Annotated in this window: 58 protein-coding genes, 1 pseudogene and 1 riboswitch (2 of these 60 cut by a window edge); of the genes and pseudogenes, 28 read left to right on the top strand and 31 right to left on the bottom strand. The window is 40.6% G+C overall.

The window, feature by feature from the left end:
- The 3 genes in view from AACM45_RS01315 to AACM45_RS01305 are tightly spaced (at most 19 nt apart) and all read left to right on the top strand, a layout consistent with a single transcriptional unit that may run on beyond the window.
- Positions 1-2243 carry the 3' portion of a TonB-dependent receptor gene (locus tag AACM45_RS01315; RefSeq protein ID WP_339140258.1) on the top strand. The gene continues 157 nt to the left of window position 1, outside the view, so 2243 of the gene's 2400 nt are visible here — the last part of the coding sequence; its start codon lies beyond the left edge, outside the window; its stop codon occupies positions 2241-2243.
- 4 nt (positions 2244-2247) lie between these two features.
- Positions 2248-3159, top strand: coding sequence for a DUF4249 family protein (locus AACM45_RS01310; protein WP_339140257.1), 912 nt, complete (start codon positions 2248-2250; stop codon positions 3157-3159).
- 19 nt (positions 3160-3178) lie between these two features.
- Positions 3179-4072, top strand: coding sequence for a DUF4249 family protein (locus AACM45_RS01305; protein ID WP_339140256.1), 894 nt, complete (start codon positions 3179-3181; stop codon positions 4070-4072).
- Positions 4073-4080: 8 nt separating this feature from the next.
- On the opposite strand, the gene AACM45_RS01300 is transcribed toward AACM45_RS01305, so the two are convergent.
- The 3 genes from AACM45_RS01300 to AACM45_RS01290 form a co-directional block, all read right to left on the bottom strand.
- A complete protein-coding gene (locus AACM45_RS01300; RefSeq protein ID WP_339140255.1) occupies positions 4081-5409 on the bottom strand; it encodes a GntP family permease in 1329 nt (442 codons plus the stop codon).
- A 62-nt stretch (positions 5410-5471) separates the two neighbouring features.
- The gene (locus tag AACM45_RS01295) at positions 5472-7118 is read right to left on the bottom strand and encodes a sodium:solute symporter family transporter (protein ID WP_339140254.1); all 1647 of its coding nucleotides are present in this window, start codon (positions 7116-7118) and stop codon (positions 5472-5474) included.
- Between the two features lies 1 nt (position 7119).
- Positions 7120-8433, bottom strand: coding sequence for an amylo-alpha-1,6-glucosidase (locus AACM45_RS01290; protein WP_339140253.1), 1314 nt, complete (start codon positions 8431-8433; stop codon positions 7120-7122).
- Positions 8434-8489: 56 nt separating this feature from the next.
- Here AACM45_RS01290 and AACM45_RS01285 point away from each other — a divergent pair, with 56 nt between their 5' ends.
- The gene (locus AACM45_RS01285) at positions 8490-8720 is read left to right on the top strand and encodes a DUF6095 family protein (protein ID WP_339140252.1); all 231 of its coding nucleotides are present in this window, start codon (positions 8490-8492) and stop codon (positions 8718-8720) included.
- On the opposite strand, the gene AACM45_RS01280 is transcribed toward AACM45_RS01285, so the two are convergent.
- Positions 8721-9404 carry a DUF4294 domain-containing protein gene (locus AACM45_RS01280; protein WP_339140251.1) on the bottom strand — a complete coding sequence of 228 codons (684 nt, stop codon included), beginning with the start codon at positions 9402-9404 and terminating at the stop codon, positions 8721-8723.
- A 102-nt stretch (positions 9405-9506) separates the two neighbouring features.
- Between AACM45_RS01280 and AACM45_RS01275 the strand changes: the two genes are divergently transcribed.
- The gene (locus AACM45_RS01275; protein ID WP_339140250.1) at positions 9507-10595 is read left to right on the top strand and encodes a M42 family metallopeptidase; all 1089 of its coding nucleotides are present in this window, start codon (positions 9507-9509) and stop codon (positions 10593-10595) included.
- Positions 10596-10635: 40 nt separating this feature from the next.
- Positions 10636-11187, top strand: coding sequence for an NUDIX hydrolase (locus AACM45_RS01270; protein WP_339140249.1), 552 nt, complete (start codon positions 10636-10638; stop codon positions 11185-11187).
- Here the strand turns inward: AACM45_RS01270 and hisS are convergent.
- The 5 genes from hisS to rpsF form a co-directional block, all read right to left on the bottom strand.
- Positions 11180-12553 (bottom strand): histidine--tRNA ligase, encoded by a 1374-nt coding sequence (gene hisS / locus AACM45_RS01265; protein ID WP_339140248.1) that lies wholly within the window; start codon positions 12551-12553, stop codon positions 11180-11182. The two genes, AACM45_RS01270 and hisS, sit on opposite strands and share 8 nt — an antisense overlap.
- 29 nt (positions 12554-12582) lie before the next feature.
- Positions 12583-13053, bottom strand: a complete 471-nt coding sequence (locus tag AACM45_RS01260; protein ID WP_339140247.1) for a DUF6495 family protein — start codon at positions 13051-13053, stop codon at positions 12583-12585.
- Between the two features lie 145 nt (positions 13054-13198).
- Positions 13199-13651 carry a 50S ribosomal protein L9 gene (gene rplI, locus AACM45_RS01255; RefSeq protein WP_339140246.1) on the bottom strand — a complete coding sequence of 151 codons (453 nt, stop codon included), beginning with the start codon at positions 13649-13651 and terminating at the stop codon, positions 13199-13201.
- A gap of 14 nt (positions 13652-13665) precedes the next feature.
- A complete protein-coding gene (gene rpsR, locus AACM45_RS01250; protein WP_054557866.1) occupies positions 13666-13962 on the bottom strand; it encodes a 30S ribosomal protein S18 in 297 nt (98 codons plus the stop codon).
- Between the two features lie 3 nt (positions 13963-13965).
- A complete protein-coding gene (rpsF, locus tag AACM45_RS01245) occupies positions 13966-14304 on the bottom strand; it encodes a 30S ribosomal protein S6 (RefSeq protein WP_339140245.1) in 339 nt (112 codons plus the stop codon).
- A gap of 239 nt (positions 14305-14543) precedes the next feature.
- Between rpsF and AACM45_RS01240 the strand changes: the two genes are divergently transcribed.
- On the top strand, positions 14544-15236 hold the full coding sequence (locus tag AACM45_RS01240; RefSeq protein WP_339140244.1) for a LytR/AlgR family response regulator transcription factor: 693 nt from the start codon (positions 14544-14546) through the stop codon (positions 15234-15236).
- On the opposite strand, the gene priA is transcribed toward AACM45_RS01240, so the two are convergent.
- The 4 genes from priA to nadC are packed head-to-tail and all read right to left on the bottom strand — an operon-like array spanning position 15237 to position 19971.
- Positions 15237-17693 (bottom strand): replication restart helicase PriA, encoded by a 2457-nt coding sequence (gene priA, locus AACM45_RS01235; protein ID WP_339140243.1) that lies wholly within the window; start codon positions 17691-17693, stop codon positions 15237-15239.
- 9 nt (positions 17694-17702) lie between these two features.
- Positions 17703-18140: a DUF2147 domain-containing protein gene (locus tag AACM45_RS01230; RefSeq protein WP_339140242.1), complete on the bottom strand. Its 438-nt coding sequence runs from the start codon at positions 18138-18140 to the stop codon at positions 17703-17705.
- Positions 18133-19113 (bottom strand): YihY/virulence factor BrkB family protein, encoded by a 981-nt coding sequence (locus AACM45_RS01225; protein WP_339140241.1) that lies wholly within the window; start codon positions 19111-19113, stop codon positions 18133-18135. The genes AACM45_RS01230 and AACM45_RS01225 overlap by 8 nt, the downstream gene beginning before the upstream one ends.
- On the bottom strand, positions 19114-19971 hold the full coding sequence (gene nadC, locus AACM45_RS01220; RefSeq protein ID WP_339140240.1) for a carboxylating nicotinate-nucleotide diphosphorylase: 858 nt from the start codon (positions 19969-19971) through the stop codon (positions 19114-19116).
- A gap of 94 nt (positions 19972-20065) precedes the next feature.
- Here nadC and rlmH point away from each other — a divergent pair, with 94 nt between their 5' ends.
- Entirely contained in the window at positions 20066-20539 is a 474-nt protein-coding gene (gene rlmH, locus AACM45_RS01215; protein WP_339140239.1) for a 23S rRNA (pseudouridine(1915)-N(3))-methyltransferase RlmH, read from the top strand.
- On the opposite strand, the gene AACM45_RS01210 is transcribed toward rlmH, so the two are convergent.
- The 5 genes and pseudogenes from AACM45_RS01210 to AACM45_RS01190 form a co-directional block, all read right to left on the bottom strand.
- On the bottom strand, positions 20502-21437 hold the full coding sequence (locus tag AACM45_RS01210; protein WP_339140238.1) for a type IV pili methyl-accepting chemotaxis transducer N-terminal domain-containing protein: 936 nt from the start codon (positions 21435-21437) through the stop codon (positions 20502-20504). The two genes, rlmH and AACM45_RS01210, sit on opposite strands and share 38 nt — an antisense overlap.
- Positions 21438-21559: 122 nt before the next feature.
- Entirely contained in the window at positions 21560-23452 is a 1893-nt protein-coding gene (gene serA / locus AACM45_RS01205) for a phosphoglycerate dehydrogenase (RefSeq protein WP_339140237.1), read from the bottom strand.
- 159 nt (positions 23453-23611) lie between these two features.
- Positions 23612-24406: an alpha/beta fold hydrolase gene (locus tag AACM45_RS01200; RefSeq protein ID WP_339140236.1), complete on the bottom strand. Its 795-nt coding sequence runs from the start codon at positions 24404-24406 to the stop codon at positions 23612-23614.
- 2 nt (positions 24407-24408) lie between these two features.
- Positions 24409-24873 (bottom strand): annotated as a pseudogene (locus tag AACM45_RS01195) (methyltransferase family protein); the annotation flags it as partial.
- Between the two features lie 57 nt (positions 24874-24930).
- Positions 24931-25617: an SGNH/GDSL hydrolase family protein gene (locus AACM45_RS01190; protein ID WP_339140235.1), complete on the bottom strand. Its 687-nt coding sequence runs from the start codon at positions 25615-25617 to the stop codon at positions 24931-24933.
- Between the two features lie 26 nt (positions 25618-25643).
- On the opposite strand from AACM45_RS01190, the gene AACM45_RS01185 reads away from it, so the two are divergent.
- From AACM45_RS01185 to AACM45_RS01165, 5 genes are all read left to right on the top strand, one after another.
- A complete protein-coding gene (locus tag AACM45_RS01185; protein WP_339140234.1) occupies positions 25644-26219 on the top strand; it encodes a non-canonical purine NTP diphosphatase in 576 nt (191 codons plus the stop codon).
- A 166-nt stretch (positions 26220-26385) separates the two neighbouring features.
- Positions 26386-28149, top strand: a complete 1764-nt coding sequence (locus tag AACM45_RS01180; RefSeq protein WP_339140233.1) for a DEAD/DEAH box helicase — start codon at positions 26386-26388, stop codon at positions 28147-28149.
- 76 nt (positions 28150-28225) lie between these two features.
- Positions 28226-29002: a carboxypeptidase-like regulatory domain-containing protein gene (locus AACM45_RS01175; protein WP_339140232.1), complete on the top strand. Its 777-nt coding sequence runs from the start codon at positions 28226-28228 to the stop codon at positions 29000-29002.
- Positions 29003-29116: 114 nt separating this feature from the next.
- The gene (locus tag AACM45_RS01170; RefSeq protein WP_339140231.1) at positions 29117-30805 is read left to right on the top strand and encodes an alpha-amylase family glycosyl hydrolase; all 1689 of its coding nucleotides are present in this window, start codon (positions 29117-29119) and stop codon (positions 30803-30805) included.
- Between the two features lie 29 nt (positions 30806-30834).
- A complete protein-coding gene (locus AACM45_RS01165) occupies positions 30835-31152 on the top strand; it encodes a heavy metal-binding domain-containing protein (RefSeq protein WP_339140230.1) in 318 nt (105 codons plus the stop codon).
- Positions 31153-31193: 41 nt separating this feature from the next.
- Here AACM45_RS01165 and AACM45_RS01160 read toward each other — a convergent pair whose 3' ends face one another.
- Genes AACM45_RS01160 through AACM45_RS01150 form a run of 3 tightly spaced genes read right to left on the bottom strand, consistent with a single transcriptional unit; the run spans position 31194 to position 32798 of the window.
- Positions 31194-31574: a VOC family protein gene (locus AACM45_RS01160; RefSeq protein ID WP_339140229.1), complete on the bottom strand. Its 381-nt coding sequence runs from the start codon at positions 31572-31574 to the stop codon at positions 31194-31196.
- Positions 31574-32104 (bottom strand): SRPBCC family protein, encoded by a 531-nt coding sequence (locus AACM45_RS01155; RefSeq protein WP_339140228.1) that lies wholly within the window; start codon positions 32102-32104, stop codon positions 31574-31576. Before AACM45_RS01155 ends, AACM45_RS01160 begins: the two co-directional genes overlap by 1 nt.
- 40 nt (positions 32105-32144) lie before the next feature.
- Positions 32145-32798 carry a TrmH family RNA methyltransferase gene (locus AACM45_RS01150; protein ID WP_339141172.1) on the bottom strand — a complete coding sequence of 218 codons (654 nt, stop codon included), beginning with the start codon at positions 32796-32798 and terminating at the stop codon, positions 32145-32147.
- 61 nt (positions 32799-32859) lie between these two features.
- Here AACM45_RS01150 and AACM45_RS01145 point away from each other — a divergent pair, with 61 nt between their 5' ends.
- Genes AACM45_RS01145 through purB form a run of 3 tightly spaced genes read left to right on the top strand, consistent with a single transcriptional unit; the run spans position 32860 to position 35516 of the window.
- Entirely contained in the window at positions 32860-33552 is a 693-nt protein-coding gene (locus AACM45_RS01145; protein ID WP_339140227.1) for an SIR2 family NAD-dependent protein deacylase, read from the top strand.
- Position 33553: 1 nt separating this feature from the next.
- On the top strand, positions 33554-34126 hold the full coding sequence (locus AACM45_RS01140; RefSeq protein WP_339140226.1) for a hypothetical protein: 573 nt from the start codon (positions 33554-33556) through the stop codon (positions 34124-34126).
- 46 nt (positions 34127-34172) lie between these two features.
- A complete protein-coding gene (purB, locus tag AACM45_RS01135; RefSeq protein WP_339140225.1) occupies positions 34173-35516 on the top strand; it encodes an adenylosuccinate lyase in 1344 nt (447 codons plus the stop codon).
- A gap of 69 nt (positions 35517-35585) precedes the next feature.
- Here the strand turns inward: purB and AACM45_RS01130 are convergent, their stop codons facing one another.
- The 6 genes from AACM45_RS01130 to AACM45_RS01105 form a co-directional block, all read right to left on the bottom strand.
- On the bottom strand, positions 35586-36395 hold the full coding sequence (locus tag AACM45_RS01130) for a mechanosensitive ion channel family protein (protein WP_339140224.1): 810 nt from the start codon (positions 36393-36395) through the stop codon (positions 35586-35588).
- 154 nt (positions 36396-36549) lie between these two features.
- Positions 36550-37089, bottom strand: coding sequence for a DUF4252 domain-containing protein (locus tag AACM45_RS01125; protein WP_339140223.1), 540 nt, complete (start codon positions 37087-37089; stop codon positions 36550-36552).
- A gap of 71 nt (positions 37090-37160) precedes the next feature.
- Positions 37161-37706 carry a DUF4252 domain-containing protein gene (locus AACM45_RS01120; RefSeq protein WP_339140222.1) on the bottom strand — a complete coding sequence of 182 codons (546 nt, stop codon included), beginning with the start codon at positions 37704-37706 and terminating at the stop codon, positions 37161-37163.
- 116 nt (positions 37707-37822) lie between these two features.
- On the bottom strand, positions 37823-38362 hold the full coding sequence (locus tag AACM45_RS01115) for a DUF4252 domain-containing protein (protein ID WP_339140221.1): 540 nt from the start codon (positions 38360-38362) through the stop codon (positions 37823-37825).
- A gap of 105 nt (positions 38363-38467) precedes the next feature.
- Positions 38468-38917, bottom strand: coding sequence for a hypothetical protein (locus AACM45_RS01110; RefSeq protein WP_339140220.1), 450 nt, complete (start codon positions 38915-38917; stop codon positions 38468-38470).
- Positions 38904-39413, bottom strand: coding sequence for an RNA polymerase sigma factor (locus AACM45_RS01105; RefSeq protein ID WP_339140219.1), 510 nt, complete (start codon positions 39411-39413; stop codon positions 38904-38906). Before AACM45_RS01105 ends, AACM45_RS01110 begins: the two co-directional genes overlap by 14 nt.
- Positions 39414-39607: 194 nt before the next feature.
- Here AACM45_RS01105 and AACM45_RS01100 point away from each other — a divergent pair, with 194 nt between their 5' ends.
- Entirely contained in the window at positions 39608-41065 is a 1458-nt protein-coding gene (locus tag AACM45_RS01100) for a S41 family peptidase (protein ID WP_339140218.1), read from the top strand.
- Positions 41066-41101: 36 nt separating this feature from the next.
- Here AACM45_RS01100 and AACM45_RS01095 read toward each other — a convergent pair whose 3' ends face one another.
- Positions 41102-42976, bottom strand: coding sequence for a TonB-dependent receptor plug domain-containing protein (locus AACM45_RS01095; RefSeq protein WP_339140217.1), 1875 nt, complete (start codon positions 42974-42976; stop codon positions 41102-41104).
- 66 nt (positions 42977-43042) lie between these two features.
- Positions 43043-43257: riboswitch (cobalamin riboswitch) on the bottom strand.
- A 90-nt stretch (positions 43258-43347) separates the two neighbouring features.
- Here AACM45_RS01095 and AACM45_RS01090 point away from each other — a divergent pair.
- Genes AACM45_RS01090 through AACM45_RS01065 form a run of 6 tightly spaced genes read left to right on the top strand, consistent with a single transcriptional unit; the run spans position 43348 to position 48628 of the window.
- Positions 43348-44490 carry an ABC transporter substrate-binding protein gene (locus tag AACM45_RS01090; RefSeq protein ID WP_339140216.1) on the top strand — a complete coding sequence of 381 codons (1143 nt, stop codon included), beginning with the start codon at positions 43348-43350 and terminating at the stop codon, positions 44488-44490.
- Positions 44487-45521, top strand: coding sequence for a FecCD family ABC transporter permease (locus AACM45_RS01085; protein WP_339140215.1), 1035 nt, complete (start codon positions 44487-44489; stop codon positions 45519-45521). Before AACM45_RS01090 ends, AACM45_RS01085 begins: the two co-directional genes overlap by 4 nt.
- Position 45522: 1 nt before the next feature.
- A complete protein-coding gene (locus AACM45_RS01080; protein ID WP_339140214.1) occupies positions 45523-46299 on the top strand; it encodes an ABC transporter ATP-binding protein in 777 nt (258 codons plus the stop codon).
- Positions 46300-46359: 60 nt separating this feature from the next.
- Positions 46360-47715 (top strand): DNA recombination protein RmuC, encoded by a 1356-nt coding sequence (rmuC, locus tag AACM45_RS01075; protein ID WP_339140213.1) that lies wholly within the window; start codon positions 46360-46362, stop codon positions 47713-47715.
- On the top strand, positions 47716-48081 hold the full coding sequence (locus AACM45_RS01070; protein ID WP_339140212.1) for a 6-phosphogluconate dehydrogenase: 366 nt from the start codon (positions 47716-47718) through the stop codon (positions 48079-48081). It begins immediately after the preceding gene.
- Position 48082: 1 nt separating this feature from the next.
- Positions 48083-48628 (top strand): acyl-CoA thioesterase, encoded by a 546-nt coding sequence (locus AACM45_RS01065; RefSeq protein ID WP_339140211.1) that lies wholly within the window; start codon positions 48083-48085, stop codon positions 48626-48628.
- Here AACM45_RS01065 and pgl read toward each other — a convergent pair.
- On the bottom strand, positions 48620-49330 hold the full coding sequence (gene pgl, locus AACM45_RS01060; RefSeq protein ID WP_339140210.1) for a 6-phosphogluconolactonase: 711 nt from the start codon (positions 49328-49330) through the stop codon (positions 48620-48622). The genes AACM45_RS01065 and pgl overlap by 9 nt on opposite strands.
- Before the next feature lie 144 nt (positions 49331-49474).
- Positions 49475-51007 carry a glucose-6-phosphate dehydrogenase gene (gene zwf / locus AACM45_RS01055; protein ID WP_339140209.1) on the bottom strand — a complete coding sequence of 511 codons (1533 nt, stop codon included), beginning with the start codon at positions 51005-51007 and terminating at the stop codon, positions 49475-49477.
- 233 nt (positions 51008-51240) lie between these two features.
- Here zwf and gndA point away from each other — a divergent pair, with 233 nt between their 5' ends.
- Both gndA and AACM45_RS01045 read left to right on the top strand, forming a co-directional pair.
- Positions 51241-52659 (top strand): NADP-dependent phosphogluconate dehydrogenase, encoded by a 1419-nt coding sequence (gene gndA, locus AACM45_RS01050; RefSeq protein WP_339140208.1) that lies wholly within the window; start codon positions 51241-51243, stop codon positions 52657-52659.
- 562 nt (positions 52660-53221) lie between these two features.
- On the top strand, positions 53222-53605 hold the full coding sequence (locus AACM45_RS01045) for a DUF2200 domain-containing protein (RefSeq protein ID WP_339140207.1): 384 nt from the start codon (positions 53222-53224) through the stop codon (positions 53603-53605).
- A gap of 51 nt (positions 53606-53656) precedes the next feature.
- Here AACM45_RS01045 and AACM45_RS01040 read toward each other — a convergent pair whose 3' ends face one another.
- On the bottom strand, positions 53657-53995 hold the full coding sequence (locus tag AACM45_RS01040) for a winged helix-turn-helix transcriptional regulator (protein WP_339140206.1): 339 nt from the start codon (positions 53993-53995) through the stop codon (positions 53657-53659).
- Positions 53996-54211: 216 nt separating this feature from the next.
- On the opposite strand from AACM45_RS01040, the gene AACM45_RS01035 reads away from it, so the two are divergent.
- The 3 genes from AACM45_RS01035 to AACM45_RS01025 form a co-directional block, all read left to right on the top strand.
- The gene (locus tag AACM45_RS01035) at positions 54212-54793 is read left to right on the top strand and encodes a hypothetical protein (protein ID WP_339140205.1); all 582 of its coding nucleotides are present in this window, start codon (positions 54212-54214) and stop codon (positions 54791-54793) included.
- A 366-nt stretch (positions 54794-55159) separates the two neighbouring features.
- On the top strand, positions 55160-56419 hold the full coding sequence (locus tag AACM45_RS01030) for a putative Ig domain-containing protein (protein WP_339140204.1): 1260 nt from the start codon (positions 55160-55162) through the stop codon (positions 56417-56419).
- Between the two features lie 59 nt (positions 56420-56478).
- Positions 56479-57671, top strand: partial view of a pyridoxal phosphate-dependent decarboxylase family protein gene (locus AACM45_RS01025; protein ID WP_339140203.1) — the 5' portion only. 223 nt of this gene lie beyond the right edge of the window; 1193 of the gene's 1416 nt are visible here — the first part of the coding sequence; its start codon is at positions 56479-56481; the stop codon falls past the right edge of the window.

Here is a 57671-nt window from a genome sequence, read left to right as displayed (position 1 = left end):
GAACGACGACAAATGAGTATGGTTTCTATTCCTTGACCTTACCAAAAGGGGAATATGATATTGTCGTAACCTATTTAGGTTTTAGTGATATTCAACAAAGCCTTGTTTTGGATGGCAATAAAAAAATCAATTTTAGAATGTCTGAAGAGGCAGAACAACTTGATGAAGTGGTAGTCTCTGAAAACCCCGAGCGTTTAGATATCAGAAAACCCCAAATGAGCGTGAATACGCTTGCCGTAAAAACCATCAAAAAAATACCGGTGGTCCTCGGTGAGGCCGATGTTATCAAATCGTTATTGCTGTTGCCCGGTGTGACGAATGCCGGTGAAGCTTCCTCAGGATTCAATGTGCGAGGTGGCGCTGCTGACCAGAATTTAATATTATTGGATGAGGCGATTATTTTTAACTCTTCCCATTTATTCGGGTTTTTCTCAGTGTTCAATCCCGATGCCATTAAAGATGTGAAGTTGTTTAAGGGCGGTATTCCAGCTAGATATGGCGGAAGGGTCTCATCGGTACTTGAAATTTTTCAAAAAGAAGGAAATAGTAAGGAATTAAAAGTAAATGGCGGTATAGGAGCCGTTGCAAGTCGATTATTGGTAGAGGGGCCCATTACAAAAGATAAAACAGCATTTCTGGCAGGTGGTCGGGCTTCATATGCCCATTTGTTCCTTCCGCTTTTTGATGTCGATAATCGCGCCTATTTTTATGATGTCAACACTAAAATAAGCCATCGTATCAATGAGAATAACAGTATTTTTCTGTCGGGTTACTTCGGTAGGGACTTATTCAGCATTAACGATAGTTTTGTAAATATTTACGGAAATGCCTTTGGTAATTTCAGATGGAACCATTTATTTTCCGATAAGCTGTTTTCCAACCTATCCGTAATCTACTCTGACTACTTTTATGGCCTTGAATTGGATTTTGTAGGCTTTGAATGGGATTCAGGTATTCAAAATTTCAACCTGAAATATGATTTGAAGCATTACATAAACGACAAGTTTCAAGTAAATTATGGTATTAATAATATCTATTATGTCTTTAATCCCGGAAAAATAAGACCGAATAGTGACGATTCGGGTATTGTTGAAGAGCAGCTTACCAAAAAATTCGCCAATGAAGCCGCTGCCTATGTAGATGTAGAACAAAAGGTAACCGATAACCTAAGTGTCAACTACGGCTTAAGGGTAAGCAATTTTAACCGTTTGGGCCAAGATGAGCTATTCATTTACGAAAACAACCAACCCGTACTTTTCGACCCTTTTCAACTGATATATACCGAGGCCACCCCCATAGATACCATAAATCCTGGGCGCAGCACGAGCTTAGAGACATTTACCAATCTAGAACCACGAATATCGGCATCGTATACCTTAAATGACAAGGCTTCGGTTAAAGCTAGCTACACACGTTTGGCCCAGTATTTACATCTACTTTCAAACACAAGCTCCCCTACCCCATTGGACGTTTGGGCGCCAAGCGGTCCGTTTATCGAACCCCAGTTATTGGACCAATATGCCTTGGGTTATTTCAGAAATATCAAGGGAGGTGAATATTCCCTAGAGCTTGAAGGTTTTTATAAGGACATTCAAAATCGTATCGATTATATCGATGGAGCCGACCTCATAGCAAATGATGCCATTGAACAGGTTATTTTGAATGGGGAAGCACGTGCTTATGGCCTGGAATTGCTTTTTAGAAAAAATGAGGGGCGTTTTCAGGGTTGGCTCGCCTACACGCTTTCAAGATCGGAACAACGCACCCCAGGCAGGCCACCAGTAGTCGATAACGGCCGTTCGAACCTAGAAACGGGCATTAACTTTGGCGAATGGTACAGCACCCCATTCGATAAGACACATGATCTTTCACTCTTTGGTAATTTTGATTTAAATGACAAGTGGAACTTCAACGCAAATTTCATTTATCAAACCGGACAGCCCACTAATCTTCCGGTAGGCCAGTTTGAGTTTGAAGAATTGGTGGTTCCTTTCTTTGGCCTCCGTAATGAACAACGGTTACCTGATTTTCATCGACTCGATGTTTCAGCGACTTACAAACCGAAAAAAAATAGAAAAAGTAACTTTCAATCTGAATGGGTCTTTAGCGTTTATAACGTGTACAATAGAATGAATGCTGCATCCATCAATTTTAGGCAAAACCAAGATACAGGGCAGAATGAGGCCATCAGAACCTCAATTTTTGGGGTGATACCTGCCGTTACCTATAATTTTAGATTTTAATAAAATGAAAAAGATACTATATTTTCTTCCCTTGCTATTTGTGATGATATCCTGTGAAGATGTTATTGATGTTGACCTACCGCCGACTGAGTCAAGGTTGGTTGTCAACGGTGTTCTTCGAGTAGATGTGACGGAAGAGTTTATTCCTGTCGAAATTAGGGTCACGGAGACAAGCGATTTTTTCAGTGGGAATGAGCCGACTGAACTTGAAAGTGCCATCATTATTTATGGTACACCAGATCCGGATGCTCCTGAAATTTTAGACCTATCACCAGGAAATGGTGGTACCTCCTCGCTTGCTGAGGTAAATCCGGGTAGTGGTATTTATGTACCTGACCCCACATTTGATGAAGACCAACGCATAGGAATTGAATTTGCCCGCCCTGGTATCGTGTTCATTTTAATTATAGAACGTGAAGGTAGACGATTTGCTGCACGAACTACTTTCGCTCCATCGATACCCATTGACAATATCGAACAGGGCACGGAAACTTTATTTGATGATGACGAAACAGAAGTTATCATTACTGTTACCGACAATCCAGATCAAGAGAACTTTTATGTCTTTGATTTTGATTTTGGCGAATTTTTAGCACTGGATGATCAATTTATTGATGGACAAGAATTTCAGTTCTCGTATTTCTATGACAATGAGTTAGAACCAGGTGACACTGCGGAAATCAGTATTCTAGGAGCTGATCGGGAATTTTTCAATTACATAGATCTTATCGTAGAACAGACCGAAGATAACGGTGGGGTATTCGAGACCCCTGCCGCCACTGTACGAGGAAATGTCTTTGATGTTACCGACCTAGACAATATCGATGTATTTGACAATGTAGACCAGCCTGAGCTTTTTGCATTAGGTTATTTTGCAGTGGTCCAAGAATTTAAGGAAAGTATCACTATTGAATAGCCGACTTAAATATATAGCGATGCTTCCTTTGAAGTGTCTTCTTTGTCTGCTTCCCATTAGTTGTGAAGACGTCATCGATGTAGAAACATTTCCCGATGACCCCAGATTGATTGTAAACGGCATCGTTAGGGTTGACTTGACTGAAGAGTTCGTACCTGTTGAAATAAGGGTAACGGAAACCAGTGACTTTTTTGGGGAACCTACCATTACACAATTGGACGAGGCGGTCATATTGGTCGGCGAGTCAGACCCTGATGATCCATTCAATCAAAATTTTGGTACTTCGGTATTGGTCGAAACAGAACCGGGTAGCGGTATATATATTCCTAGCTACATCCCCGGAACGGATACCGACGATCGTATAAGAACGGAATTTTTGACACCGAATACGGTATTCTTCCTTATTGTTGAACATAAAGGCAAACGTTATCTAGGGCAGACCAATTTCGTTTCAACAGTACCTATAGATAACCTAGTGCAAGGTGATGAAACCTTATTTGATGATGACGATACAGAGGTCAAAGTTACTTTCACCGATGTACCGGACGAAGAGAATTACTATGTTTTTGATTTTGGCTTTGGCGAGTTTTTGGCTATAGACGACCAATTCATCGACGGACAAACTTTTGAATTCTCCTTTTTTTACGAGGATTTAGACCCTGGCAGCGTGGCGGAAGTCAGTATTCTGGGAGCAAACCGACAATTTTTTAATTACATAGATCTGCTCGTTGAACAAACTACCGATAATGGGGGCGTCTTTCAGACTCCAGCCACTACACCACGAGGTAATATGTTTGATGTTACCGGACTCGATAATATCGAAATTTTTGATAATACGGGAAACCCGCAAGAATTCGCCCTAGGTTATTTTGCCGTTGTGCAAGAGTTCAAACAGCAAATCACAATTGAATAGGCTACCAACTACAATAGTAAATTGAGCAGTAGGATAACTGAAATAGCCACCAATCCCTGAAATAAAGTAGCTAATGTATGGCCCTTCAGGGCACTCTCCATGTTCATATTCGAAAATTGTGATACTACCCAGAAGTAGCTGTCATTGATATGGGAAACGGTCATCGCCCCCGCCCCTACCGCTAATACCGCCAATGCTTTTTCAGGTATGCTTATAAGCCCAAAGACACTTAGTAACGGAGCGATAATGGCTGCTGTTGTAATAATTGCAACAGTAGAAGAACCTTGCGAAGTTTTTAAAACAGCGGCAATAACAAAACACAATACCAATCCCCCATGCTGTGAAGAAGAATCCAGATTTAAAATAGAAGCGATATCCAAAGTCCTCAAGATTGCACCGAACGCCCCACCAGCACCTGTAATCAAGACAATCAACCCTGCTTGTTTAAGGGCATCCACGATCCAAGTATTCTTTGTTTTAAGATCGACACCTTGTGCTAATGGAAAAGAGAGAAAAACGCCAACCAATAATGCAACAATTGGATTCCCTATAAATACCATTATAGTAAACAGCATACCTTCACCTAAAGGATGTGTCGGGTATTCAGCAATGGATTTGAGCGCAATAAGTACCACGGGAACCAACAAGGGTAAAAAAGCCTTGATTGTTGAGACTTGACCGTTGAAAACAGCCTCGCCCGTTTCCTTTTCCGGTGTCACCTGTTCGTGGTTTTCCTTCAACCGATTACCCATAAATTTCGCCCATTGATATCCGGTCAATGAAACAGGAACGGCCACCAACGGGCCCAAAAGCATTACCATACCCAAATCAGCCTCAAGAATTGCTGCGGCAGCCAACGGTCCTGGCGTAGGTGGAACAAACACATGTGCGGAATATAGGCCTGTAGCCAATGCAATGGCAAATACCAATTTCGGAATTTTGGTCTTATCGCTCAGTGTTTTGTTCAATGATGATAAGATCACAAAACCGGAATCACAAAAAACTGGTATTGAAATAACAAACCCTGCTAAATTCAATGCCAAGGGAGACCGCTTCATTCCTATCGCATGTAGTATGGTGTTTGCCAAAACCTTGGTGCCACCGGTTTTCTCTAAAAAAATACCGATAATGGTTCCGAATGCGATGACCAAACCTATTCCCGATAAGGTTTTACCAAAACCCCCACTCATTACCGTCATAATCTCATCTGGCGCCAACCCAAATGAAAACCCAGCTGCCAAAGCCGCAATCGTCAATGAAAACACCGGATGCATTTTGAATTTTAGAGTCGCTACGATAATGAATGCGATTATGACAAAAAGAATAAGGAGTTCCATTTAGTATTGGTTTTAAAATCGTAGCCTGGGCATTGCTATCAGCAAAGTATTCTGTTTCAGGTTTATCCAAATAAATACGGAATGCAATAACTACTAATTAAAATGAACAGAAAGAACGCCACAAGAATATATACTTCCTTTTGTTTGAAATCACTCCATTTAGGTAAGACCGTAGCGGTCATGTTCTGTTTTTTTCCATAATCTGAGGTGAAGTAACTCACTGCATAAGCTATAACCAAAGTCAGTACTACTCCAGTAAAGTTGAGCCAAATCCAAAAAATCTCAAATCCAAAATCAAGACCAAATATATTCTGCATGGTCTTTGAAAAGACCAAGTTCACCAAAACCGCAACAAGAATGCCCGCATTCATACCAATATGATTCACTTTTTTAGAAAAAATGGCGAGTAAAAAAGTAACTAGAACGGGCCCATAAAAAACGGAGCCTATCGCATTGATGATCTCTATGACCGCACTTTTACTACCGCCGAACAAGAACGAACAGGCCATACAGACCAGACCCCAAAAAATGACGGATAGTTTTGAGATTAGCATGTACTTTTTGGGCGACAACTGCTTTTTACCGCGATTAAAGAAATCTTCAACACTTACCGCCGAAAGGGAATTGACCGTAGAACTCAACGAAGACATTGCTGCAGATAGAATACCCACCATTAGCAGACCAATAAATCCGTGGGGTAAATACTTGGTAATGAATATTGGAATCATCAAATCAGGCTTCGTTCCACTTTGTGCGAATTCTTTTGGAAAATACTTTTGGGTCATGGCACTTATTTCGGCCAAAAAATCAGGGGCGGCCGTAACCAAGCCACCAATAATCAATCCGATTGTACAATACAATAGAACAACAGGAAAACGCAATAATCCGTTCGCCAAGAGCAGCTTTTTAATCGTGCCTTCATCTTTTGCAGACAACATGCGCTGTGCCTGGGTCTGGTCACACCCATAATACGAAACATAAAGAAAAAAGCCTCCAATCAACATAGGCCAAAATCCATATTCGTCACCAGCACCGATCCCCCAATTAAAATCAATTGCCTGCAAACGATCCGTTTCAAAACCGTTGGCAAATCCATCATGTGAATCCAACAACTGCCATCCGTAAAATAAACAGGTCAATAAGCCTAAAAACAAGATGATCATTTGAATGGCATCACCCCACACCACAGCTTTCATTCCCCCTTGCCAAGAATAGATAATCGTAATTACGCTAATAATCAAAATGGTATAGACAAAGTCAATGTCGAGTACGGCCTGTAGAATAATCGCGATGGTATAAACCATTACCCCTGTGCCCAAGGCGCGACTGATTTGAAAAACAACACTCAAAATCAATCTGGTGGACGTATCGAATTTTTTTTCCACGAACTCATAAATACTGACCACCCCTGAACGAAACAACGGTGGAATGATAAACAACATGATGAACAACATGGCGAGGGGCACGGCAAATTCAAAAGACAACCATTTCATGCCCCCACCGAGTTTTAGACCTACAAACGCCGGTGCCGAGATAAAACTTATTGCGGAAAGTTGGGTAGCCATCGTTGATAGACTCAAGGGAAACCACCCCATACTCCTACCCCCTAAAAAGTAGTCTTTTGAATCTTTATTATCCTTGAAGAAATAGCCCATGGCCAAAAATCCGATAAGATAAACCGCAACGAGAACATAGTCTAAGGTATTCATGTCATGCTCTTTTAATGAAATCGATATATAGCGCCGCCGACCATGAAAAGTTGTTTCCCCCGTAACCTATTTCCAAACCTTCGACAACTTCTTTTCTTGGGTCAAAATACTCGTAGAACCCAAATTTTTCCAATAGATAGAGGGTGTCCGATTTTAATTGTTCCGCTTCTCTTTTAAACCCATACCGTTTTAAACCATGATAAATAATCCAGTTAAGGTTTATCCAAACTGGGCCGCGCCAATAGCGTTTTGGATCAAAATCTTGACTGGTAGGGTCAAAAGAGGCGCAGAGCAAGAGTTCATTTTCCTTACCGGAAAAAATGCCTCGATTAAAATGGGTTTTGATAATGGAATCCGCTATCGCTTTAGTAGCGATTCCGGCAAATAAAGGGGCGAATGAAGATGAAGAAACATAATCGATAGTCCTTCTATTTCTAAGGTCATAGTAGACATAAGCACCCTTGTCTTCATTGAACAACTTTGAATTGAAAGTGGTAATGGCCTTTTGGTGCCATACGCTTAACTGTGCTACTTCCTTATCCTTACCCAAAAGTTTACCTAAACGTACAAGGCTTTCATTTGACTTGATCAACATAGCATTGAACAAGGGATCTTGGATTAAAAAAGGGCAGTTTTTGGCAATCAAGGTATCGTCATACCTCCATTCCTTAAAAAGTTCAATAAGGTGTATATAATGTTGATACTCGCGATTTGAAGGACGATTGACTGCATCTACATGTTGGGTGTCACGCCGATTTAATTCGTAATTGGGCGAGTCCATATCTTTCCAAATCAAATCCCAAACAGGGGTATTGTCGGTTCCTGATTCCCAATTATGGCAGATATAGACCAGTCCCTCATCATAGGGGTCCCGTTGGGTATAAAAGTACTGCTGAAGTAAAAAGGCTTGGTCATAGACTTCTTCCACAAACGTTTTTTCGGTCTCGTTGGAAATATCATAAATAGCCTCAATAGCAAAGCCCAATACTGGAGGTTGGGTAATCCCCGAAGTGGGTAACTTAGGGGCATGGGCATTTAAATGGGACGCATGTACTTCAGGACCGGGAAAATAGGAATCCGATTTATTATGGAATAAAATATGGGGGATAAAGCCATTCTTCCATTGCCCCAGTAACAAAGACTTGATCTCTTGTTTGGCCCGCTCTAAATCAATATGGGCCAAACCGATGGCAATGAAACCGGAATCCCAATTCCATTGAAACGGATATAATCCTTCACAGGGAATGGTAAAACCATTTTTCCAATTATTTTGCAATACGCTTTGCGCATTTAAAAGCAGTTGGTTTTCTTTCATATAAGTAACCGAATGTCGGTACTAAATATAAAGTATTCTTATTACTTTTAAACCCCATGAAGACAGATAAGGAGTTATTGGTAAAGGGATTGAAATCATTTGGCTACACTGCATTGACCCTATTTGTGGCCCCAATCGTCATTTATCAAGCCTTTAAGAATACCGATAAACCCTTGTTCATTCCCGTATTGATCGTGGGCATATTACTTGCAGGACTAGCCATTTATTTAGGCTTTCGCTCCGTTAATATTGTTATGGACGCCGTATTTGGAAAAAAAAAGAAATGACTATCGATTTCGCGCCTTAGTAGGTTTCCATTTATTCGTTAAACTGGTATAGTCATAGTCTAAAACCGATTTTTGCCTTCTTAATTGATTGGCCGCAAAGGCTCGTTGCAAGATATCCTCAATCAAATAATCTTCATGTACCTGCGTGGGTAAAAACTCTTGCTTCAGGCTAATTTTAAAGGCTTTTGCCGTAGTATTGTACCAGAAGGCCCGCCAACCGCTTCGTAACTCCTTAATTAGGTTAAAGGCAGTGCTACCGGTTTGACGATGGATAAGCTTAATCAGTATTTGACCTTCGGTTCGCGTTAACTTCTTTAGTTCATCTGAAAATTCGCCCTCAATATATTTTTGAACCTTTTTGGTATAGCGCTTCTGATGGCGTTTCTTTTTTATTTGTGCTATGCTATCATTGAGTTCAACGAGCCTTTCGGCCGCTAACTTCGCATATGGATAGACCTTCAGGGTTTTACGCCGCAGGATATAGTATCGTAATTTCTCTTTTTTGTCGGCAAATTCGAGTTTGCCAAAAATGTAAACATCATCTAAAGGAATGGAACTCAATAAGACGGAATCCCCCTCCATTCTAACATAGTATTCCGGTATGGTATCATTTGGTTCCTCTTCTTGGGCGTTTAGCAAAAAAGAAGCACCTAACAGACATATCAAACTAAATTTTCTTAGCATGGAATTCGTAGGTCATAAATCATACCAAAAGTAACGATAAAGCTTTATTCTTATTATTAAATAAAAGTGAATATTGCTATGTTTGTAGGCTAAAACATACCTATGGCCACATCGAAGATTATCAATGCCAAATCGCTAAAGTTTTTTGAAAAATATTTGAATAATGCGTCACCAACGGGTTATGAATGGGAAGGGCAAAAAATTTGGATGGATTATCTCAAACCCTATGTTGATGAATTCATCACCGATACCTACGGCACTGCGGTTGCCGTTATAAATCCTGAAGCGGAGTATAAAGTAGTCATTGAGGGGCATTCCGATGAAATTTCTTGGTATGTCAACTATATTACGGATAATGGTCTCATCTATGTCATTAGAAATGGTGGAAGTGACCATCAAATAGCACCATCGAAATGGGTAAATATCCACACTAAAAACGGGATTGTCAAAGGCGTTTTTGGCTGGCCGGCGATACATACCCGAAAAAATGGAAAAGAAGAGGCGCCAAAATTGGACAACATCTTTATCGATATTGGTGCGAAGGACAAAGAGGAGGTTGAAAAAATGGGGGTTCATGTGGGCTGCGTAATAACCTACCCAGACGAGTTTCAGGTTTTGAACAAAGACAAATTCGTTTGTAGGGCATTGGATAATCGTGCCGGTGGGTTTATGATCGCCGAAGTGGCCCGGCTATTGCATGAAAACAAGAAAAAATTGCCTTTTGGGCTCTACATTACCAATTCGGTACAGGAGGAAATCGGATTACGGGGAGCAGAAATGATCACCCAGACCATAAAGCCCAATGTTGCCATCGTTACCGATGTTACCCATGATACGACCACCCCGATGATCGATAAGAAAACACAAGGTGATGCTGCCATAGGCAAAGGCCCTGTTATTGCCTATGCCCCGGCTGTACAGCAAAAATTACGGGAGCGTATTGTAGAAACGGCAGAAGCAAAAAAGATTCCTTTTCAACGTGCCGCGAATTCTAGGGCAACAGGTACCGATACCGATGCTTTTGCCTACAGCAATGGGGGTGTGGCATCCGCTTTGATCTCATTACCGCTTCGTTATATGCATACAACCGTTGAGACCGTACATCGTGAGGACGTTGAAAATGTAATCCGTTTGATTTATGAAACTTTACTGACCATAAAATCTGGGGAAACGTTTAGTTACTTTGACTAAAAGCCGCTCCTAGATCCCTGCTGAACAGGAGGGTTTTATTATGGATGAACTTGTGGACATTTTAAATGAGGATGGTTCCCCAACTGGAAATACTGCCTTAAAGTCCGTTGCACATGCTAACGGACTTTTTCATCCAACCATACATGTATGGTGCTATTCTTTAGAAGGTTATCTTCTTTTACAGCAACGCGGAAAATACAAGGAAACCTATCCCCTAAAATGGGATGTTTCCGCTGCGGGGCACATTGGTGCAGGTGAAAGTCCGGAGACTGGGGCTGTTCGGGAATGTCAGGAAGAACTGGGTATTGCAGTTACCATAGCGAGCTTAGAAAAAATCACGATTTACAAGAAAGAAAAGAAGCATGACAATGGTATTTTTGATAGGGAATACACCCATGTCTTTATATATCAATTGGATAGGAAGGTAAAACTCACCAAGCAAGAAAGTGAGGTTGAGGCATTGGAATGGGTTTCCATTCAAGATTTTGAATCTTGGATACTTCGAAAACCGGAAAAGTTCATACCAAATTCAGAAAAGCGTTTCGAATTCGTAATTGCAGAAATACAAAAACGATTAGCTACCGCTATTTAAAAAATACTTTCGGCGTTTCTTCTAATTTATGGACCGTTTGCTCACCAGATGTCATATCCTTCAAAATAAATGTTTCATTTTCCAGCTCTTTTGCACCCAATAAAATGACGTAGGGCACATTGCGCTTATCGGCATACTTAAATTGTTTTTGAACCTTCGTCGCTGAGGGGTATAAATCTGCCTTGATACCTTTTACCCTTAGTCTTGAGATTAGCTTTAAGGCAGCTAAACCTTCTTTTTCCCCAAAGTTCAAGCAAAGAACCTGCAAGGATTGCGCTATTGATTCTGGAAAAAGGTCCAATTCTTCGAGTACAAGATAAATTCTATCCAAACCAAAGGAAATCCCCACACCACTGATATCCTTTAGGCCGAAAATTCCCGTAAGATCGTCATAACGACCTCCGCCACCAATGGATCCCATGTTGACACCTTTCGGGGCGGTAACCTCAAAAATAGCACCCGTATAGTAATTGAGTCCGCGTGCCAAGGTAACATCTAATTCCAATTTTGCCGATTTTAGACCCAGCTCATGAACGGTTGAAATAATTTCTTGTAGTTCTGCTATACCTTGTAGCCCAACCTCGGATTCCCCTAAAAGTGTTTTTAGCTGTAGTAGCTGTGCTTCGGCGGTACCGGACATCTCAAATAATGGGGATGCTTTCGCAATGGCCCTTTCTGGAATTCCTTTCAAAAGCATCTCTTCCTTTACCTTGGCCTCCCCTATTTTATCCAATTTATCCAAAGCCACCGTGAAATCGACCAATAGGCGTTTCGCCCCAATGACTTCCGCAATACCTGAAAGTATTTTTCGATTGTTGACTTTAATAGTCGTACCGGTTAGGCCCAAATCGGTAAAAACCGCATCGTAAAGTTGTACCAGTTCTGCCTCTTGTAGTAATGAATTGGCCCCAACAATATCGGCATCGCATTGATAGAATTCCCTAAAGCGTCCTTTCTGGGGGCGGTCTGCACGCCAAACAGGTTGAATTTGATAGCGTTTGAACGGAAAATCCAATTCGTTCTGGTGCATTACTACATAACGCGCAAAGGGTACCGTCAAATCATAGCGCAATGCCTTTTCACTAATCTTAGGCGCAAGGGAAGTGGAATTCTTAGAGCTATAGGTGACATCATCTACTTTCGAAATAAAATCGCCTGAATTTAAAATCTTAAAGATCAATCGGTCCCCTTCATCGCCATATTTACCCAACAGGGTTTCAGCGTTTTCAAAACTTGGCGTTTCTATGGGTTGAAATCCAAAAAGCCCAAACTGCTTTTTGATCGTATCAAAAATATAATTTCGTTTTGCAAGCACTGCTGGTGAAAAATCTCGAGTACCTTTTGGAATGGATGGTTTCTGTGCCATGAAGTTTTTAATCTGATGCAAATATCGTTTTATCCGATGATTTCATCAAACCATTGGTATAATTCACCTTTCGTGATGGTTGCCCCTTGCTGGATCAAATCGAATTTATCTTGATTTTTATCATCGGTGTATGCCTTTGAAGCGGTCAGGTATTCCACGAAATCAGATTGAAAATTACGTTTGAACCAACCAAAACCTACTTTGGTACGCAAATCGATTTCAGGATTTAAAATTTTTACTGAAATCAGCTTCATCTCTTTGTCGGTCAATTCGAAAAGGTGCATATGCCGTTCTGAGATATTCTCCAAATATTTTACTTTAGAAAGTACCCCTTCCCAGATCAAGTCGCTGAAAACATCCAGTTCTTCTTCCGCTGCCTCAGGTTTTTCTTTTTTCAATGTTGTCCACTCCTCAGCGGTAATGGATTGTGTGGCCAAAAAGTTGATGAACTCTTGATGCAGTTCTTCAAACTGTTCTTTTGATAACCTTGAATATTTCATATGCCCTGCTTTAGTACTGAATCGGTATGTATTTAGAGATATTGTAAGTTTAAAAAAATTGTTGTCGAATCGAAAAAATCTTACCTGAAATAAAAAAGAGAGCTATGCGGGCATAGCTCTCTTTTAAATCTGTTATGGTAAAAGCTTACTTTGCCTCTGCGATTACTTCAAAAGGAAAGTCAACCATCACTTCTCTATGCAGTCGAATTTTTGCATTGTAAGGTCCGGTTCTTTTTACGGTTCCGCCTTGAATACTGATAAACTTTTTATCGACACCCTGACCTGCTTTTTCAAGCGCAGCGGCCAAATCAATATTAGAGATTGAACCAAATAATTTATCACCTGCACCTACTTTTGCCGGAATCTTGATTTCCAAGGCTTTTAAGCCTTCAGCAATTTTATTTGCTTCGTCGATGACTTTCTTTTCTTTATGTGCTCTTTGCTTTAAATTTTCAGCAAGCACCTTTTTTGCAGACGGAGTAGCCAATGAGGCCATACCCTGGGGAATCAAGAAGTTTCTACCGTAACCGTTCTTAACGGTAACGATATCATCCTTAAAACCCAAATCTTGTACATCTTGTTTTAATATAAGTTCCATTTATCCGTCTTTTATTATTTCAACATATCACCTACATATGGCATCAATGCCAAATGACGTGCGCGTTTAACCGCTTGAGCAACTTTTCTTTGATATTTCAATGAAGTACCTGTTAACCTTCTTGGTAACAACTTACCTTGTTCGTTTACCAATTTCATTAAAAAGTCAGGGTCTTTATAATCAATATACTTGATACCTGATTTTTTAAAACGACAATACTTCTTTTGCTTATTGGTCTCAATATTAAGTGGGGTCAAATACCTGATTTCCCCATCTTTCTTAGACTTTGCCTGCTGTTCTATAGATGACATAACTTATGCTTTTGTTTTTAATTTTGTTCTTCTTTTCTCAGCCCAAGCTATAGCATGCTTGTCCAACTTCACGGTTAAAAAGCGCATAATGCGTTCATCCCTTCTGAACTCAAGCTCATAAGGACCAATAGCTTCGCCCGGAGCACTAAATTCAAATAAGTGGTAAAAACCACTTTTCTTGTTCTGGATCGGATAAGCCAATTTTTTAAGGCCCCAATTCTCTTTGGCCACCATTTTGGCACCATTCTTAATTAAGAAATCTTCAAATTTCTTAACTGTTTCCTCTATCTGGGTCTCAGACAGAACGGGATTCAAAATGAAAACAGTTTCGTAATGATTCATATATACATATTTATTTAAGGAGCGCAAAAGTAAACATTATTAACTCCTTTCACAAGAAAATTTAGAATTGTTCGTTATTCGTTTAAGAAGTTATTAACAATAAAAAAATGAAACCAAACCTACATCGCGCTTAATGCTGAATACACAACAGATTATACCATGTTTACATCTTTTGTTGTAGTTTAACGTTGTTTTTATGTAATTTGCCGATGATTTAACCCCACAAATCACCCCAATTTATGAAACTTAAAAGTATAATTGTAGACGACTCATCAATGCAGCGTATGGCTGTTGCCAAGTTGGTCAACAATCACCCACATCTTGCCTTGGTTGCTGAATACAGCAATGCTATCGAAGCTAAAAACGGATTAAAGAACCATGAAGTGGATGTCATCTTTTTAGATGTTGAAATGCCCATTATCAGTGGTTTTGACCTGTTGGAGGCTTTAGAAAACCCACCACAGGTCATTTTGATTACCGGTAAGCCCGACTATGCATTAAAGGCATTTGATTATGACGTAACCGATTACTTGCACAAACCTATTACCCTGGCACGTTTTGAGGCTTCCGTAAAAAGGGCCGTTGCCAAATACGAGCAAATGAACAGGGTCGATGAGGACGAAGAGCATATCTTTGTGAAGAGTAACCTTAAAAAACGTAAGGTAATCCTTAATGATATTAAGTGGATTGAAGCCTTAGGTGATTATATTAAGTTGGTTACCGATGAGGCGAATATTGTAATTCTATCTACGATGAAGTCTTTTGAACAGCAATTACCAGCTGAAAAGTTTCTTAGAATCCACAAATCATACATTGTGAATCTTGAGAAGATAGAGAAATTCAACAGCAAGAATGTTGAAGTCGGGGGAAGGCAAATTCCTTTAAGCAGAAACAAAAAAACAGAATTGGCAGAGGCACTGGCCAACGTATAGTTAGATGTGGTCTACATTATAGACCAACCGAATACTACGATATTGCGAGATAGCATTAAAAGACTTTTCAATTCTTTTAATGCTATTTTTTGTTTTTGCCATTGATTGTTGCTTGTCGACTTTAACAATGATATTTTTTAGGTATTGGTTGCGTATTCTCGCGATGGCGGGATATTCAGGTCCTAAAACTTGGGCCTTTAGCATACTCCTTAGGGAAGTTGCAAACCAATCTGAGGCCTCGTTTAATTTATTGTAGTCCCTATCCTTAAGGGTGATTTTTATGATACGTATGTGCGGAGGGTATTTGAACTGCCCACGTTCATAAAGCTGTTCACCAAACATTTTTTCAAAATCGTAATTCGATACCTGATGTAATATTTGGTGATAGGGATTGTAGCTCTGTATCAATACCTTACCGCGTTTTTTTGTTCTTCCTGCGCGACCAGCCACTTGTGTCAGAAGCTGAAAGCTACGTTCATGGGCCCTATAATCAGGAAAATTCAATAAGGTATCGGCATTCATTACCCCTACCAAGGCAACGTTTCTAAAATCCAATCCCTTGGTTACCATTTGGGTACCCACCAAAATATCAATCTCGTGCTGTTCAAAAGCCGTAATGATCTTTTCGTAGGCATGTTTGCCCCTCGTGGTATCGAGATCCATTCGGGCAATCGAATTTTCTGGAAAAAGTCTCGTTAGCTCTTCTTGAATCTGTTCCGTTCCAAATCCCTTCGTATCCAAGGTATTACTACCACAGGCCTGACAACTTTGCAATAGGGCGATATGGTAACCGCAGTAATGGCATCGCAATTGGTTTCTACGTTGGTGGTAGGTCAAACTGACATCACAGTTCGGACATTGTGAAACATGCCCGCATGTGGTACATTCCACGATTGGTGCAAATCCGCGTCTATTCTGAAACAATATGACTTGTTCTTTTTCTTCAAGACATCCTGAAATCTCAGTAATCAAACGTTCGGAAAAACGACCTTTCATCCTCTTTTTCCTTGTTTCTTCCTTAATATCGACCAATTCAATGTCAGGCATTAAAACTTCACCGTAGCGTCTCGTTATGGTAGCTAAACCATATTTTTTTTGTTCTACATTATAGTAACTTTCAATACTTGGGGTAGCAGATCCCAGAACACATGCAGAATGGTGTAAATTGGCCAAGACTATCGCAGCGTCCCTTGCATGATATCTGGGTGCGGGATCAAATTGCTTGAATGATGCCTCATGTTCTTCGTCTACAACGATCAATCCTAACTCTTGAAAGGGTAAAAACAAGGCAGATCTTGCACCAACAACCACCCTTGCTTTTTCATTACCATCCAAAACATTATTCCAGACCTCCACCCTTTCATCCAGACTATATTTAGAATGATATATCGCCACTTGATTACCAAAATAAGATTGCATTCTATGGATCAGCTGGGCGGTCAGCGCAATCTCGGGAAGAAGGTACAACACCTGTTTTTGGTCTTGTAGTACTTCATTGATAAGTTTGATAAACACCTCGGTTTTTCCCGAGGAAGTCACCCCATGCAACAAACAGACCTTTTTTTCGTCGAAGGCCAGTTTAATCGCATCAAATGCCTGCCGTTGTTCAGCGTTGAAAGTGATATTCGCGACCATCTTGTCATTGGTTCTGAATTGCACCCTATCAGTTCTGATTTGATACTTTTCAAATACACCTTTGGCTATTAAAGCCTTTATCACTGCGGCCGTAGCCCTACTCTCTGTTTGCAGTTGTTTTAGGGTAATCGGGCCTTTATTCGACGATTGTAACTGAAAGAAGGAAAGCAGTGCATGACTTTGTTTTTTTGCCCTGCTCAATTCTTTTAAAATGCCCTCTAAACCTTCTTCAGAATCATATTTGGCGGCCAATCGCACATAATCGACCATTTTGGGACGATACTTTTCATGCAATTCTTCTTTTAACGCAATGATTCCTTTTTTTACCAATTGATGTACGATAGGCAATACGGTCTTACGTTCTATAATGGCGGCTATTTCGGCGATTCGCAAACTAGATTGGTGCCGCAATGCCTCTAAAATCAAAAACTCATTATCTGATAGGCTTGTATCCTCAATGGTTTCTAAATCTTTAGGGAAAATTAAAGTTTCGCTCTCCAGCAAAAGTGAACTGGGCAGTGCACTGCGCATCACCTCACCTAGGGTGCACATGTAATAGGATGCGACCCACTGCCAATGTTTGAACTGTACCTCAGTGATAATAGGACTATCATCCAATATCTGGTGGATTTCTTTGGCTTCATATGCTTCGGGGGGATTTTGATGTACTTGAACCGCAAGGGAAGTATAGATCTTTGATTTTCCGAACGGTACCGCAATACGAATCCCCTTTTGAATATAGGAAGCTTCTTCAGGACTGATTTGATAAGTAAAAAAACGTTCTAGCGGAATAGGCAATAGTACGTCAACGAAATAGGTCATCTGCAGCTCTTATTCTTTGAACCTTAGCCAAGTTTGCGTGCGATATAAAAAGGCCAAATACCCCCGTACCTTCAATTTATCGGGGTCATCGGAATCTAGCCAAATTTTTCCACGAAAGGTCATCGCCTGTTCAGGGTCGAATAATCGTTTTCCCTTATAAACCCCATCTTCGGTTTCTTTAAAGGAATAGATGATCTGCATTCCATTAATAGGCTTGTCTTTCAATTCGCCTTTACATTTGATACATTTTGCATTCTCCCTACCCTTTTCCAAGACCTTAAGAACCTTACCTTGTAACAGTCCATCCTCTTTATACAGCTCAACGATTGCTTTGGTCACCCCGGTTCTATCATCAATGGTCTTCCATTTTCCAAAAACAGTTTGTCCATTTACAGCCGTAATGGTCAATAGACCAAGTACTGTTAATACTAAAATCGTCTTATGCATTTTCATTCTTTTTACCCACACTCTTTCTTAAACGATATAAAGTGGCATTTAGCTCAAAACCCAGTAACAATATATTCGAATTCAGCCAAATGAATACCATTAAAATCAACAACCCCCCAAGGGCTCCGTATAACTCGTTATACCTAGCGAATTTTTCTACATAGATACCAAATAAATAAGAGGTAACCACAAATAAGAGGGTCGTCATTAGGGCACCTGCCGAAAAAAAACGGACTTTTCGTCCTTCAGCGGTTCCAAAATAATATAATATTGCCGTAGTCAGGTACGATAACAACATAAAGAATAGCAATTTAGCAAACTGTACACCGGCGTAATCACTTTGCTCCACATCATACCCCAATTTTTTACCCAAATATTCAGAGGTATATTCGATAATGTAAAATTCAAAATAAACAAAGACCACGGCACCTAGAATGAGTAAGATCGACAAAAAAAGGCCCACCATCAAGGCATAGGCGTATTGTCTGAAGAAGTTTCGAGCAAGTTCGATATGGTATGAGTTCTCAAAAGCACTGAAAATCGCATTAACACCGTTGGCGACCAGAAAAATGGAAATCAAAAAAGCCGATGATAATAACCCACCCCTTTTTTGATCCTTGATCTGTTGGTAGATCTCGCCAAAATACTCACTGGTCGCCGAAGGCAGGAATGATTCTAAAAAAAGGAGGAACTGCATATCGAAATCCTCATTGCCCACACTGACATAAGGAATAATAAAGGGAACCAAGGTGACCAAAAAAATCAACAACGGAAAAAGGGCCATAAAGAGACTGAATGCAATGGAACTTGCCCTGCTTGATAGGGTACCTTTCACGATACCCACTACGTAAATTTCCAAAAGGTCATAAATGGACAATCCCTCAAAGCCAGGTAAACGTATTTTCTTTAATAGGGTAACAAGCCAATTAATCAGGGGGATGCGTTCAAGCCTTTCTTCAATAGCCTCTGACATCTATACTGCTTTAAGACTTAAGTCCATATTATGGACGGAATGTGTTAGGGCTCCTGAAGAGATATAATCGACCCCACATTCTGCATAATTTCGAATGGTTTCTTCGGTAATGCCCCCAGATGACTCGGTGAGACATGTTGTGCCAATCAATTCTACCGCTTTTCTGGTATCGTCATAGTTGAAATTGTCCAATAATATGCGGTATACCCCATTCGAATTTAAAATCTCTTTTACCTCATCAAGGTTTCTTGCCTCTACGATTATCTTTAAGTCTTTGTTATGATTGGCCAAATATTCCTTTGTTTTCGTAATTGCCTTTGTGATGCCGCCGGCAAAATCAATATGGTTGTCTTTAAGCATGATCATATCATAGAGTGCAAACCGGTGGTTTTCACCACCGCCTATTTTGACGGCCCACTTTTCAAGTGCCCGTATACCTGGGGTCGTCTTTCTAGTATCAAGGATCTTCGTGCCAGTCCCCTCTAAAAGGTTTACATAAAAAGCGGTCTTTGTGGCAATAGCGCTCATTCGTTGCATGGCATTCAAAACCAAACGCTCAGCTTTCAGTATACTCTGTGAGCTACCCGATACATAAAAAGCAACATCGCCGTACCTAACCTGAGAACCGTCATGAATATGGGTTTCAATCAATACCTTGGGGTCCACATATTCAAAGACCTGTTTTGCAAAACCAACACCGGCCAGAACACCCTTATCTTTTACCAGTAATTTTGCTTTCCCAGTGGCATTGGCCGGAATACAAGCCAGTGAACTATGATCACCATCACCAACATCTTCACGAATGGCGTTGGAAATAATCAGTCGTAATTCTTCATTAAATTGGGCGTCGGTAATCATCGTTATTTTTGATTTGAAGCTAAATTACTAAAAAGCTAATCGATAAAATTAAACGTCTGAACAAATAGTATTTTTACCAAATGAAAAGTACATCATGCATATAAGGTTAATTGCGATTGGAAAAACGGATAGCACGGCGCTGCAGGGTCTTATTTCAAACTATCAAAATAGGCTCAAACACTATGTGAAGTTTAGCCTAGACATTATTCCGGATATAAAAAACGTAAAGAACCTTTCGGAAATCGAACAGAAAAAGCGGGAGGCAGCACTTATTCTAAAACAAATTCCGCAAGCAGCAATCTTAATACTATTGGACGAGAAAGGAAAACAGTACTCTAGTCTGGAGTTTTCAACCCTACTTCAAAAAAGAATGAACAGCGGCATAAAAGAACTTGTATTCGTGATAGGTGGACCTTATGGTTTTGCGGATATCTTATATGAAAAATGCCATCAAAAAATAAGCTTGTCAAAGATGACTTTTTCACATCAGATGGTGCGCTTGTTTGTTGTAGAACAACTATATCGGGCGTTTACAATCCTTCGGAATGAACCTTATCATCATCAGTGACCTTGTTCGACGTACCTATACCGTATTTATCTAAAAGGTCTTCAACTTTTTTGAGGATTACCTTATGTGGCATCTCTTCATCATCATTCTTTTTTAAGGCACTGACCATATTCTTAGAAACCCCATTTAGATGATCCAGTTCCTCAGAAATGAATTTAAGTATTTCTTGCTGTCGTTCGGGCACTTTTTCAACCCTAAGCACATATTGAAGATCTTTGATATTCTTCATATGTGAATTGAAGACATGTGATTGATGCCATGCGATTTCTTCCAATTTTTTCTTTTGACTCATGATTCGATTAATAAATGGATTCACGATAAAGAAAATTTCAAACAACACGATAAAAACGGAGAAAATGGCTAGCTCCATTTCGATGATACGCATGCCCTTGATATCTTCCTCTGATTTTTTCTGGAATTGAAGAACGATCCCATTCATGATGGTAGTAAATCGATCCACGCGATAGCGCATATCATTGAATTTGATTTCGTCAAGACGCTTTAAGTCCGATAAATTCCATTTAAACCAATTCACATACGGTTCAAGCCGTACGAAATTGGCCGTAATATCGGTATTATCTAATTTTGGTATGCCCAGGTTTTCACTGCCATTTTGAAGAATGCCGTTCATTTGATACAACTTGTTCAAGGTCAATTTCAATTCGGCATAATCACAATTGTGGTAACGGCATGAGTACACTTCGTTCAATAAACGTTGACTGAGCATGCGCTGACGCCCGGCCAAGTTGACGATCATAGCCGTTGATCGTTGCTTTTTCAAAGAATATTGCATGATCGACTGAATGGCAAAAGTCAAAACGATAATGGATACCACCAGCAGGTAGTAGGCCCTAAAACCTTTTTTGAAAAGGCGTATTTTTCCAATATTCAACCGCAAAGCAATTTATTTTAAGAAATTACTTACAATTTATAGCGAAAAAATATCAAAAAATTAAAAATGTTGTCAAATCGATTTAAATGCTGGTGAAAGGGTAAATTTTAATATAACAGTTTTCATGCCTAATAAAGCACTCTAAATTTAATGGTGTGTTCTACGTTTTTAAGTGCCTTAATGACATCTTTGTTATATTCCTTGTCCAAATCCGTGATCACATAACCAACATCGGGATCCGTGGACAAAAATTGCCCCGTGATATTCATTTCGTATTTTGCCAATACCTCATTGATATCGGCCATGATTCCGGGTACGTTCTTGTGTATATGAAGAAAACGATGCGCATTGTTCTGTTTCGGTAACCGGATATTCGGAAAATTCACGGCATCCACGGTATTGCCCGAATTGATATAATCCATTATTTTATTGGGAACGAAATCGGCTATATCACGCTGGGCCTCTTCGGTGCTTCCCCCAATGTGTGGTGTTAGGATTACATTGTCCAAACCTTGTAGCTCCGTTATAAAATCACCGTTACTTCTTGGTTCTTCAGGATACACATCAATAGCCGCGCCACCCAACTTACCACTTTTTAGGGCTGCCACCAAAGCGGGAATGTCCACTACGAAACCCCTTGATAGGTTGACCAACATCGCCCCATCGCGCATGTGACCGATCTCATTTTCACTGATAAAATTCTTGTTGGCCTTGTTGTCGTCGATATGTAGGGTGACCACGTCAGAAACCGATAACAATTCTTCTAAGGTACTGCACTTGATGGCATTACCCAACGCCAATTTATCGGCCACGTCATAATAATACACCCGCATTCCCATCGCTTCGGCAAGCACGGATAATTGCTTGCCAATATTTCCGTAACCAATAATCCCTAGGTTCTTACCCCGAACTTCTTGTGAATTCAAAGCGGTCTTAAACCATTTTCCTTGATGTATTTCGGTGCTGCGTGGAAAAATACTTCGCTTTAACATGATGATCTGTCCAATGGCCAACTCCACGACTGACCTTGTATTGCTATAAGGGGCGTTAAAGACAACCACACCTTTCTTTTTTGCGCCCTCTAGGGCAATTTGGGTGGTTCCAATGCAAAAAGCCCCTACTACCAATAGCCTATCTGCAGCCTCCAATACCCTTTGGGTAACCTGGGTCTTTGAACGAATGCCAAGAACATGTATTCCCTTTATGCGTTCCATCAATTCTTCTTCAGGCAAAGCGTGCTTGACCAACTCTACGGAGAACCCTTCTTCCGATAGGTTATCAAACGCCTTCGGATGTACATTTTCAAGTAGAAGGATCTTAATCCTATTTTTTGGATATGATATTTTTCTTGGTAAATCGTTCACAAATAGAAACTCATTTAAATTAGGCGTTATATAATCGGCGTTGTCAGCGGCCTTTTCGCGATGTACGTTCTCAGTGTAGGCAAAAAATTTATCGGCAATACCTGCTTCACGCATGACATAATCACTGTAGCCATCACCTATGACCTGAACCTCACCTTCTAAATTAAGGTTTTTAAGGCATTCTATTTTTCCGTTGTGGGATGACAGTACATTGGTCTCATCGAAACCAACTATATTCCCTTTGGGGTCAAACTCAAAGGTATTGGCATATACTCGGTCTGAAGGTATGTTGTAGTCAGCAACAATGGGATCTATAAATTCTTTGAAACCGCACGAAATGACATAAATATCATCGGCGTAATCCTTGAAAAAGGCCTTGTTCTCTTCTATCGACTTTGAAATTTTATGGCGTAACTTATCAACCAGACCTGCCAGATCTTCTTTATGGGCATTTAATAGTTTGATCCTTCTTTCCAACGATTCGGTAAAAGAAATCTCACCATCAATGCCCAAATTGGTGATTTCCTGTATTTCCTTTAACACCTCGTCCTTGTTGGACTTCCCTTCAAGAAGAATTTCTGCGAGTACATCCAATGCTTCAACGCTCGTGAGTGTGCTATCAAAATCAAAGACATATTTTCTTCCGGTTTCGACCATTGCCCAAAAAAAATTAAGCCTTAAAAGTAAACATTAAATCCTTTGTACATTTTTAATGTATGAAAAATAATGACCTATCGAATTATTAGTGAAAAAGACTAAAAATTCAATATCAAAAAGCGACCAAAAATGGATAATCCTTATTCACAAAACATTGCCTCACTTTAGAAACCGAAGTATCACTTTTGAGAAATCACGGGTTTTGTAAGTACCATTGTGATCTCCGGCAACCAATCGTAGCGTTGCATTGGGTATTGCCCCTTGAAGGTCTTTCGGATCACCATTGTCAAGGTCTTTATCACCGGCTAGAACCAGAACTTCGGCAGCTACCCTTGCCAGTTCTTTTTTTGATGTAACGGGTTGGTATCGTTGCTGTAAATGTAAAGAGCGTAAATCTGCACCAATAGACTTGGCATAAGTTACGGCGCCCTTGGTTTCCTTAGAAATTTGACCGTCGAACGCAGCGGCAAAAAGCAAACGCCGATTCCATTGGGCATCGGTAAAATCGATTCCCATTCCACCCAAAACGGCTTTCGTGATTCTTTTATCCTTGGTAAGCAACTTGGCCAGTACGATGCTTCCCCGAGAATAGCCCACCGCTGAGCAGTTTTCAATTGCAAGTTCTTCCAACAGTGCTATAATATCCTTTACTTCAGCGTCATTTTGGTAAGCTTTGTCATTCTGGGGTTTGTCAGAATCACCATTCCCCCTGAGATCTATGGTAATGACCTGATACCCCTCGGTCAGCAAATCTTTTTTAAGAGGCGTTTGGTCCCAAGATTTTCTTGAATTTATAAAGCCGTGCAACAAAATAATCGGGGCACCCACACCTTCTATATCATAAGCGATCTTTACATTGTCGAAAGATTCAAAATACCGTGTTTGTGCAGCTGAAAAACCAGTGCTCAATAGCCATCCTAACATCAGTATTCGCTTAGCCAACTTATATCCCATTTTTAAAACCATCGGCGAACAGCTTTGCAGTACAAACGGTAATCTTTACCAAAAAGCTTTAGCAAGGCCTCTTCTTCTTTCTTAATCTGGAAATGGTTCATAAAATACACGAAACCAGCCGCAATGATGGTATTAAAGGCATTCCCCAATTTTAGACCTATAGCGATGAGTATAAGCAACAATGCCAAATACATCGGGTTTCGAGTATATTGATAGATACCGGAAACCACCAAAACGGAAGCTTTTGAAGGTTTTATAGGGTCTACCGTGGTCTTTGCCTTTGCAAACTGATATAGTGAAAGTAACGCCAGAAGTAGTGCTATGCCAGATATGCCAATTGCAAGCGGGTACCTCCCAAAAAAATCGAAATTGCCAACCGGCAAGTAGCTTGCCAATAGGTACATCAAAAGACCAAATACCATAAACACGACCACAGGGGGTAATTTATATTTCATCTTCATGATTTTCGTTACTGCTTTAACCGTTTTACTATCTTTCTTCTATGAAACACTTCGTACTGAAAATCAATTATCATTTAGTCCGTATTTAGTCAAAATAGGTGCCATTGCCAAAGCCCACTGCGGATATGCCTGTGGCTTCAGATGGGTATTATCATCAATGACATACTCTTTTTTGATATCTCCACTTTGACAGAGAAAGGGTCTTAAATCCAAAAAATCATAATTCCTTTTTTCGCAGAACAGTTTCATTTTCGCATTAATGGAATCAATAGTTCGGTTTCGCTCAGTATTCGTTCTTTGGTACAATGTGGTGGTGTAAATAGGTTTTGTGCCTACCTTGCTGATAGAATCCATTACCATGGTCATATTCTCGTAAATACGCTGTGATGAAATGCCCAAGGTCAAATCATTGATACCGCCCTTAAAAAAGCAAAGCTTTGGTCGATACGGAACAATGAAGTTTTTGATGACCCAAGACAATTGCTGGGTGGTCCAACCGGGTTTTCCACCATTAAAAACATCATTCCGGTCCAAAACTTTATCCCAGTCCCCTTGATATGTTATCGAGTTGCCCAACATCACGATGTTGACCTTTTTTAAGGCATTGCCCTTTTCATCGATTATGCCCTCTTGAGAAGGTGGGACCTCAGGTTGACTTGCAGTCTTGGTATTAATGGAAAAAAACAATAAAAAGCAAAACAACACCAAGTTGAGCCCTATGGAAATTGGTAGGAAGTTGGTTTTTTTCATAGCATTAAAGGTAATACTTTCGTCTTATGAAATTAGTCTTTGTTACACATAACCAAAATAAATTTGAAGAGGTCAAGGCTTTGATACCCGATTCCATTGCATTGATTTCCCTGACCGATTTGGGATGTACGGATGATATACCGGAAACGGGAAAGACCTTAGCCGAAAATGCACGGATAAAGGCAGACTTTGTTACGGAAAACTACAAGCTATCTTGTTTTGCCGATGACACGGGGCTTTTGGTAGACGCCCTAGACGGAAGGCCTGGCGTATATTCTGCAAGGTATGCAGGTCAAGAAAAGAATGCAGAAGCCAATATGGAAAAGTTACTTCTAGAACTGGAAGGCAGTAGTAACAGGGCCGCCCATTTTAAAACAGCAATCGCGTTGAACCTTAAAAATGATCATCATTTGTTCGAAGGATCGGTTCATGGCTACATTGCATCGCGTAAGAAGGGCAAAAACGGATTTGGCTACGATCCTATCTTCGTGCCCAGTGGTTACGAACAGACCTTTGCCGAACTGCCCTTGTCCCTAAAAAACCAGATAAGTCATCGTGGTAGGGCCATCCAAAAACTGATTGCCTTTCTTAACACGCTTTAACTAATTGAAAATAAAGTTATTGCTAGATTATGGTTCGTAGTCGTTAATTAGCATTACCTTTGCCGCTTTATTAACGCCGCCGGTATGGCAGGTGTTGCGCTGAGCAAAGGTTTATAAGTAATTATCGCTCTATGCAACACACATATTTGCGAATACTTATAGACACATGTCAAAATTTGAAAGTTTAGGGCTTCAAGAGTCCCTATTGGCTGCAGTTGCAGATTTAGGATTTGAAAATCCATCAGAAGTACAAGAAAAAGCAATCCCCATCTTATTGGAAGATGAAACCGATTTAGTGGCCTTGGCCCAAACCGGTACCGGTAAAACCGCCGCTTTTGGTTTTCCCTTGATCCAGAAAATAGATGTTGCCTCCAGAACGACCCAAGGGTTGATACTATCGCCCACACGGGAACTTTGCCTTCAGATCACCAACGAAATGCAACTATATTCCAAGTACGAAAAAGGAATGAACATCGTTGCCATTTATGGTGGTGCCAGTATCACCGATCAAGCCAGGCAAATTAAAAAAGGGGCACAAATCGTTGTGGCAACCCCGGGACGGATGAAAGATATGATCCGTCGTGGTATCGTTGATATTACCAAAATCGATTATTGTATTCTTGACGAGGCCGATGAAATGTTGAATATGGGCTTTTTTGAGGATATCAAGGATATCCTTTCCAATACCCCAAAAGAGAAATCGACATGGTTGTTCTCTGCTACCATGCCGAAAGAGGTCGCTACCATAGCCAAGAAGTTCATGCACAGCCCGAAAGAGATTACGGTGGGTGCGAAAAACTCAGGTGCCACGACCGTACAACACGAATATTATGTGGTTAGTGGCCGTGACCGCTACCCTGCCCTAAAACGATTGGCAGACGCGAATCCGGGAATATTTTCAGTAGTATTCTGTCGTACCAAACGCGACACGCAAAAAGTTGCCGAGAAATTAATCGAAGATGGTTACAATGCAGGCGCACTACATGGCGATCTTAGCCAAAACCAGCGCGATTTGGTCATGAACGCCTTTCGTAAAAAACAAATCCAGATGTTGGTGGCAACCGACGTAGCCGCAAGGGGAATCGATGTTGATGACATCACCCACGTCATCAACTACCAATTGCCCGATGAAATAGAAACGTATACCCACCGCAGCGGAAGAACCGGAAGAGCTGGAAAATCGGGCATTTCGATGGTCATCGTAACCCGAAGTGAGCTTCGTAAGATCAATGCCATTGAACGAAAGATCAAACAAGATTTTCTCGAAAAGAAAATTCCGAGCGGAATCGAAATCTGTGAAATCCAGTTATACCATTTGGCCAATAATATCAAAGACACCAAGATTAATGAAGAGATCGATGGTTACCTACCTGCCATAAATGATGTTTTAGATGGAATTGACAGGGAAGAGTTAATCAAAAAGATAGTATCGGTAGAGTTTACGCGATTCTTCAATTACTACAATAAAACCCGTGACCTGAACTCCAGCGACGGTTCGGGCCGAAGGGAACGGGGTGCGACCGAACATCCGAAAGATGGTTCTGTGCGCTATTTTATAAATGTTGGGGAGCGCGATGGTTACGATTGGATGTCATTAAAAGATTTTCTTCGTGACAAACTAGGTTTGGATAAAGATGATGTATACAAGGTAGACACCAAGGACAGCTTCTCTTTTTTCAATACCGACGCCCAATTTACCCCACTTATCTTGGAAACTTTCTCCGATTTCAAGGTAGATGGACGTTTTATCAATGTTGAGGTTTCTAAAAGCCCAGGTGGGGGTCGAGGTGGAAACCGAGGCAGTGGACGAAGAAGAGATCGTGACCGCAATAGAGGTGGCGGGGGCCGACGAGACCGTAATACCTCTTTTAAAGGAAGCAAAAGCGGTTCTAAAAAGTCAAAAGGAAAAAGAAATAGTGGCTTTTATTAGTTAAGGGCATCCTAAAAGTTAGGGCTGGCCGTGATTATTTTCTTTGTTTTGTAATTTTGGATAAGAAAATTGCTACATGAATAGACTTTTACCGTTTGTTTTTCTTTTGTGTGTTGTGATCGGTGTTTCACAAGAGAATGATACTACACAGCCCATTGAAGAACTGCAAGCTACGGTCATTAATGCGCAGACAAACTTTCCATTGGAAAGTGTGCACATCATCAACCTTAACCGTATAAAAGGTACTATTACGGATCAAGATGGAAAATTCACGATAACCGCTGCGGTCAATGACACACTCTATTTGACTTATTTAGGTTTTAAGCCCCAAAAAGTAAGGGTAACCAACGATATGTTCAAGTTTGATGATACGAAGATTGCCCTCACCGAACTCGCTTACGCCTTAGAAGAAGTTGTGGTACGACCCTATCAATTAACCGGTTATCTCGATATTGATGTAAAAAACCTGCCTATTAACACCTCATATCAATACAGTATATCGGGGCTTAACAAAAGTTATGAGGCAGGCAATAAAAACCCAAGTTCGGTTACCAAGGTTTTGGGTGCAATATTGAATCCCGCCGATATGTTGCGAAATCTATTCGGTAAAAGACCGGCACAGCTTCGTAAATTGAGACAAATGAAGGAAGATGAGGATATTCGAGATCTACTGGCTTCAAAATTTGATAGGGAGACCCTTATTCAATTATTGCAACTCGAGAAAATGGATATCGAAGATATACTTACCAACTGCAGCTATTCCAAGTCCTTCATTAAAACAGCCAATGACCTTCAAATTTTAGATGCCATCAGTAGTTGTTATGAAGAATATAAAGTATTGAACAGAAGATAATTACATTTTCTTTTTTAGTTTGTTAAAATCACTCCTATTTATATTTGGGCGTTGGGCCCAAATAAATTTTATATTTCAACATGCATTTTATAGTTTTAGGCAAATTCCTCAAACATGAAAAAACTACTTATCGTTATACCGATATTGGCCTTGATATGCAGTTGTAAAGAAGTAAAAAAAGATTCCATCATAGAAAAACAGTCCGAGACGATTACCCAAGAAACGAAAAAAAACGTTCCTTTCTTTTGGGAAGGGGCAAATATTTATTTTCTCTTGACAGACCGTTTCAACAGTGGTAAAACGGATAATGATACCACTTTAAATAGAAAAGACAGCACCGCGGTACTGAGGGGGTTTGAAGGTGGTGACATTAGCGGTATCTCAAAAAAAATTGATGCTAATTACTTCAATGACCTCGGTATTAATGCGATATGGTTTACACCTATTGTAGAACAAGTTCATGGCCCAACTAATGAGGGTACTGGAAACACCTATGCCTATCATGGCTATTGGGCGAAGGACTGGACTGCCATCGATCCTAATTTTGGCACAAAAAAAGATTTGGAGGATTTGGTCAAAAAAGCACACGCAAAAGGTATTCGGGTAATTTTGGATGTCGTCTTAAACCACACCGGGCCCGTTACGGAATTCGATCCGGTTTGGCCAGAAGAATGGGTACGGACCGAACCAAAATGTGAATTCACCACTTATGAAAATACCACGGCCTGTACCCTAGTGGCCAACCTACCCGATATACTTACAGAATCAAATGAACCGGTAGAATTGCCAGACGCATTGTTGGCAAAATGGAAAGAAGAGGGCAGGCTAAGTCAAGAGCTTGATGAATTGAACCTTTTCTTTGAAAGAACGGGATATCCCAGAGCACCAAGGTTTTACATCATTAAATGGTTGACCGATTACATTCATGAATTTGGTGTGGATGGGTTTAGGGTAGATACCGTAAAACATGTCAATGAAAATGCATGGTCAGAATTGAAAAAGGAAGCTGAATATGCCTTTCAAACCTGGAAGAAGAAAAATCCCTCGAAAGTATTGGACGACAATTCATTTTATATGGTCGGTGAGGTTTATAATTACGGGATATCCTCAGGAAGGGAATTCGATTTTGGCGATAAGAAAGTTGATTATTTTGATCACGGTTTTTCAAGCTTGATCAATTTCGACCTTAAAAATGATGCCCATAAAGATTACGAGACCGTTTTTAAAAAGTATAATACTTTGTTGAATACGAAACTTAAGGGAAAAAGCGTATTGAACTACCTTACCTCCCATGACGACGGCAGTCCCTTTGACAGGGAACGAAAAAAGCCCTACATCGCGGCCAATATGCTCTTGTTGACCCCAGGTGCTTCACAGGTATATTACGGTGATGAAACCCTGCGGCCCTTGAATATTGAGGGAGCCGAAGGTGATGCCCATCTGCGCTCCAATATGAACTGGGAAGATTTGGACAGCCTACCATCTGTGAAGAAAGTACATGAGCATTGGCAAAAATTAGGAACGTTTAGGGCAAACCACCCAGCTGTTGGCGCGGGCAAGCATAAACGTCTATCTAAAAAACCATACGTGTTTTCAAGAATGTTCGTCAATAAAGAGTATAAGGACAAGGTGGTATTGGCATTGGATCTGCCCAAAGGAAAAAAATCGCTTAAGGTGAAAGGTTTTTTTGGTGATGGTACTAAGCTATATGATACCTATTCCAATACCGAGGTAATTGTTCAAAACGGAAAAGTCTCGCTTGACAACGATTTTGATACCGCCCTGTTGGAATTGGTGGAATGAAATCTTCTTTAGTGTAAATAAAGTATATCATGTATTTTCGATTGGTCTGCATTTTAGTGTTGAGTAGCATTCTGTTGTTTCTTCCATCTTCATGTAAGGAAGATAAAAAAGTAAAAAAAACGACTACCGATTCTGAGATAAAAGTACTTGCCAGTAGCGAATATCAATGCTCCATGGACTGTGAAGATGGTAAGACTTACCATGAAGAAGGAACATGCCCCGTTTGTAAAATGAAACTGCAGGCAATGGAATCTGAAATGATCAAAAGCTGTGGGCTACATGAACAAGGGGAATGTGATTGTAATGACGATGCCTGTACCTGTGATGGCTGCCCCATACATGGGTAATATCGCCCATCATCCATTCTACATTGATCAACCCCTATTAATTATACTTTTGAGTGGAGGGCTATTCTATTGCCTTCTGAATCGTGAAAAAGTCCCATATACCCGATATCGGGACTAATCTGGGTCTTGGGTTTCAAGATACTACCGCCTGAAGTTTCAATTCTATTCAACTCATCTTGCACATCATTGCAAGAAAAATAGATCAGCACACCTTCTTTGCGATTGGGAATGTACCATTCCGGCGATTGAACCAATGAGCCCGAACAACCCGGTGAACCATCCAAACTTGGTAACCACCCCATCAAGGTACCACCAAAATCATGGATTTCGATCTGTATCTGAAAAACGGCTTCATAAAAAGCTTTGGCCCTTTCCATATCAACAACAGGTATTTCGACCCAACCTATTAAGTTTTGTTCCATTATGAATCCTCCAGTATTGTTTTTAAACTTGATAGCCCTTCCTCAAAGTCCTTACCTACCATTTTGTCCATACTCATGAACAACATCATAATACTCATGGGGAACTTGTTGTTGCCAGAAAAGCCCCAGGTTACCTTGGTCTTACCTTCAGCTGTATTTTCGGTCAATAGATAGCAATTCGATTCGGATTTGAATGGTTTCATAAAACGCAACTCCCCATCAATCCGCTCTCCATCGACGATCTTCGTAATTTCTTGTTCTCCCTCTCCAACCTCCTTATTACCGAGCCAATAACTTACAGATCCTACTTCACCGTCGGTACCACGAAACTCTTTCTTCATATTGGGATCCTTTTTTACCCACGGAGACCATAGGTCCATTTTCTTTAAGGATCGCAAAAAATCAAATACCTCTTGTTTAGGTTTTCCAATTTCTACAGAACGGGAAACATCGTAAGTTTTAGGGGCCAATACGGCCAAAATCAGCACAAGCAGGGCAATGCCCGCAATAATGTAAAGAAAAGTCGTCATTTTGTTTGATTTAATTGGTTGTCACTAAAATACAAAAAACTCAGGTTGTTAAATAACGTTCAATAACCCGTTCCACACCTTTGATTGATTTTTTAGTCCAGTCCATTCGCTTTTCAAGCAATTCATTTTCAGATAATTGCCATTGAACACTACTGGTTCTTAGGTCTTTTGTCAACTTTTGTAAGATTATGGCAGCAGCAACGGATATGTTCAGACTCTCTGAAAAACCTTGCATGGGTATGCTTAGAAATCCATCGGCCCTTTTTAGGACCTCCCCGCTTAATCCGTCTCTCTCGGTTCCAAAGAACAGTGCCGTTTTCTTGGTAACCTTAACATCTGAAAGTTCGTTTCCGTTTTCGTTGGGCGTAGTTGCAATAATGTGATAACCATCAGTCTTAAGTCGGTCAATACATGCAGTAGTGGTTTGATGTCGATGCACATCGACCCATTTCTCGGCACCCATAGCGATATTCTTATCCAATCGTTTGCCAAACCTGTTTTCAATGACATGAACCGTTTGAACACCGAAAGCATCACAGCTTCTAATTACTGCACTCGTGTTATGCAACTGATAGACATCTTCGATGGCTACGGTCAAGAAATTGGTTCTTTTAGCCAATACCTGTTCAAAGCGATGTTTTCGTCGCTCGGTCAAAAAACCTTCCAAGTATTTCAACAAATCAAGGTCGAACATGAGATACAAGATAATCAAAATGTTAATTTTGAAATAATCAATAATATGCCATGGAAAAATTATGAAAAAAAAGATTGTAGTCTTGACCGGAGCTGGAATGAGCGCTGAGAGCGGCTTAAAAACCTTTAGGGACGCCAATGGACTATGGGAGGGGTATGACGTGATGCAAGTGGCCTCACCACAGGGCTTTTCATCAGATCCTGAACTGGTTCTGGAGTTCTATAATCAACGCCGCAGGCAATTACTGCAGGTCGAACCCAATGAAGGGCACCTGGCACTGGCACAACTTGAAAGTCAATTCAATGTGCAGATCATTACCCAAAACGTCGATAACCTACATGAAAAGGCGGGTAGCTCAAATGTGTTGCATTTACACGGCGAACTTTTGAAAGTACGGAGCACCGCAAACGAAAACCATGTCTTGGATTGGCATAAAGATTTAAACCTCGGTGATGTGGATGAGACTGGACATCAACTTCGCCCGCATATTGTCTGGTTTGGTGAAATGGTGCCAATGCTTGAAAAAGCCATTCCACTGGTTGCCGAGGCCGATGTTTTACTGATCATAGGTACCTCAATGCAGGTATACCCCGCAGCAAGCCTGATAAATTACGTCGCCATAGAAACCCCTATTTACTTTATCGACCCTAGGCCAAATGTTTCAAAATCAGATTTCAAGAACCTTACCGTAATAGCCGAATCAGCTACTTTGGGTATTCCCATGGTGGCGCATGGTCTGTATAATACCTTGTAACATGACTAAAGAACAACTCGTTTTAAACCTTAATTCGGGTAGACTTTCCAAATCACGAATAGACAGTCTGGTGCAAAGCTTGTTAAACCACCATGAACTGGTTCAACCATTATTGATCGAGGTCTTTCGCCAAGATAAAAATGATGAGTTCAATGCCAGTTGGGTGTTTGATCATTTGATGCGGAAAAAACTAGGGCTTCTACTGCCCCATTTAGAATTGTTTACCCTAGAAATCAAACAGCTGACCTCAGAATCTTGCATTCGGCCAATAGCGCATACCTGTCAGCTTCTTGCAGAAGCCTATTTCAAAAAAAAGAACCAAGAAGTCATTGAAAGTATGACTTCAACGCAGCTGGAACGATTAGTGGACTGCTGTTTCGATTGGCTAATCGAAGAGCATAAAATTGCCTCAAAAGTGTTTGCGATGACCACTTTATTCCATTTGGGGAAACGATTTGAATGGATACACCCAGAGCTTAAAATTATATTGGAAAAAAATATTGGTAGCGGAACATCCGGCTATAGGAACAGGGGCAAAAAAACATTGGATATGCTTGTGGCCTTGGGCCACTAATCTTTGAAGATTGAGTATCTTTGCCCTTTCCTAAAAATCAAGGTAAATGTCTTTAAACCAGCTAAACGCCATATCACCTATCGATGGGCGTTACCGAAACAAAACCGAAGCACTGGGAAGCTATTTTTCAGAAGAAGCATTGATCAAATATCGGGTACGGGTCGAAATAGAGTATTTTATCGCACTTTGTAAAATACCCTTGCCACAATTGTCTGATTTTGATACAACGAAATTTAGTGCGCTACAAGAAATTCATACTGATTTCGCCGCAGAAGATGCGCAATCCATCAAAGACATCGAAAAAACCACAAACCATGATGTTAAGGCCGTTGAGTATTTTATAAAGGAAAAGTTTGATGCGCTCGGATTGGAAAAATATAAGGAATTCATCCATTTTGGGTTGACCTCACAAGATATCAACAATACGGCCATTCCGTTCTCTATAAAAGAAGCCATGAACAATGTCTATGTGCCTTCTTATTTTTCAGTTTTTGAAAAACTGAAAAACTTGGCCGCGGAGTGGGAAGGGATACCAATGCTTGCCAGAACCCATGGGCAACCGGCCTCCCCTACCAGATTGGGAAAAGAAATTGCCGTTTTTGTCGAACGGCTGAAGCAACAATTTGATTTATTGAACGATATTCCTTCCGCTGCTAAATTTGGTGGCGCAACAGGAAATTACAACGCTCATAAAGTGGCCTATCCCAATGTGGACTGGAAGGTTTTCGGGCAAAAATTCGTTCAAGAAAAACTAGGGCTCCACCATTCCTTCCCAACGACCCAAATCGAACACTACGACCATATGGCCGCCCTGTTCGATTGCCTAAAACGCATCAATACCATCATCATTGATTTGAATAGGGATATCTGGACCTATGTCTCAATGGATTATTTCAAACAAAAAATCAAAAAGGGTGAAGTGGGCTCTTCTGCCATGCCCCATAAAGTGAACCCGATTGATTTTGAGAACTCAGAAGGTAATTTAGGCCTTGCCAATGCTATTTTTGAGCATTTATCGGCAAAATTACCCGTTTCAAGACTGCAACGTGATCTAACCGATAGTACTGTTCTGAGAAATGTAGGGGTCCCTTTTGCGCACACCCTAGTGGCCTTTCAATCAACATTGAAAGGGTTGAACAAACTGGTATTGAATGCCGATAAGTTTGAAGAAGATCTCGAAAACAATTGGGCCGTTGTTGCTGAGGCAATTCAAACCATCTTAAGACGCGAGGGCTACCCTAACCCATATGAGGCCTTAAAAGGGCTCACCCGAACCAATGAAAAAATAAATCAAGAATCCATCGCTGGTTTTATTGAAACGTTGGCGGTATCCGAGACCATAAAAACGGAGCTAAAACAAATTACGCCCGCTAATTATACCGGGGTTTAGGCATAATACTTTTTTATAAAAAACGGCCACTTTTTAGTAAAGTGGCCATTTTAATGTATTGTCAAAATGTTATTTATTGATTTGTACTTCGTGTGGGTAAGGTATTTCAATACCTGCTTTGTCCAAGGCCAGTTTACAACCTTCGTAAGTCGCAAAATACACATCCCAATAGTCTTCAGGTTTACAAAATGGCCGTACGGCAAAATTGACTGAACTATCGGCCAGTTCCATGACATTTACCGATGGTGCGGGGTCTTTAAGTACCAAAGGGTTAGCGGTTAGCACCTCCATTAAAACTTCTTTGGTCTTCTTGATATTTTCATCGTAACCTACACCAATAACGGTATCGACTCTGATTTTACCCTCAGCCGTATAATTGACGATATTACCATTCGCCATTGCCCCGTTGGGTATGATAATCAACTTATTTTCTGGGGACACCATTTTGGTCGTAAAAATCTCGATGGTCTTTACGACCCCTAGAACCCCTTGGGCCTCTATTAAATCACCGATACGATAAGGTTTAAATATCATGATGAGTACCCCACCTGCAAAATTTGACAAGGAGCCTTGAAGTGCCAACCCAACCGCTAAACCGGCAGCGGCTATAACTGCGGCCAAACTTGTGGTCTCTACACCAAGGGTAGAAATTACCGTGATGATTAAAAATATCTTTAATCCCCATGAAACCAGATTGACCAAAAATCGTTGTAATGATTCATCGTAACTGCCTTTGGCCATGGCCTTTCGCAAAACGCCCATCAACTTTTTAATAATCCATGAACCAATAAGGTATATCAGAATGGCTCCGATAATCTTCGGACCGAATTCGATGATAAAGTCAATACCTTTTTCTATCCAAATTTGTGCATCTTCCATAATTTTATAAATGATTTGTTAGTGTTTCTAAAACTTGAGACACTAATATAACCAATAGGTCACGTTCCTTATTTAAGAAATTATAAAATTTTGCATATAAAAAATCCCATAGTGCAATCACACTATGGGATTTTCAAGTTTAGTTGAGCTTAACTTATCCTTTTAAGAACTTACCGATTTCACCAAGGCCTTCCCCATTATAATCCGATTTCTGAATGGCTTGCATAAGCTGCACAATGTGCGCCGGATTCATATCCTTTCCCAAAACTCGAACCAATGCAAAACCTTGTTCATTGCTATCACCGTAAATAATGACCTCATCTATGGCATTCTCATCGCCGAGGTATTTTACGACCCCTTTTCCATATTGTGAATTGATCTTCATTAACTCCACAAATTCGTCATTCTTTAAAATCGCCTTAACCTTGGTCTTTTCCAATTTGTATTCCGCTACATTGTCCGCGGTCTTTCGAAATGCCAATAAATTGAACTTTCGTAAAGATTCCACGGCATTACGCTGTCCATCGGTCAGGTCGGTCTCTTCCATTTTAAGAATGCTCGCTGGAATATCCAAAGAAACAAAATTCGGATTTTCTTTGTTATCCACATAATATTCTTGTAAGCTCTGTTGTGATGCACAAGAACCAAGCAACACCGCAATTAACAGGACTGCACTTTTCAAAATTTTTTTCATGATTGCATTTTTTGATTGACTTATGGTATAAGTCATTATTTTGATTGATTTGTTACAACGCTAACGAATGATTATTTACCTCTTTTCGCTTTCTTCAATTCTTTTGGTAAATTCATTTTATTGGTAAGGGAGCCTATCTTGTTCAAATCGATATCGCCGGTCATGGTCAACAATACGGTTTCAAAATGGGGTCCTTTATCAGAATTATTTTTATCGTCTATGCCTGTAACGAACATGACCAATTCCCTGACCCTATCGGCATTACGACCACTTTTAATGTAGAATTTTACATTGGTGTCTCCGTCTTTTACCCGCATCAACTCTTCCATTCTACTTTTTTTGACGTACGATTTTATGGTTAAGGCCATATCTGCTGAGACTTTTGAATCTTCTGAGATAAAAACCTTGATACCATCAATACTTTTTGCCAGTGCTATGAATTCTTGTGCTTCTTTATCTTGACTATCAGATGACATATTGGCCACCATACCCAATAACCCCTTGTTTATGCTTATTGAAGCGACATTATCAGCATCTTCATATTTGTCAAAAGCAGATTGCGAAACTGCCCATAATGGGCTAAGGGCCAACGCTATTACAACTATTATTTTTTTCATGATCGTTCTTTTTGAGATTGATGATTTGATTTTGTTTTGATTGATTTTAAAAGTTTGATTTATAGAAAACAGCCGGTGGGATCGTTTTACCCCACCAACTGAATCTTTATGGTCACTTATTGCTTTTTACCCGCCTTGTTCAATTCATCGGGCAGATTCATTTTCTTTGTCAACGAATTGATTTTGTTCAAATCGATATCGCCCGTCAATGAAAGGAGAACGGTCTCAAAATTTCTACCGTCAGCTTCGACGTCTTTAAGACCGGTAACGAACATCAACAACTCACTGACATGATCATCGTCTTTACCTTCTTTGACATAAAACTTGACATTGGCATCTTTATCTTTTATTCGCATCAACTCGGTCAACGAAGACTTCTTCAAATATCCACTGACTGAAGCTTTCATATCGGCACCAATGGATTTGTTATCGGTAGTAAACACTTTTAAGCTCTTTAGACTTGTGGCAATATCCACAAAATCTTGGGCTTCGGGATCATCAACTTCGACGTCAATTTTTGCCAATAGGTTGAACATACTTTGATTTACCACTACTGATGTGACATCATCCAACTCTTCATACTTGTCAAATAACGATTGTGAAAAGCCAGCAAGTGGTAATACGGCTACTAAAAGGATTAAAATATTCTTTTTCATTTGTTTTAAATTTTTGTTTTCTATGAATACTGTTTAAAAATCAAAGAACCTATGCAACCACTCGTTACACTCGTTCCGTTTTGAATTTGTTTAATTTATTTACTATTAATTAGTACTATACACTTTTTGTTTTGCAACCTCAAACTCTTCCAATAAAGCTACTTTTTCGGTACCCTTGCTAAAATTTTCTGCAAGAAGGTTCAAGGCCTCTTTAGTTTGTTCGTAGGCAATTCTTGCCTGTTTTTGTTCTTGGTAATGTTGATAGGTATCATTACCAAGATACACACCAAAGGCCAACACTACGGCCGCCGCAACGGAAACCCATCTATAATACACTTTTTTTCTAGGTTTTACGGGTTCTGAAAGGGCTGAAAGCTTTGTAAACTGTTCTTCCTTGGCTTTAGAGAAATAGTTGAACATGGGTTGGTATTGCTCGAGATGTGTTGCGACACTTTCTTGATTGAAATACGCCCGTAATGTTTCTTCTTCGGCAACTGTAGTGGTCGCCTCAAAATACTTCTCCAATAATCTTTCTATGTGCTTATCCGATTCCATAGCTATGCTTTTGCATTAATTTTTCCCTTACTGTTTTTCTTGCCCTTGAGAGGGTCACCCGCACTGCGGTCGGTTTCATATCCAACAATTCCGATATTTCGTCAAAATCATAGTCTTCAATATCCCGCAATTGCAGTACCATTTTTTGTTGTTCCGGTAATTCATCCATTATCCGTTCTACCCAATTCACGCTATCTTCTGCCTCTAACTGCTTTTGCAGTGATGTGCGTTCATCTTGATAGTTGCTATGGACTAATTTTAAATTACCGGCCTGTTTCGATTTCAAACGATCCAGGCAAAAATTCTTTGTCATGGTCATTGCAAAGGCCTCTACACTTTTATATTGGCCCATTGCTTCATTTTTCGACCACAGTTTGAGCAAAATTTCCTGTGTTGCATCCTCGGCTTCCTCTCGGGAGACCAATAAGCGCTTTGCCAACCGAAATAACTTATCTTTAAATGGCAATACAAGATTTAAAAACTCTTTTTGTTGCATTTGGTGGTTTAGTTATATGCAAATCAATTTACGACTTACAACATGATGACGACGTATGACGAATATTGTTACAAAAATTATTAAAATATTCTCAGATCTCCCTATTTTAGGGTTTTAAAGGACTAAGTTGTTCTATAAGGAGAAGTGAGGAATCAACTTTGGAACACTAATTGCTACTTGAAAGAAAAAACGCTATGAAGAAATTATTTTTGCCTTTTGTTGCCGTCATCCTATTTGTTAGTTGCAGTAATGACGATGATCCCGCGGACTTCTTTCCGTTATTGGCTGACGAATCTACTGCCGAGATACAGGATTTTATGTGGAAAGCCATGAATCAATGGTATTTTTGGCAAGGCGAAGTACAAGATTTGGCAGATAATAGATTTAGCTCTGACGAGCAATACACTGAATTTCTTGAAGCAACCCCTAATCCCCTAAATTTCTATAATAGCATTCAGTTCAACGAAGACCGTTTTAGTTTCTCCAACTCAGATTACACTACCTTGGTCAATAGTTTAAACGGAATATCAAAGAGTAACGGTCTAGAGTTTGGTCTAGTTCGATTTGCGGAAGGTGATGATATTTTTGGATATGTACGATACGTTATTCCCAATTCCGATGCTGCCGCCAGTGCTATTCAACGCGGTGCTATTTTCACTAGGGTAAATGGTACCCAACTTAATTTGAATAATTATCGCGATTTGTTGTTTGGTAACAATGATACCTACACATTGGGGTTGGCTACCATTAGTAATGGCACTATAACCGATAGCGATGATGAGGTCACCCTAACTAAATTTGAAGGTCTGGAGGAAAATCCGGTTTTGGTAGCCAAAACCTTGGATGTCAATGGGCAAAAAATAGGCTATTTGATGTATAATGGTTTCACGCGTGGTTTTGACGAGGATTTGAACAATGCGTTTGGCCAGTTTGTCGCTGACGGGGTTACTGACTTAGTATTGGATATGCGCTACAATCCCGGTGGTTCGGTCAACTCTTCACGCCTGTTAGCAAGTATGATTTATGGAACGCGAACCCAAGATTTATATATTAGACAACGTTGGAACGACAAAATTCAATCACAATTCAGTGATGAGCAGTTAGAAGACAATTTTGCGTCTAGAACAAACGCGGGTTCCCCTATCAATACCCTCAATCTCAATAGGGTTTATGTCATTGCCACAAATAGTTCGGCTTCTGCTAGTGAATTGGTCATGAACGGTCTTGAACCTTATGTTGATGTCATTCATATAGGCGAGACGACTAGGGGGAAAAACGAATTCTCCATAACGCTTGTAGACGATGAAGACAATGACTATGTTTTTAGCACTTCAAGACAAAACAACATTAATCCCAACAATAGTTGGGCCATTCAACCCCTGGTCGGACGTAATGAAAATGCAGATGGCTTTTCTGATTACACCGCCGGACTGGCACCCGATATTCAAATAGAGGAAGATCTGGGCAATTTAGGGGTTTTGGGAAATGTCTCAGAACCATTATTGGCGAGGGCAATTCAAGAAATCACTGGAATTGTGGCAAAATCGCGATTTTCTGAAACGCAATTCAAGGGTGAGCAAATATCAAATTCAAAATTATTTACCCCGATGAGGGATAATATGTATATCGATAAACCTTTGAGTTCAAAATAAAAATAAAAGCGGCCGGTTGGCCGCTTTTTTTATGCTTTAAAATTGCAATCGCATTCCCAGACGCATATTTCTTCCCCTAGTGGTAAAGTCCGTAACCTCAACATAGGTCTCGTTAAACACATTATCCAAAGCAAAGAAAAAACCTAAGGTATCATTGATATCATGCTTTACATAAAGGTTCAGTAAACTGAATGCATCTAAATCCACTTGAGAAAAAGTAGCAAAATCAGTGTCGGTGCGATCTGATACCGTTTGATAGCTTAGACTGACATAGGTTTTAGCGCTAAAATCATAGGCAACACTAGCATTTACCTTATTTTGGGGAATGCGAAGCGCCAAACCATTTTCAGCATCGGTGTAGGTATAATTGGCCACAAGGTTCAAATTGGCTACCGGAATAACATTCAGCTCTACCTCTACCCCATTAAAATCAACAGTTTCTTCCAAATTTTGATACTGACTTTCAAAAGTATCAGGGTTGATGGTAACAAAATCGATACGCCCTTCTTCGCTTCTATTAAAATATAGGGCGCTGATCCTAAACTTTTCTGACGGACGATACTCTAAACCTCCTTCCAAGGTTGTATTCTCTTCTACATCCAAATCAGGATTCGGACCAAAAGGACCAAATAACTGCGATAAGTTTGGCGCTATAAATGAAGTTGCGTAAGATCCTAAGAATTTAAGATATCCTTCCCCTATTCCAAAAACATAAGACGGATTAAAATTGTAAATAAAATTTGACCCATACTCACTATGGTTGTTCAAACGCACACCAGCATTTAAATTCAATCCAAAATCACTTACATAAACAACATTGGCATAAGGGTCAATACTTGTAGTGTTCTGTTCTTCACTAAAAAGGGTCGTATTATCAATAAGGTTTAGCCCAGCAATAGTGTAAAAACGATTGTTGAACGTATACTTATTGAACAAATCTAAAACCAGCGATTCAGAATCAAAGGCCGAAGGAAAACTAGATTGAAAACTTCTAGTTATCTGATTGAAAGCCCCATTGAAATTCAAACTACCATTCTTATAGGCGTATGTAGAAGAAAGCCCAAACCGCGATTGCTCGCTGTCAAAACTAAAATCAGCATCCTCTATCGGAAAGCCGTTGTCAAAATCAGCGTTTAGCTTATTGTAAAATGCCGAAGCGGTTACAGTAAACTGTTCTGAAAATTGATATCCCAGCTTTACGGTTCCTTCAATTCTTGAAAAAGGGTCTTCCTCTTCCCCGACTGCTGCCGAAAGTCCATTGGTAAATTGGTGTCCACCTGAGGCCAATATTGAAAATCGATCTTGTTTTGCCGAAAAAGTGACCGTATTTGAAAAATCGGCCAGGTTGTAGTTTTGGTCGTCTTGAGACTGGTTCGTACCGATACTGGATAGTACTTCAAGTGCAGTACCCTCTTTATTGGCTTTCTTGGTCGTTATATTGATAACAGCCGTGGCGGCGGCGTTCCCGTAAAGGGTACTTGCAGCACCTTTTAAAATTTCTATGCTCTCAATTTGATTGGTGTTCAACAAGCGAAGGTCATATTCAGCGTTGACATTGGAAGGATCAGATACCTGAATTCCATCAATGATGACCAAAACCTGTCTGTTGTTACCTCCCCTGGCAAATACCGTAAGGTTCTGGCCGGCATAACTTCTTGTTCCGTTCACCTCGATACCGCTTTTGGTGTTGATGAGTTCGGCCACTGACCTGCCTTGATTGGCTTCCAGTTCTTTTGCGTCAATTTTAATGACTGTTTTACCTGAATTTTCACGTTTTAATTGAAAACGTGAATCACTGACAACCACCTCATCCAGGTTTTGGACTTTAATGGTGGAGTCATTGGGTTGTTCTTGCGCTATTAGTGGTGCACAACCGCAAAAGGTCAAAAGACCAAATACTACTTTTTTCATAAAAAAATCAATTGCTCGGAAAAGCTATAGGTTGCCCTATGTAAACTTCTGTCCCGAAAGTTTTACATTCTTTGTTTGAATCTGGCAGGTCTCCTGACTTGCGTCTTATCAGCTACCTTCCCATCCTTTTCAAGACAGTGGTTTTGAAGTGTTGATAAGCACCGTTATACTGATATACATCAACTATTCAACGGCAGAGCTTACAGTTGCGGGAACAGTTCTAGATTTTCACTAGATTCCCTTTTAATCGACGAGGCCAAACCTTTTTACGGGTATCGTTTCGTCAAACCAATATTCGGCACGAAAGTAATCATTCTGTTCAATCTATCTAAAAAGTTAAATACCCTATTTTTGACACTATGTATAAAACGATGCCAAAGTATTTTGTTTTTGTGGTACTGATTTTTGCCTTTTTAGCGTGCGAGGAAAAACCAAAAGCGCCAAAAGGATTATCCAACGTTAAAGGTGAAATTATAACCCATGCCAGTGGATTTCAAATCGACCTTGGGGGGGCATTCCCCGTAGTAACCGTCTTCAACCCCTGGCCAGGAGCTGAAAAACCATTGACCTATGCAGTGATTCCAAAAGACAAGTTGGCTACAATAACCTACCCGAAAGATGCCTATGATGCCGTTGTGGTCACCCCGATTGAAAATATTGTGGTCACCTCTACCACACATATTCCAGCTTTAGAGTCACTGGGGGCATTAGACAAACTCATCGGATTTCCTGACACAAAATATGTATCATCAATGCCGGCCAGAAAACGAATTGCCGAAGGAAAAATAAAAGAATTGGGCAACAATGAATCCCTGAACACCGAAATGGTGTTGGAAATGCAACCTGATGCCATCGTTGGCTTTGCCATTGATAACCAAAATGACAATTACGACCTTCTGAATAAATCGGGAATACCAGTACTTTTTAACGGGGATTGGACCGAACAAACACCTTTGGGCAAAGCGGAATGGATAAAATTCTTCGGCGTCTTACTTGATAAACAACACGAGGCGGATAGTATCTTTAAATCCATTGAAACCAATTACAACGAAATAAAAACCCTCGCTAAAGATGCAATTGAAGCACCAACGGTTATGAGTGGGGCACTATATAAAGACGTCTGGTACCTGCCCGCTGGGGATAGTTGGGCAGCACAATTTTTATCGGATGCGAACGCAACCTATTTATGGGAAGGAAGCAAGGGTACGGGAAGCCTTTCATTAAGTTTGGAAACAGTTCTTGAGAAGGGTAAAAATGCCGACTTCTGGATAGCTCCTGCCCAGTTTACCTCTTATAACGCGCTTTCGGATGCCAATACTCATTATAAGGAATTTCAAGCCTATGAAAACAAGGATATCCACACATTTTCACTGACTACAGGACCTACAGGAGGTTTACTATACTATGAATTAGGGCCCCAGCGACCGGATATGATCTTAAAGGATCTGGTCCGTATTTTCCACCCTGAATTACTACCGAATTACACACCCTACTTTTTTCGACCTTTACAATGAATAAAAGTAATATTTCATTTGGTGTATGGTTTTTGGGTCTATTCCTCATATTGCTATTGGTTATGGTACTCAATCTTAGTTTAGGTAGCGTCTCCATCCCGTTTAAGACCACCATACAGGTACTATTTGGCAAGGAACCCGAAACCGCTTCTTGGAGTTATATTATTTTGAACTATCGCCTACCCAAGGCTTTAACAGCTATCATAGTAGGTGGTGGGTTAGCCGTAAGTGGGCTGCTGATGCAAACACTGTTTCGAAACCCCTTAGCCGGACCTTTCGTACTTGGTGTGAGTTCAGGAGCAAGTTTGGGGGCAGCCTTTTTACTCATGGGAACATCACTTTTTACTGGCTGGGCATTATTTGAATCCATAAACGACATATCATTGGCCATAGCCTCAAGTTTAGGGAGTTTTGCGGTGTTATTGGTGGTAGTTATAGTGGCCAATCGTGTTCGCGATACGATGACATTGCTCATCATAGGGTTGATGTTCGGTAGTATCACTGCGGCGGTGGTGAGTGTTTTGGCTTATTTCTCAGATGCTGAAAAACTGCAACGCTTTATTTTTTGGTCTTTTGGCTCGGTAGGGGGACTATCGTGGTCGCAATTGGGCATTTTAACCTTGGTGGTCGTATTCGGGCTATTCTTTGCCATCTTATCACTGAAAAGTCTAAACGCTTTTTTGCTAGGGGAAAACTATGCGAAAAGTCTTGGCATTGCTTTAAAAAAATCCAGGTTCCTTATCATTGCAGCGACTGGACTGATTGCTGGGGGAATAACGGCCTTTGCAGGGCCCATCGCTTTCGTTGGGTTGGCGGTACCCCATTTGACGCGGCAATTTTTCAATACCATGGACCATCGCATCTTACTGCCGGCCGTATTTGTGTATGGGGCTATTTTGATGCTGTTATGTGATACCATTGCCCAATTGCCCACATCGGCCAAAGTCTTACCCATCAATGCAATCACTTCAATCATAGGCGCACCTGTGGTCATTTGGCTACTGCTTCGAAAAAGAAAACTGTTCTTCTAATATGGAAAAGCAAACGGCATATTTACAAGTTAGTGCTTTAGAAGTAGGATATAAATCCGAAAGGGTAGTTCGCAATGTCGATTTTACCTTAAATAAAGGGGAGTTATGTGGCATTGTGGGTGTCAATGGCATTGGAAAATCGACGCTGTTACGAACCATAGGGAATTTACAGCCCAGATTAAAAGGGAGTATTACGATTCAAAATAAGGATCTACAAGATTTTAATACCGCCGAATTGGCCAAGGGAATAAGTCTCGTGCTTACGGAGCCCCTGGCCTCTTCAAATCTGACCGTAAAAGAATTGATTGCCCTGGGTAGACAACCTTATACCAATTGGATAGGTACTTTGACCCAAGAAGACGAATCTAAAATTCAAAACAGCGTTGTTGACTTAGAGCTTGAGGGTTTTAGTCACCGTAAATGCCATGAACTTAGTGATGGCCAGTTGCAAAGGGTGCTGATAGCCCGCACCATGGCGCAAGACACTCCATTGATTCTCTTGGACGAACCAACAACACATTTGGATCTGTACCACAAAGTACAGATCCTAAAACTGCTAAAAGGCTTGGTTCAAGAACATCAAAAGTCGATTGTCTTCACCACCCATGAAATCGATTTGGCCATTCAACTCTGTGATAGGATATTGATTTTAGACGGAAAGCAAAATCCTTTCGGTACGCCTAGTACACTAATTGAACAAGGTTGTTTTGAAACGCTCTTCCCTACGGATATGGTTCATTTTGATTCCCAAAGTGGGTCTTACCGAGTGAAGAAGTAATCTTTTTTATCCCCCGTAAAAGTCATTAATCCATTATCTTTATCCGTAGAAAAAACTACTATGGGTTCGGAGTTTATTTATATCATCATCGCCTTGTCTTGTCTAGCAATAGGGGTTTTTTTGGGAATTTACATCCAAAAATTAAGGACAAAATCCAGCCAGAGCGTATTGGATGCTGAAATAGTACAGTTGAATAACTCCGTCAATGCCCTTAACGAAAATTTAATGGCAGCGCATGAAGAAAAGCGACAACTACAATCGGAAAAAGAGAAATTAGGTCAAGACTACATTCGCCTTGAGGGGGTAAACGACAATTTGCAGCGCATCAACACCGAGCAAAAAGAAGAGGTAGAAAAACTACAAGAGAAGTTTACCAAAGAGTTTGAGAATCTAGCCAATAAGATACTCGATGAGAAAAGTACTAAGTTTACCGAACAGAACCAGAAAAACATCAAACAGATTTTAAGTCCGTTACAGGAAAAAATACTATTGTTTGAAAAGAAGGTGGAAGACACCCAGAAAGAAAACATTACCATACATACTGCACTTCGTGAACAGTTGTTGCACCTTCAGAATCAAAACCTTAAAATTACCCAAGAGGCCGAGAATTTAACCAAGGCATTGAAAGGTGATAGCAAAATGCAAGGCAACTGGGGGGAATTGGTGTTGGAACGCGTATTGGAAAAATCAGGACTGGAAAAAGATCGCGAATATACCGTACAGCAAAGTTTTAGACGGGAAGACGGTTCTCGGGTATTACCCGATGTTATCATCAATTTACCTGACGGTAAAAAAATGGTGGTTGATTCAAAGGTCTCCCTAACCGATTATGAACGTTATGTCAATGCAGATCAAGAACTTAAAGAAAAACACCTCAAAGATCATATCAATTCCCTACGCAGACATGTAGAGCAATTATCCGCCAAAAAATACGAGGACCTTTATGAAATGGAGAGTCCTGACTTTGTACTGTTATTCGTTCCCATAGAACCTGCATTTGCTGTTGCCATCAATGAAGACAATTCATTGTACAACAAGGCCTTTGAACAAAATATCGTTATCGTTACCCCTTCTACCCTATTGGCTACCTTACGTACTATAGATACGATGTGGAACAATGAAAAACAGCAAAGGAATGCCATCGAAATCGCGCGCCAAGCTGGGGCGTTATATGATAAATTCGAAGGCTTCGTAACGGACTTGACGAAGGTGGGTAAAAAAATGGACGAGGCAAAAACAGAATATCGTGGCGCCATGAACAAATTGGTTGAAGGCCGGGGCAACATAGTCACAAGTATTGAAAAACTAAAAAAGATGGGGGCCAAAGCTAAGAAATCAATACCTGAACCGATATTGAAACGGGCAGAAGAAGACGATTTCAATAGTAGTGCCGAACAACCTAAACTAGAGATCTAAATGCGTAAGTTTCTTTTTATACTAATTAGTGTGTTATTATTGGGCATTGCAGCGTATTTTGCCTTTGTCTATTACGTTCCGTTCAGTGAAGGATATCGTTCGGGCGAATTGATAAAGTTTAGCCGTAAGGGTGTTTTGGCAAAGACTTGGGAAGGTGAGATCAGCCAGGGAATCTCTGGAGCACAGATATTTGAGTTTTCCGTGGAGGATGGCCAAGATAAAGTCATTGAAAAATTGAAAGACTTTCAAGGAAAATACGTCAAAGTTACTTACAAAGAACGTTATTCAACCTTCTTTTGGTTAGGTGACACCAAGTACTTCATTATCGATGTAACGCCTGAACCTCCACCTCATTTTGGCAATTGATATGAAAAAGTATAAAACCTCAAAAGAGTCCAGAACGTCCATCACCGAATTAATGCAACCCTCCCACTCCAATTTTGGGGGTAAGGTGCATGGGGGTTATATCTTAAGTTTGATGGACCAAATTGCCTTTGCCTGTGCCTCAAAACATTCGCAGAGCTATTGCGTGACGGCATCCGTGAATCGAGTTGACTTTTTGAATCCGGTTGAGGTCGGTGACCTTATCATTTTGAAGGCGTCTATCAACTACACGGGACGCACTTCAATGGTCGTTGGCGTTCGTGTCGAATCTGAAAACATCATTACAGGCCAAAAAAAACATTGTAATTCTTCGTATTTCACCATGGTCGCAAAAGATGAAAAGGGTAAAAATATTGCAGTACCAGGCCTCCTTATTAAAGATGAACAGGGAATGCGACGTTTCGCTCGAAGCAAAGAGCGCAAACTATCGGCACGCCGTAGGGATACCAAATACGACACCAAAAATTTCAAGATGAATGAATGTCTGGCCTATTTGAATGGTGAAAACGTAAAAATGGACTTAGATTAAGTTTGCCGCGGCTTCGTCCATAAACCAAGTCAGATTTCCTGATAAGGGTCGTACCAAAGCAGCCGGATATTTTTTGTAATTACTTTTTTGGTTGTGGATCTCATCCACTTTTTCCGCTTTGGTGGCACCAGTAACCAAAAAGATAACTTCTTGGGCCCTATTGATTACTTTTCCATTGATGGAAACCCGTTGCTGTCCCGAATCAGGGTGTGCAGCCACCACACAATGGTCTTCTGCATTCCATAACCCAATATTATCAGGGAAAATGGAAGCGGTATGTCCGTCATCGCCCATACCCAATAGTACCAAATCGAACTGGGGAACGCCATGGACCCTATCTAAATTGATTTCCAGAAGATTGGCATAACGTAAAGCTTCCCCTTTTGGGTCTTTCTCACCCAAAACGCGGTGTATGTTCCCTTTCGGAACGGTAATTTTTGACAGCAGGTGTTCCTCGGTCATTTTATAATTACTTTGATCGTGGGTGGGGGGCACGCAGCGTTCGTCGCCCCAATACAAATGTATTTTCGACCAATCTATGGTATCCCCATATTCTGAGGCCAAAACATCAAAAATCAATTTGGGTGTACTTCCACCGGAAAGTGCCACATGAAAAACGGCTTTATCTTTGACCCTTTCGGCAAAATAGGCCGAGAATTGCCTCGCGACCTCTTGCTTATCCTTGTATACCTTTACTTCCATACGATAAAAAAAATCATTTTGATTGGGGCTTGAAACGTAAGCAATGGAATTCTTCCATCGTTACACTCCTAACTCCTAACTCCTAACTCCTAACTCCTAACTCCTAACTCCTAACTCCTAACTCCTAACTCCTAACTCCTAAATTTAACAAATCACACAGTAGCCAGAGTCATCAGCAAGATTGGCACTTGGGTTTCGCCAATAGCCTACGCCATCAATAAGCTCATCGGCATTCTCAGGGCCCCAAACCCCAGCAGCATACCCATACATGCGTACGTCTTTACCATCCTTCCAATACTTCAAGATTGGGTCTACGAATTCCCAAGCTGCCTCTACCTCATCGGCCCTTGCATAAAGGGTTGCATCGCCTTGCATACAATCCAACAAAAGACGTTCATAAGCCTCCATCACGTGGGTCTGCGCCAAACTGGAGTAGTAGAAATCGAGGTTCGCCCGTTCTACTTTAAAACCTTGACCGGGTACCTTGACCCCAAACTTCATCAAAATACCCTCGTCGGGTTGTATTCTGATAATCAATTTATTGTCTTTGCTATTCACCCCCGAATCTTGAAAAATCTGATGGTGTGGCGTTTTAAAATGAATTACCACTTCAGTAACCTTAGTCGGCATTTTTTTTGCGGTACGTACGTAAAAAGGGACATCTTTCCAACGCCAATTATCCACAAAAAATTTAATGGCGGCATACGTCTCGGTGGTCGAATTGGGATCTACCCCATCTTCTTCGCGATAACCCTTGACCAGTTCACCTTCAACTTCAGAGGCAACATATTGGCCCCTGATGGTATTTTCATGCAGGGTCTTCTCATCCCTCATAATGCGGAGTGATTTGAGGGCCTTTACTTTTTCATTCCGTATTTCCTCTGGCTCATCCCCAATTGGTGGTTCCATTACGACCAGAGATACGATTTGAAGTAGGTGATTTTGAAACATGTCGCGAAGTGCACCTGATTTATCATAGTAGCCACCCCGTTTCTCAACACCAACACTCTCGGCATTGGTAATCTCTACATGCTTGATATAGTTTCGATTCCAAAGCGGTTCGAAAATACTATTGGCGAATCGCGTCACCAAAAGGTTCTGTACCGTTTCCTTACCCAAATAATGATCGATGCGGTAAATCTGGGGTTCCGTAAAATATTGTTGTAGTCCTTTGTTGAGCTTACGGGCGGTCTCGAGGCTATACCCAAAAGGTTTTTCAACGATCAAACGTTTCCAACCATTATTTTGGGTGGTCAAATTTACATCGGCTAAATTCTTGGCGATGGTCTCATACAACGTTGGTGGTGTCGATAGATAGTAAATGATATTACCAGCGGTACCATATTCGCTGTTCAATTCTTCAATTCGCTTGCGCAAGGCACTATAATCGGTATCATAAGATCCCCCAAGGTCCTCATAAAAAAACTTATCTGAAAAACCCTTTATATATTTTTCCTTTAAATCTTTGAGTTTGTCCTCAAGATAGTCACTTTCTAAAACTACCCGATTTCTGAACTCATCATCGGTCATATCACTACGACTTGCCCCAAGTACGATAAAATTCTCGGGGAGTTGTTTTGCGATATAAAGATTAAAAAGGGATGGCACCAATTTACGTGCGGTTAAATCTCCCGAGGCGCCAAAAATTACAAGAAGTTGGTTTTCCGTTTTTCTCATTCGTTTTTTTATTTGAAGTTAAGCCAATGACTTTGAACTTTCTTTGACTTATGCTATTATTTTTGATCCTAATGCTATTCATTAGTCTATAAATCGTGATAGCACTAACAATTTATAACGACTAATTTTGAGAATCACATGCCGTTATTTGAGCATCACGAATATAACGTTTATTTTAGGTAGCTCTTAAATGCATGGCAGTACTTAATACGTAGTTAACATTAAATTGGAATATGGCAAATACATATGATTTTGGATTGGTAGGACTGGGCGTTATGGGACGCAACTTTATTTTAAATGTGGCGGATAACGGTTTTACCGCTTATGGTAATGATTTAGACGAACAAAAGGTCAACGCCCTTATTGAAGAAGGTGGCGATACGAATAAAGTCAATGCTACTACTGATGCCAAGGCTTTCGTAAACGGTTTGAGTGCTCCCCGCAAGATCATGTTATTGGTACCCGCGGGTAAGATCGTAGATGCCGTCATCGATAATCTCTTACCTTTACTTGATGAGGGTGATATTATTATTGATGGGGGAAATTCTTTTTATACCGATACGGACAGACGTGAGGCCAAACTGAAGGAAAAAGGGATTAATTTTTTCGGTGCTGGGGTTTCAGGGGGTGCGAAAGGCGCGCGCCTAGGGCCAAGTATTATGCCCGGGGGCTCAAGGGAAGCTTATCAACACGTAAAACCGATTTTTGAAGCAGTCGCGGCGAAGTACCAAGGGGAACCCTGTGTAACCTATTTAGGCCCCAAATCAGCTGGAAACTATGTCAAAATGGTACATAATGGCATCGAATATGGGTTAATGCAATTGACCTCAGAGATCTATGATCTATTGAAAAAGGCCGGGGGACTTACCAATACCGAGCTACATCAAACCTTTACGACATGGAATCAAGGTCGACTACAATCGTTCTTGGTTGAGATTACTTCCGAAATATTCGAACAGAAAGACGATTTGACCGACAATGATCTAGTCGATATGATTTTGGATAAGGCCAAACAGAAAGGCACCGGAAAATGGACTTCCCAAAACGCGATGGATTTGGGCATACCGGTACCTACGATAGATATTGCAGTGAGCATGCGGGAAATTTCCGCGCTAAAAGAAGAGCGCATCACAGCAGATGGATTGTATGACCGACCCAAACCCGAGAATGTGGTTAAGGCATCGTTGGTAGATAAAGCGGAACAGGCACTTTATTTTGCCTTTATCATGGCTTATGCACAGGGTATGCACCAACTTGCTGACGCCTCAAAGGAGTATGGTTATGAACTGGATTTAGGAGAAATTGCCAAGATATGGAGGGCTGGTTGTATTATACGTGCCGCTCTATTAGCTGATATCACCGACGCGTTCAAAGCCAATGCTGATTTGCCCAATTTATTGCTATCGCCCGCTTTTGTAGAAAAAGTGCAATCCACCGTAAACGCCTCACGTGAATTGGTCGCGTATGGGGCTATCAATGGAATTCCGTTACCGGGACTTTCGAACGCCCTTACCTATTTTGACGCCTATACCTCAGAGCGTTTACCGCTAAACTTAATTCAAGCGCAACGCGATTATTTCGGTTCACATACCTATGAGCGCTTAGATCGAGACGGTATTTTTCATACGGAGTGGGAAAATCAGGGGCAATAGGTAAAAGGATATACAATTGTTGTTGGTGACATCAAATCGTTGCGATCCATTTTAGGAAATGGACATCAATATTTAAAGAGCTGATATAAAATGGAAATCTGAATTACTGTAACGCGGCAGGAAATTTTCTGGAATTTCAAATGGATTTTGATTGCTATTTTCCATTAGTGATTGAATTTCTGTGCAGTACGCTTGGTTTCAATCGACCTCTTATTTGTTCTTAGCGCTGTATTCAGAACAAATAAAGGGCAACGTCCATAATCCATTTCCTATCGATGGTAGTCTTCACTATAGGATACTATTCAGGCCATAACGAATCTAGCGCTTAATAGAAAAAGGCCAACATCGCGTGCCACCTATGGCAAATAAGGTAAAATGACCCATTTAAAAAGTTCGTGCGTGTTTAAAAAGTCTAACATTTTTTTTAATTTGACTTTGAAAATGTAAAGGTGAAGCTAAGGGCAATAACTTGACGAAGTCCACCGCAGAAAGCGAACTGCCCATCGTGATATCATAAACATACGGGAAACACCAACATAAAATAATTCAAAATCAAGTGCATATGGAAGTAACAACTGAAAAAAACGAAAAGGTCGCCAATATGATCTTTGCATCCATTTATCCGCATTACCTGAATAGGATAGTAAAAAATGGAAGGACAAAAGAAGAGCTGGATCAGGTAATCACATGGTTCACTGGTCATGGTAACGAGTCAATACAAGCACTGATCGATGAAAAAGTAACCTTCAGGTCATTTTTCCAGAAAGCTAAGATACATCCAAACGCGCACCTGATCAAAGGGGTCGTTTGCGGTTATCGTATTGAAGAGATAGCAGATGAATTTGAATTGTATAAACAATGTAGGCAGATGGAAAAGTTGATTGAAGAATTGGCAAAAGGTCGTAAAATGGAGAAAATCTTGCGAGAAGAAAAAGTTCGCAATTAAAAAATACACGTTGCAAGGGCAATTCAACCCAAACGCTTACCAAGGTAGTTGCTAAACTCTGAAATTAGATTCGCCCCAGACACGCATCGCATCGATTATCGGAAATAGGGACTTACCTTTTTTCGTGATGTAATACTCCACCCGCGGCGGAATTTCGGCAAAAATCCGTCTTACCAAGAGGCCATCATCTTCCATTTCACGCAGCTGCTTGGTCAACATTTGCTTGCTGATGCCATTGATTCCCCTATGTAAAACCCCAAATCGGTTCGCCCCTTTCGAAATTAGGTAGATTATGATGGGTTTCCATTTGCCGCCAATCATACTCATTGTATAGGTTACGGGACAGTCGGCAACGGCTATGGACTTTTCTTTTATTTTTTTTTCATCCATAACTATTTGTTTTTCAATATTGGTCTGATTTTTATTACTATATCAGTTTATTATAACTACTTGTAAATATAAGACCAAAACGGGACATTTGTCCGTAACCGAGCTCATAAAAACAAAGAGGGCAAAATGCAATGGCTTCACAGGATGTTAAAAGAATAGTCTTGAGCTGAATTCGAATTGCTGCTTTATACTCATCAGAAAAAACAAATAGTACCAATGGAAAATCCAAGAACATTAGAACAAGTAAAAAACTATGCTTTAGGCGAGTGGCAAAGTATAGCTATGGAATTAAGGCCTACCGAGGACCGAACTGGTAATGGCAAAGTTGAGCCGACATACCTCAAAAGGAATTTTAAATATTTACCAAATGACAAATTCATCGGAACAATCACCTTATTTGGTGATAACTACGGAAAATTACTACTCATGGAGTTTGAATTCAAAGGGAATTTGATTTGGCATGATGAACATCCCATCGCAAAAGGTGCTTGGAAAATAGATTATATGCTCGATGAAGGGTTTGCGGTCACTCCCCTGAGCACACAGGCGACAAGCATGTTGAATATGGCATTGCCCGAGGGAATCACGCCATTTGAAGACCACCAAAAGAAGGCTATTTTAGGAAAGGCCTTTCCAATGTTCCATATCGCTGAAGGTCAAATCGTAGGCGATTACGATTTAATCTATTTTAAACACGGCCTTTTGTTTATGGGGGCGAAACATGTAGATGGTACACCTTTTGACCAACCGGGGAATAGACCGCATCAATTGCAGATTCCGTTAGAAAGGGTACCATAAATTCGGTAGATTACAATGTCGATAACCCATAATCACAGCATGGGTATTACAAATGAATCTTGTTAAACAGTAAATAAAATTTGCAACTATTTCTAGGAAAGTGCGACATGGGGAAATAAACAAGTCAATACATATTTCATATTCGACTGTAATGGAACGATGAATTACCTTGAAGGCTAAAAGCTTAAGTTAAATCAAGGCATGGTGATTGACATTTACCGTAAGAGGGAATAACCGAATTTTCAAACTATTGGATACTTTGATATGAGTTGCTTCTAGCGGCGCCTTAGTGAACAATATCACGTAGGCGTTCGGTGGCCCGATTTGCAAAGAATTGTAATGGGATTTTACTATATTCCCAAATAATTGAGCAAATTACAAATGCAGCAACATCGCCATTACCTAAATCCTAAATCAAACCATTATCTTCTCGTACCGCTATTATGGGTGGTTCTTTACGCCTGCGCTCCTAAGAAGCAAGCAGAGTACCAAAGTACTGATTATTTAGGACAGGAAACCCCCGACACTATTCCACAGATTTTTGGAAAGGATATTATATCGGTCGACGGCAGGTTCGATATGGGTTTTGCAATGTCACCGAATGGCAAAAGCATGGTTTTCGGGGTTGCTGATGAAACAGACCCAAAAGGGACTTGTTTATACTTAATGAATAACATCGATGGTATCTGGTCATCACCTGACAAATCATTTTTACCTGACAACGTAAATACGTTCTTTCCGATGTTTGGTCCATCAGGGGATAAGCTTTATTTTGCTAAATCCAATGGTTCTGATACCGACTTGTGGAGTGCTGAATTTGTCGACCATAGCGCTATTGCCCCCCAACCCTTAGATTCGATATTCAACTCAAAATCTAGGGAAGCGGGCCATGGCAAGGCAAAAAGCGGTGCGTTTTACTTTACATCCAACCGCGATGACCAAAACCAGTGCTGTGGCGACATCTATTACGCCAAACCTACTTCAGGTCGTTACACCAATATTCAAAGGTCTGCCATGTTAAGTTCTGAAGCCGACGAAGAAAGCTTATTTCTCTCTCCTGATGGGCGTTATATTATTGTACAGGCATGGAAGGGCGAATTTCAATCCAAACATGACCTTTATATCAGTTATCGCACCATTCATGGCTCTTGGACCCCTCTGAAGAGGTTGAATGACCATATCAATGGAAAGGAGATTGAACAGCGACCTTTCGTCTCACCGGATCATAAGTTCCTTTTTTTTAGCAGAATGAAAATACAACGGAAAAATGGACAGGATAGCTACGATTCAGACATCTATTGGGTAAGTACCAAATCGGTATTCGCCCCATACGTATACAACCCACAAATTGAGGCTTCGGTAACATTCAACAAAAAATTTGAGCTTCATTTTCCGAGCGATTTATTCAAGGATATCGATAATCAAGAGTTGACATACCAACTCACCTTGAAAGATGGTTCCGAAATTCCTGAGTGGATTACGTTTGATTCCAATAAGTTAATGTTAAGTGGTACATGGGCAACGAAAGAACCCCTTGGCTTTAAATTAACCGCAAGGGATGGTTCAGGCAACTCCAATATATTCAAATTTGACCTGAACCAATCGAATCTCGAAACCCAAGATTGATATTTACAGTGATGACTTAAGCAATCGGCACATAACAATACGGTTCTCAATTAAAAAAGATGAGCAAGCTACAAGACCAAATGTTTCTTGAAATTAGAAACAAACGACCCTTTGAATTGGCACAACAATATGCCTTTGATTATTTAGAGCACGTTTTTGACCGAAATGTTTATCCGACCGAAGAAGCCCTTAATAAGTTATCCATCTTCGATGAGGAACTTCCTGTAGCTTCGGCAAATGCGAAAGATGTCATTGAACAATTACATACATACGGTAGTCAAGCGACAACGGCAACCTTAGGGGGAAGGTATTTTGGTTTTGTAACCGGAAGTGCGCTTCCCGTAGGGATGGCCGCCAAGAACTTGGCAACGTATTGGGATCAGGCACCCGCCATGCATGTACTTTCGCCCATAGGAAGTAAATTGGAGGCCGTTGTCGAAAAATGGCTTATAGATTTATTTGGCTTACCTGAAAATACCGCTGCCGGATTTGTAAGTGGAACATCCGCAGCGAACTTATGTGGCCTTGCAGCGGCAAGATATCGCATTCTTAAAAGAAACGATTGGGATGTCAATGAGAAAGGGCTTAGAAATGCGCCTGAAATAAGAATCGTTACCGGCAAGCAAGCACATTCCACTGTTTTAAAGGCCGTTGGAATTTTGGGTTTAGGAAAAGAAAGCATAGAATGGGCCGCTGTAGATGATCAGGGTAGGATTGTTGCAGAATCGATTCCTGAATTGAATCAAAATACCATACTCATCCTACAAGCGGGAAATGTGAATAGCGGCGCATTTGATAATTTTAATGCCATTTGTGAAAAAGCCCAGAAAGCCAACGCTTGGATCCATATTGATGGTGCATTTGGCCTATGGGCAGAAGCGGTATCTAAATTAAAATATTTGACCAAGGGAATTGAAAAAGCGTCTTCATGGGCCGTTGACGGACACAAAACATTGAATACGCCCTACGATTGCGGAATCGTAATGTGTTCAGATCCAGAAGCGATGACCGCTGCACTGCATATGTCAGGAAGTTATATTGTCGAAAGCCCAGAAAGGGATGGCATGTTTTATACGCCTGAGATGTCCAGACGAGCCAGGGTAATGGAACTATGGGCAATCATGAAATACCTTGGTAAGAACGGTATTGATGAAATGATCCTCAACATGCACCATAGGGCCAAACAATTCGCGAAAGAAATCGGTGCCCTAAAAGGCTTTCATGTAGAAAATGACATCGTTTTCAATCAGGT

This window comes from Croceitalea sp. MTPC5, from assembly GCF_036985505.1.
Classification (GTDB): Bacteria; Bacteroidota; Bacteroidia; order Flavobacteriales; family Flavobacteriaceae; genus Croceitalea.
Note: the sequence above shows the minus strand (reverse complement) of the source record. Positions and strands in the feature narration are given on the sequence as shown.

Bases quoted from the DNA above. Each gene is read 5' to 3' on its own strand.
- AACM45_RS01160 (WP_339140229.1), bottom strand. From the start codon at position 31,574: ATGGAACAAAACTTAATAGGTTGGGTCGAAATACCTGTTGTTGATATG.
- AACM45_RS01290 (WP_339140253.1), bottom strand. From the start codon at position 8,433: ATGAAAGAAAACCAACTGCTTTTAAATGCGCAAAGCGTATTGCAAAAT.
- AACM45_RS01285 (WP_339140252.1), top strand. From the start codon at position 8,490: ATGAAGACAGATAAGGAGTTATTGGTAAAGGGATTGAAATCATTTGGC.
- AACM45_RS01090 (WP_339140216.1), top strand. From the start codon at position 43,348: ATGCCAAAGTATTTTGTTTTTGTGGTACTGATTTTTGCCTTTTTAGCG.
- AACM45_RS01095 (WP_339140217.1), bottom strand. From the start codon at position 42,976: ATGAAAAAAGTAGTATTTGGTCTTTTGACCTTTTGCGGTTGTGCACCA.
- rlmH (WP_339140239.1), top strand. From the start codon at position 20,066: ATGCATATAAGGTTAATTGCGATTGGAAAAACGGATAGCACGGCGCTG.
- AACM45_RS01100 (WP_339140218.1), top strand. From the start codon at position 39,608: ATGAAGAAATTATTTTTGCCTTTTGTTGCCGTCATCCTATTTGTTAGT.
- AACM45_RS01300 (WP_339140255.1), bottom strand. From the start codon at position 5,409: ATGGAACTCCTTATTCTTTTTGTCATAATCGCATTCATTATCGTAGCG.
- rpsR (WP_054557866.1), bottom strand. From the start codon at position 13,962: ATGTCATCTATAGAACAGCAGGCAAAGTCTAAGAAAGATGGGGAAATC.
- AACM45_RS01040 (WP_339140206.1), bottom strand. From the start codon at position 53,995: ATGGATGAAAAAAAAATAAAAGAAAAGTCCATAGCCGTTGCCGACTGT.
- purB (WP_339140225.1), top strand. From the start codon at position 34,173: ATGTCTTTAAACCAGCTAAACGCCATATCACCTATCGATGGGCGTTAC.
- AACM45_RS01130 (WP_339140224.1), bottom strand. From the start codon at position 36,395: ATGGAAGATGCACAAATTTGGATAGAAAAAGGTATTGACTTTATCATC.
- AACM45_RS01185 (WP_339140234.1), top strand. From the start codon at position 25,644: ATGAAATTAGTCTTTGTTACACATAACCAAAATAAATTTGAAGAGGTC.
- AACM45_RS01270 (WP_339140249.1), top strand. From the start codon at position 10,636: ATGGATGAACTTGTGGACATTTTAAATGAGGATGGTTCCCCAACTGGA.
- rplI (WP_339140246.1), bottom strand. From the start codon at position 13,651: ATGGAACTTATATTAAAACAAGATGTACAAGATTTGGGTTTTAAGGAT.
- hisS (WP_339140248.1), bottom strand. From the start codon at position 12,553: ATGGCACAGAAACCATCCATTCCAAAAGGTACTCGAGATTTTTCACCA.
- AACM45_RS01170 (WP_339140231.1), top strand. From the start codon at position 29,117: ATGAAAAAACTACTTATCGTTATACCGATATTGGCCTTGATATGCAGT.
- AACM45_RS01305 (WP_339140256.1), top strand. From the start codon at position 3,179: ATGCTTCCTTTGAAGTGTCTTCTTTGTCTGCTTCCCATTAGTTGTGAA.
- zwf (WP_339140209.1), bottom strand. From the start codon at position 51,007: ATGAGAAAAACGGAAAACCAACTTCTTGTAATTTTTGGCGCCTCGGGA.
- AACM45_RS01120 (WP_339140222.1), bottom strand. From the start codon at position 37,706: ATGAAAAAAATAATAGTTGTAATAGCGTTGGCCCTTAGCCCATTATGG.
- AACM45_RS01240 (WP_339140244.1), top strand. From the start codon at position 14,544: ATGAAACTTAAAAGTATAATTGTAGACGACTCATCAATGCAGCGTATG.
- AACM45_RS01035 (WP_339140205.1), top strand. From the start codon at position 54,212: ATGGAAAATCCAAGAACATTAGAACAAGTAAAAAACTATGCTTTAGGC.
- rmuC (WP_339140213.1), top strand. From the start codon at position 46,360: ATGGGTTCGGAGTTTATTTATATCATCATCGCCTTGTCTTGTCTAGCA.
- priA (WP_339140243.1), bottom strand. From the start codon at position 17,693: ATGACCTATTTCGTTGACGTACTATTGCCTATTCCGCTAGAACGTTTT.
- serA (WP_339140237.1), bottom strand. From the start codon at position 23,452: ATGGTCGAAACCGGAAGAAAATATGTCTTTGATTTTGATAGCACACTC.
- AACM45_RS01070 (WP_339140212.1), top strand. From the start codon at position 47,716: ATGCGTAAGTTTCTTTTTATACTAATTAGTGTGTTATTATTGGGCATT.
- AACM45_RS01225 (WP_339140241.1), bottom strand. From the start codon at position 19,113: ATGTCAGAGGCTATTGAAGAAAGGCTTGAACGCATCCCCCTGATTAAT.
- AACM45_RS01180 (WP_339140233.1), top strand. From the start codon at position 26,386: ATGTCAAAATTTGAAAGTTTAGGGCTTCAAGAGTCCCTATTGGCTGCA.
- AACM45_RS01140 (WP_339140226.1), top strand. From the start codon at position 33,554: ATGACTAAAGAACAACTCGTTTTAAACCTTAATTCGGGTAGACTTTCC.
- AACM45_RS01280 (WP_339140251.1), bottom strand. From the start codon at position 9,404: ATGCTAAGAAAATTTAGTTTGATATGTCTGTTAGGTGCTTCTTTTTTG.
- rpsF (WP_339140245.1), bottom strand. From the start codon at position 14,304: ATGAATCATTACGAAACTGTTTTCATTTTGAATCCCGTTCTGTCTGAG.
- AACM45_RS01085 (WP_339140215.1), top strand. From the start codon at position 44,487: ATGAATAAAAGTAATATTTCATTTGGTGTATGGTTTTTGGGTCTATTC.
- pgl (WP_339140210.1), bottom strand. From the start codon at position 49,330: ATGGAAGTAAAGGTATACAAGGATAAGCAAGAGGTCGCGAGGCAATTC.
- AACM45_RS01275 (WP_339140250.1), top strand. From the start codon at position 9,507: ATGGCCACATCGAAGATTATCAATGCCAAATCGCTAAAGTTTTTTGAA.
- AACM45_RS01105 (WP_339140219.1), bottom strand. From the start codon at position 39,413: ATGCAACAAAAAGAGTTTTTAAATCTTGTATTGCCATTTAAAGATAAG.
- AACM45_RS01260 (WP_339140247.1), bottom strand. From the start codon at position 13,053: ATGAAATATTCAAGGTTATCAAAAGAACAGTTTGAAGAACTGCATCAA.
- AACM45_RS01145 (WP_339140227.1), top strand. From the start codon at position 32,860: ATGAAAAAAAAGATTGTAGTCTTGACCGGAGCTGGAATGAGCGCTGAG.
- AACM45_RS01045 (WP_339140207.1), top strand. From the start codon at position 53,222: ATGGAAGTAACAACTGAAAAAAACGAAAAGGTCGCCAATATGATCTTT.
- nadC (WP_339140240.1), bottom strand. From the start codon at position 19,971: ATGATTACCGACGCCCAATTTAATGAAGAATTACGACTGATTATTTCC.
- AACM45_RS01310 (WP_339140257.1), top strand. From the start codon at position 2,248: ATGAAAAAGATACTATATTTTCTTCCCTTGCTATTTGTGATGATATCC.
- AACM45_RS01165 (WP_339140230.1), top strand. From the start codon at position 30,835: ATGTATTTTCGATTGGTCTGCATTTTAGTGTTGAGTAGCATTCTGTTG.
- AACM45_RS01190 (WP_339140235.1), bottom strand. From the start codon at position 25,617: ATGAAAAAAACCAACTTCCTACCAATTTCCATAGGGCTCAACTTGGTG.
- AACM45_RS01175 (WP_339140232.1), top strand. From the start codon at position 28,226: ATGAATAGACTTTTACCGTTTGTTTTTCTTTTGTGTGTTGTGATCGGT.
- AACM45_RS01200 (WP_339140236.1), bottom strand. From the start codon at position 24,406: ATGGGATATAAGTTGGCTAAGCGAATACTGATGTTAGGATGGCTATTG.
- AACM45_RS01115 (WP_339140221.1), bottom strand. From the start codon at position 38,362: ATGAAAAAGAATATTTTAATCCTTTTAGTAGCCGTATTACCACTTGCT.
- AACM45_RS01295 (WP_339140254.1), bottom strand. From the start codon at position 7,118: ATGAATACCTTAGACTATGTTCTCGTTGCGGTTTATCTTATCGGATTT.
- AACM45_RS01230 (WP_339140242.1), bottom strand. From the start codon at position 18,140: ATGCATAAGACGATTTTAGTATTAACAGTACTTGGTCTATTGACCATT.
- gndA (WP_339140208.1), top strand. From the start codon at position 51,241: ATGGCAAATACATATGATTTTGGATTGGTAGGACTGGGCGTTATGGGA.
- AACM45_RS01150 (WP_339141172.1), bottom strand. From the start codon at position 32,798: ATGTTCGACCTTGATTTGTTGAAATACTTGGAAGGTTTTTTGACCGAG.
- AACM45_RS01155 (WP_339140228.1), bottom strand. From the start codon at position 32,104: ATGACGACTTTTCTTTACATTATTGCGGGCATTGCCCTGCTTGTGCTG.
- AACM45_RS01110 (WP_339140220.1), bottom strand. From the start codon at position 38,917: ATGGAATCGGATAAGCACATAGAAAGATTATTGGAGAAGTATTTTGAG.
- AACM45_RS01125 (WP_339140223.1), bottom strand. From the start codon at position 37,089: ATGAAAAAAATTTTGAAAAGTGCAGTCCTGTTAATTGCGGTGTTGCTT.
- AACM45_RS01065 (WP_339140211.1), top strand. From the start codon at position 48,083: ATGAAAAAGTATAAAACCTCAAAAGAGTCCAGAACGTCCATCACCGAA.
- AACM45_RS01080 (WP_339140214.1), top strand. From the start codon at position 45,523: ATGGAAAAGCAAACGGCATATTTACAAGTTAGTGCTTTAGAAGTAGGA.